Source organism: Sphingomonas astaxanthinifaciens DSM 22298, assembly GCF_000711715.1.
In the GTDB taxonomy this organism is placed as follows: Bacteria; Pseudomonadota; Alphaproteobacteria; order Sphingomonadales; family Sphingomonadaceae; genus Sphingomicrobium; species Sphingomicrobium astaxanthinifaciens_A.
The window spans coordinates 275922-333142 of record NZ_JONN01000002.1 but is presented as its reverse complement, the minus strand read 5'-3'; the positions used below and the strand labels follow the sequence as shown (position 1 = coordinate 333142).

General features: G+C 68.5%; 49 protein-coding genes and 1 tRNA gene (2 of these 50 cut by a window edge). 10 read left to right on the top strand and 40 right to left on the bottom strand.

Annotated elements, in window-relative coordinates; all coding sequences use genetic code 11:
- The 13 genes from alaS to ffh all read right to left on the bottom strand — a co-directional run.
- Positions 1-2341, bottom strand: partial view of an alanine--tRNA ligase gene (alaS, locus tag BS69_RS0112675; protein WP_029942325.1) — the 5' portion only. The gene continues 317 nt to the left of window position 1, outside the view; the window shows 2341 of its 2658 coding nt (coding positions 1-2341); the start codon lies at positions 2339-2341; its stop codon lies beyond the left edge, outside the window.
- Positions 2342-2391: 50 nt separating this feature from the next.
- A complete protein-coding gene (locus BS69_RS0112670; RefSeq protein ID WP_037504872.1) occupies positions 2392-2790 on the bottom strand; it encodes a BLUF domain-containing protein in 399 nt (132 codons plus the stop codon).
- An 87-nt stretch (positions 2791-2877) separates the two neighbouring features.
- A complete protein-coding gene (locus tag BS69_RS0112665) occupies positions 2878-3270 on the bottom strand; it encodes an MAPEG family protein (RefSeq protein ID WP_029942323.1) in 393 nt (130 codons plus the stop codon).
- 76 nt (positions 3271-3346) lie between these two features.
- Complete coding sequence (gene ettA / locus BS69_RS0112660; protein ID WP_029942322.1) at positions 3347-5026, bottom strand: energy-dependent translational throttle protein EttA; 1680 nt, start codon at positions 5024-5026, stop codon at positions 3347-3349.
- Positions 5027-5103: 77 nt separating this feature from the next.
- Entirely contained in the window at positions 5104-5736 is a 633-nt protein-coding gene (locus BS69_RS0112655; RefSeq protein WP_211248130.1) for an N-acetylmuramoyl-L-alanine amidase, read from the bottom strand.
- Between the two features lie 98 nt (positions 5737-5834).
- Positions 5835-6671, bottom strand: coding sequence for a CheR family methyltransferase (locus tag BS69_RS0112650; protein WP_029942320.1), 837 nt, complete (start codon positions 6669-6671; stop codon positions 5835-5837).
- Positions 6658-7755, bottom strand: coding sequence for a chemotaxis protein CheB (locus tag BS69_RS0112645; RefSeq protein WP_029942319.1), 1098 nt, complete (start codon positions 7753-7755; stop codon positions 6658-6660). The genes BS69_RS0112650 and BS69_RS0112645 overlap by 14 nt, the downstream gene beginning before the upstream one ends.
- A 10-nt stretch (positions 7756-7765) precedes the next feature.
- Positions 7766-8131 (bottom strand): response regulator, encoded by a 366-nt coding sequence (locus tag BS69_RS0112640; RefSeq protein WP_029942318.1) that lies wholly within the window; start codon positions 8129-8131, stop codon positions 7766-7768.
- A 72-nt stretch (positions 8132-8203) separates the two neighbouring features.
- Positions 8204-8647, bottom strand: a complete 444-nt coding sequence (locus tag BS69_RS0112635) for a chemotaxis protein CheW (RefSeq protein ID WP_029942317.1) — start codon at positions 8645-8647, stop codon at positions 8204-8206.
- The gene (locus BS69_RS0112630) at positions 8644-10998 is read right to left on the bottom strand and encodes a chemotaxis protein CheA (protein WP_029942316.1); all 2355 of its coding nucleotides are present in this window, start codon (positions 10996-10998) and stop codon (positions 8644-8646) included. The genes BS69_RS0112635 and BS69_RS0112630 overlap by 4 nt, the downstream gene beginning before the upstream one ends.
- Positions 10999-11064: 66 nt before the next feature.
- Positions 11065-11547 carry a ribosome maturation factor RimM gene (gene rimM, locus BS69_RS0112625; RefSeq protein WP_029942315.1) on the bottom strand — a complete coding sequence of 161 codons (483 nt, stop codon included), beginning with the start codon at positions 11545-11547 and terminating at the stop codon, positions 11065-11067.
- 77 nt (positions 11548-11624) lie between these two features.
- On the bottom strand, positions 11625-12209 hold the full coding sequence (gene rpsP / locus BS69_RS0112620) for a 30S ribosomal protein S16 (RefSeq protein ID WP_029942314.1): 585 nt from the start codon (positions 12207-12209) through the stop codon (positions 11625-11627).
- A gap of 27 nt (positions 12210-12236) precedes the next feature.
- Positions 12237-13694, bottom strand: coding sequence for a signal recognition particle protein (ffh, locus tag BS69_RS0112615; protein WP_029942313.1), 1458 nt, complete (start codon positions 13692-13694; stop codon positions 12237-12239).
- 233 nt (positions 13695-13927) lie between these two features.
- Here ffh and BS69_RS0112610 point away from each other — a divergent pair, with 233 nt between their 5' ends.
- Positions 13928-15913, top strand: a complete 1986-nt coding sequence (locus BS69_RS0112610) for a DUF3857 domain-containing protein (protein ID WP_029942312.1) — start codon at positions 13928-13930, stop codon at positions 15911-15913.
- 54 nt (positions 15914-15967) lie between these two features.
- On the opposite strand, the gene clpX is transcribed toward BS69_RS0112610, so the two are convergent.
- Complete coding sequence (gene clpX / locus BS69_RS0112605; protein WP_029942311.1) at positions 15968-17236, bottom strand: ATP-dependent Clp protease ATP-binding subunit ClpX; 1269 nt, start codon at positions 17234-17236, stop codon at positions 15968-15970.
- Between the two features lie 471 nt (positions 17237-17707).
- Between clpX and BS69_RS0112595 the strand changes: the two genes are divergently transcribed.
- Positions 17708-18160, top strand: coding sequence for a D-Ala-D-Ala carboxypeptidase family metallohydrolase (locus BS69_RS0112595; protein WP_156957040.1), 453 nt, complete (start codon positions 17708-17710; stop codon positions 18158-18160).
- Here the strand turns inward: BS69_RS0112595 and BS69_RS0112590 are convergent.
- The 16 genes from BS69_RS0112590 to BS69_RS0112515 form a co-directional block, all read right to left on the bottom strand.
- Complete coding sequence (locus tag BS69_RS0112590; protein WP_029942309.1) at positions 18157-18948, bottom strand: tetratricopeptide repeat protein; 792 nt, start codon at positions 18946-18948, stop codon at positions 18157-18159. The two genes, BS69_RS0112595 and BS69_RS0112590, sit on opposite strands and share 4 nt — an antisense overlap.
- Complete coding sequence (locus tag BS69_RS13845) at positions 18945-19970, bottom strand: LytR C-terminal domain-containing protein (protein WP_051676820.1); 1026 nt, start codon at positions 19968-19970, stop codon at positions 18945-18947. Before BS69_RS13845 ends, BS69_RS0112590 begins: the two co-directional genes overlap by 4 nt.
- A gap of 1 nt (position 19971) precedes the next feature.
- Positions 19972-20949 carry a type II secretion system F family protein gene (locus BS69_RS0112580; protein WP_029942307.1) on the bottom strand — a complete coding sequence of 326 codons (978 nt, stop codon included), beginning with the start codon at positions 20947-20949 and terminating at the stop codon, positions 19972-19974.
- A 6-nt stretch (positions 20950-20955) separates the two neighbouring features.
- Positions 20956-21957, bottom strand: a complete 1002-nt coding sequence (locus BS69_RS0112575; RefSeq protein WP_029942306.1) for a type II secretion system F family protein — start codon at positions 21955-21957, stop codon at positions 20956-20958.
- A complete protein-coding gene (locus BS69_RS0112570) occupies positions 21957-23264 on the bottom strand; it encodes an ATPase, T2SS/T4P/T4SS family (RefSeq protein ID WP_156957045.1) in 1308 nt (435 codons plus the stop codon). Before BS69_RS0112570 ends, BS69_RS0112575 begins: the two co-directional genes overlap by 1 nt.
- Positions 23265-23349: 85 nt before the next feature.
- Complete coding sequence (locus tag BS69_RS0112565; protein WP_169738090.1) at positions 23350-24555, bottom strand: CpaE/TadZ family protein; 1206 nt, start codon at positions 24553-24555, stop codon at positions 23350-23352.
- Between the two features lie 8 nt (positions 24556-24563).
- Positions 24564-25202, bottom strand: coding sequence for a TadE/TadG family type IV pilus assembly protein (locus BS69_RS0112560; RefSeq protein ID WP_029942303.1), 639 nt, complete (start codon positions 25200-25202; stop codon positions 24564-24566).
- On the bottom strand, positions 25199-25726 hold the full coding sequence (locus tag BS69_RS0112555) for a TadE/TadG family type IV pilus assembly protein (protein ID WP_029942302.1): 528 nt from the start codon (positions 25724-25726) through the stop codon (positions 25199-25201). The genes BS69_RS0112560 and BS69_RS0112555 overlap by 4 nt, the downstream gene beginning before the upstream one ends.
- Positions 25723-27399, bottom strand: a complete 1677-nt coding sequence (locus BS69_RS0112550) for a pilus assembly protein TadG-related protein (protein ID WP_051676819.1) — start codon at positions 27397-27399, stop codon at positions 25723-25725. The genes BS69_RS0112555 and BS69_RS0112550 overlap by 4 nt, the downstream gene beginning before the upstream one ends.
- A gap of 32 nt (positions 27400-27431) precedes the next feature.
- Positions 27432-27737: a hypothetical protein gene (locus tag BS69_RS13840; protein ID WP_051676818.1), complete on the bottom strand. Its 306-nt coding sequence runs from the start codon at positions 27735-27737 to the stop codon at positions 27432-27434.
- Positions 27727-29235, bottom strand: coding sequence for a type II and III secretion system protein family protein (locus tag BS69_RS0112540; RefSeq protein ID WP_245605165.1), 1509 nt, complete (start codon positions 29233-29235; stop codon positions 27727-27729). Before BS69_RS0112540 ends, BS69_RS13840 begins: the two co-directional genes overlap by 11 nt.
- Positions 29225-30157, bottom strand: a complete 933-nt coding sequence (gene cpaB / locus BS69_RS0112535) for a Flp pilus assembly protein CpaB (RefSeq protein WP_029942298.1) — start codon at positions 30155-30157, stop codon at positions 29225-29227. Before cpaB ends, BS69_RS0112540 begins: the two co-directional genes overlap by 11 nt.
- Positions 30158-30286: 129 nt before the next feature.
- Entirely contained in the window at positions 30287-30472 is a 186-nt protein-coding gene (locus BS69_RS0112530) for a Flp family type IVb pilin (RefSeq protein ID WP_029942297.1), read from the bottom strand.
- 52 nt (positions 30473-30524) lie between these two features.
- A complete protein-coding gene (locus BS69_RS0112525; protein ID WP_029942296.1) occupies positions 30525-30704 on the bottom strand; it encodes a Flp family type IVb pilin in 180 nt (59 codons plus the stop codon).
- A gap of 60 nt (positions 30705-30764) precedes the next feature.
- Complete coding sequence (locus BS69_RS0112520) at positions 30765-30947, bottom strand: Flp family type IVb pilin (protein ID WP_029942295.1); 183 nt, start codon at positions 30945-30947, stop codon at positions 30765-30767.
- 440 nt (positions 30948-31387) lie between these two features.
- Positions 31388-32173: a DUF2569 domain-containing protein gene (locus BS69_RS0112515; protein WP_156957039.1), complete on the bottom strand. Its 786-nt coding sequence runs from the start codon at positions 32171-32173 to the stop codon at positions 31388-31390.
- Positions 32174-32285: 112 nt separating this feature from the next.
- On the opposite strand from BS69_RS0112515, the gene BS69_RS0112510 reads away from it, so the two are divergent.
- The gene (locus tag BS69_RS0112510; protein ID WP_029942293.1) at positions 32286-33683 is read left to right on the top strand and encodes a hypothetical protein; all 1398 of its coding nucleotides are present in this window, start codon (positions 32286-32288) and stop codon (positions 33681-33683) included.
- On the opposite strand, the gene BS69_RS0112505 is transcribed toward BS69_RS0112510, so the two are convergent.
- The gene (locus BS69_RS0112505) at positions 33655-34356 is read right to left on the bottom strand and encodes a PP2C family protein-serine/threonine phosphatase (RefSeq protein WP_029942292.1); all 702 of its coding nucleotides are present in this window, start codon (positions 34354-34356) and stop codon (positions 33655-33657) included. The genes BS69_RS0112510 and BS69_RS0112505 overlap by 29 nt on opposite strands.
- Positions 34357-34448: 92 nt before the next feature.
- Here BS69_RS0112505 and BS69_RS13835 point away from each other — a divergent pair, with 92 nt between their 5' ends.
- The gene (locus tag BS69_RS13835) at positions 34449-36809 is read left to right on the top strand and encodes a serine/threonine protein kinase (protein ID WP_051676814.1); all 2361 of its coding nucleotides are present in this window, start codon (positions 34449-34451) and stop codon (positions 36807-36809) included.
- On the opposite strand, the gene BS69_RS13830 is transcribed toward BS69_RS13835, so the two are convergent.
- Positions 36806-38596, bottom strand: a complete 1791-nt coding sequence (locus tag BS69_RS13830; RefSeq protein WP_156957038.1) for a hypothetical protein — start codon at positions 38594-38596, stop codon at positions 36806-36808. The genes BS69_RS13835 and BS69_RS13830 overlap by 4 nt on opposite strands.
- 26 nt (positions 38597-38622) lie before the next feature.
- Positions 38623-39531, bottom strand: coding sequence for a TIR domain-containing protein (locus BS69_RS0112490; protein ID WP_084184652.1), 909 nt, complete (start codon positions 39529-39531; stop codon positions 38623-38625).
- 292 nt (positions 39532-39823) lie between these two features.
- On the opposite strand from BS69_RS0112490, the gene BS69_RS0112485 reads away from it, so the two are divergent.
- Together BS69_RS0112485 and BS69_RS0112480 are read left to right on the top strand one after the other, a co-directional pair.
- Positions 39824-41755 (top strand): TIR domain-containing protein, encoded by a 1932-nt coding sequence (locus tag BS69_RS0112485; RefSeq protein WP_029942288.1) that lies wholly within the window; start codon positions 39824-39826, stop codon positions 41753-41755.
- A 42-nt stretch (positions 41756-41797) separates the two neighbouring features.
- Positions 41798-42085 (top strand): hypothetical protein, encoded by a 288-nt coding sequence (locus tag BS69_RS0112480; RefSeq protein WP_156957037.1) that lies wholly within the window; start codon positions 41798-41800, stop codon positions 42083-42085.
- A gap of 12 nt (positions 42086-42097) precedes the next feature.
- Here the strand turns inward: BS69_RS0112480 and BS69_RS0112475 are convergent, their stop codons facing one another.
- The 5 genes from BS69_RS0112475 to BS69_RS0112455 all read right to left on the bottom strand — a co-directional run bounded on the left by BS69_RS0112475 (position 42098) and on the right by BS69_RS0112455 (position 50516).
- Complete coding sequence (locus tag BS69_RS0112475; protein ID WP_156957036.1) at positions 42098-43966, bottom strand: S1 family peptidase; 1869 nt, start codon at positions 43964-43966, stop codon at positions 42098-42100.
- Positions 43967-44033: 67 nt separating this feature from the next.
- Complete coding sequence (locus BS69_RS13385) at positions 44034-45686, bottom strand: response regulator (RefSeq protein WP_051676812.1); 1653 nt, start codon at positions 45684-45686, stop codon at positions 44034-44036.
- Positions 45683-46255 carry a chemotaxis protein CheB gene (locus tag BS69_RS0112465; protein ID WP_029942284.1) on the bottom strand — a complete coding sequence of 191 codons (573 nt, stop codon included), beginning with the start codon at positions 46253-46255 and terminating at the stop codon, positions 45683-45685. The genes BS69_RS13385 and BS69_RS0112465 overlap by 4 nt, the downstream gene beginning before the upstream one ends.
- Positions 46252-47100 carry a CheR family methyltransferase gene (locus tag BS69_RS0112460; protein ID WP_051676811.1) on the bottom strand — a complete coding sequence of 283 codons (849 nt, stop codon included), beginning with the start codon at positions 47098-47100 and terminating at the stop codon, positions 46252-46254. Before BS69_RS0112460 ends, BS69_RS0112465 begins: the two co-directional genes overlap by 4 nt.
- Positions 47085-50516: a response regulator gene (locus BS69_RS0112455; protein ID WP_051676810.1), complete on the bottom strand. Its 3432-nt coding sequence runs from the start codon at positions 50514-50516 to the stop codon at positions 47085-47087. The genes BS69_RS0112460 and BS69_RS0112455 overlap by 16 nt, the downstream gene beginning before the upstream one ends.
- A gap of 200 nt (positions 50517-50716) precedes the next feature.
- Here BS69_RS0112455 and otsB point away from each other — a divergent pair, with 200 nt between their 5' ends.
- Genes otsB through BS69_RS0112435 form a run of 4 tightly spaced genes read left to right on the top strand, consistent with a single transcriptional unit; the run spans position 50717 to position 55610 of the window.
- The gene (gene otsB, locus BS69_RS0112450) at positions 50717-51439 is read left to right on the top strand and encodes a trehalose-phosphatase (protein ID WP_029942281.1); all 723 of its coding nucleotides are present in this window, start codon (positions 50717-50719) and stop codon (positions 51437-51439) included.
- Positions 51436-53220 carry a glycoside hydrolase family 15 protein gene (locus tag BS69_RS0112445; protein ID WP_029942280.1) on the top strand — a complete coding sequence of 595 codons (1785 nt, stop codon included), beginning with the start codon at positions 51436-51438 and terminating at the stop codon, positions 53218-53220. The genes otsB and BS69_RS0112445 overlap by 4 nt, the downstream gene beginning before the upstream one ends.
- Positions 53217-54626 carry an alpha,alpha-trehalose-phosphate synthase (UDP-forming) gene (locus BS69_RS0112440; RefSeq protein WP_051676841.1) on the top strand — a complete coding sequence of 470 codons (1410 nt, stop codon included), beginning with the start codon at positions 53217-53219 and terminating at the stop codon, positions 54624-54626. The genes BS69_RS0112445 and BS69_RS0112440 overlap by 4 nt, the downstream gene beginning before the upstream one ends.
- Positions 54627-54683: 57 nt before the next feature.
- Positions 54684-55610 (top strand): cation diffusion facilitator family transporter, encoded by a 927-nt coding sequence (locus tag BS69_RS0112435; protein WP_029942278.1) that lies wholly within the window; start codon positions 54684-54686, stop codon positions 55608-55610.
- Positions 55611-55628: 18 nt separating this feature from the next.
- Here BS69_RS0112435 and BS69_RS0112430 read toward each other — a convergent pair.
- Both BS69_RS0112430 and BS69_RS0112425 read right to left on the bottom strand, forming a co-directional pair.
- Positions 55629-55703: transfer RNA gene (locus tag BS69_RS0112430), tRNA-Gln, on the bottom strand.
- Between the two features lie 46 nt (positions 55704-55749).
- Positions 55750-57221: the 3' portion of a putative bifunctional diguanylate cyclase/phosphodiesterase gene (locus tag BS69_RS0112425; protein WP_051676809.1), read on the bottom strand. Its footprint extends 901 nt past the window's final position; only the last 1472 of its 2373 coding nucleotides appear in the window; its start codon lies beyond the right edge, outside the window; the stop codon is at positions 55750-55752.

Here is a 57221-nt window from a genome sequence, read left to right as displayed (position 1 = left end):
ACTTCAGTCCGCCGACCTCTTCCGGACCCGCCGCAGCCTGCGCCCCGCCCCCGCCAAGCGCGAGCTGGCGCCTTGCATCGGCGAGTTCGCGCTCGAGGCGGCGGGTCTGCTCGACCAGCGCGGCGACGCGCGCCGGAGCCTCGTCGGGCGCGGCCTTGAGGCTGGCCGCGATGGCGCGAAGGCGATTGTCGCGCTCGATCAGCCACTGGCGCGCGGCCTCGCCGGTCAGCGCCTCGATCCGGCGCACGCCCGAGGACACCGCGCTCTCGGAGACGATCTTGAACAGGGCGATGTCGCCGAGCGCAGCGACGTGGGTCCCGCCGCACAGTTCGACGCTGTAGGTTGAGTCGCCGTCGCCGCGGCCCATCGAGAGGACGCGGACCTCGTCGCCATATTTCTCGCCGAACAAGGCCATCGCGCCCTCGGCGATCGCCTCGTCGGGGGTCATCAGCCGGGTCGAGACCGGGTCGTTACGGCGGATGTGGAAGTTCACCTCGGCCTCGATCGCGGCGATGTCGTCGGGCGACAGCGCGGCATTGTGGGCGAAGTCGAAGCGCAGCCGGTCGGGCGCGACGAGGCTGCCCTTCTGAGTGACGTGGCTGCCAAGCCGGCGGCGCAGCGCGGCATGGAGGAGGTGCGTCGCGCTGTGGTTGGCGCGGACCCTGCGGCGGCGCTCCTCGTCGACCTGCTGCTGGACCGTGTCGCCGACCGCGAGGCTGCCCGCCGTCGCCTTGACGCTGAGGACGTGGAGCTTGCCCAATTGCTTCGAGGTGTCGGAAACATCGCCCGCGAAGCCCTTCACGGTGCTGAGCTTTCCGGCGTCACCGACCTGCCCGCCACTCTCGGCGTAGAAGGGGGTCTGGTTGAGGAGCAGCTGCCCCTCCTCGCCCGCGCCGAGCGCATCGACACGCTGGCCGTCGCGGACGATGGCGAGGACCACGCCTTCGCCGTCATGGCCGGCATAACCGGTGAATTCGGTCGCGCCATGCTCCTCGGCGAGATCGAACCAGATCTCGTCCGAGGCGGCCTGGCCCGAGCCCTTCCAGGCGGCGCGGGCGCGGGCCTTCTGCTCGGCCATGGCGGCGTCGAAGCCGGCGCGGTCGACCTCGAGCCCCTGGGCGCGCAGCGCATCCTCGGTCAGGTCGTAGGGGAAGCCATAGGTGTCGTAGAGCTTGAAGGCGGTCTCGCCCGGAAGAGTGCCCCCCTCGCCCATCCCTGCCGTCGCCTCGTCGAGCAGCTTGAGTCCGTTCGAGAGCGTCTGGCGGAAGCGGGTCTCTTCCTGGCGCAGCGTCGCCTCGATCAGCGGCTGCGCCCGGATCAGCTCGGGGTAAGCGGCGCCCATTTCGGCGGTCAGCGCGGGAACCAGCCGGTGCATCAGCGGCTCGGACGCGCCGAGAAGGTGCGCGTGGCGCATCGCGCGGCGCATGATCCGGCGCAGGACATAGCCGCGGCCCTCGTTGGCCGGGAGCACGCCGTCGGCGATGAGGAAGCTGGTCGCGCGGAGGTGATCGGCAATGACCCGGTGCGAGGCCTTTTGCTCGCCTTTCGCGGCGGTCCTGGTCAGCGCTTCGGACGCCGCAATCAGCGCCTTGAAGGTATCAGTGTCGTAATTGTCGTGGACGCCCTGCATGACCGCGGCGATCCGCTCGAGGCCCATGCCGGTGTCGATCGACGGCCGCGGCAGGTCGGAAACGATGACGTCATTTTCCTGCAGATGCTGCATGAAGACGAGGTTCCAGATCTCGACGAAGCGATCGCCGTCCTCGTCGGGGCTGCCCGGAGGACCTCCGGGGATGTGATCGCCGTGATCGTAGAAGATCTCGCTGCACGGGCCCGAGGGACCGTCGGGCCCCATCGCCCAGAAATTGTCCTTGGTGGCGATGCGGATGATGCGTTCGTCGGGAAGCCCGGCGATCCGCTGCCACAGCCCGAACGCCTCGTCGTCGGTGTGGTAGACGGTGACCGTCAGCTTGTCCTTCGGCAGCCCCCACTCGCGGGTCAGCAGGCCCCAGGCGAGCTCGATCGCGCGTTCCTTGAAATAGTCGCCGAACGAGAAATTGCCGAGCATTTCGAAGAAGGTGTGGTGGCGCGCCGTGTAGCCGACATTGTCGAGGTCGTTATGCTTGCCGCCCGCGCGGACGCACTTCTGCGACGAGGTGGCGGTGCTGTACGGCCGCGTCTCGAGCCCGGTGAAGACGTTCTTGAACGGGACCATGCCGGCGTTCACGAACATCAGCGTGGGATCGTTCTGCGGCACCAGCGGCGCAGACGCCTGCCGGCTGTGCCCGGCGGCTTCGAAATAGTCGAGGAAGGAGCGGCGAATGTCGTTGGTCGAGGTCATGGCCGCGCTCCTTACACGGCCCTGCTGCGGTGCGGAAGCGGAGCCTTGGTTCAGGCCGGCTGGCTGTGCATCTCGGCGAAGGAGCGGAATTGCGCCTTGAGGTCGGGGTCGGCGACGCGCTCGGTGAGCTGCTCGACCACGCTGGCGAGACTGGTGGCATAGCCCTGTTCGAAGCCCATGCTCCAGTCGGCGAAGCTGCGCGCCACGATCGGGCGGCGGCTGAGCTGCACCAGCGCGAAGTGGCGCTCGTCGGCGCGGATCCGGGTATAGGCCGCCGCGAGCTGCTCGCTCGGCCCTTCCAGCACCTGCAGGAAACGCCGCCCGCCGGTGACGAGCAGGCCCGTCAGCCCATCGCGCGCATTGTTGCGACGCGACGCCGAGAGAATGGCCTCGATCGTCGCGGAGTCAGGCATGACCCGCGACGTGCTGACATAAACTAATTGTTCCAACGGTGCCTCCAGAAACGCGGAAACGCCCTACCCAAATTGTTCCGTAACCTTACAAGAGTTAACGAAGAGTAAAGCCCTTAATCCAGGTTAGGCTGCGCGGAGGACAAGGGTCCCCGCGAGACCGAGGATCACGAGCATCGTCGGAAGCGCGGTCAGCAGGAATCCCAGCGCCCGCTTCTGCGCATCGACGGCGTAAGTGGTGATGTAGAGGACCCGCCCGGCACACCAGACCAGCCCGTAGAGCGCACCCCATTTGTCGCCCCAGAAGGCCGCGGCAAGCGCCAGCAGGGGGATGAAGGGCACCATCTGCTCGACCGTGTTCTGCTGGGCGCGGAAGACCCGCTCGAACGCCTCGTGCCCGGTCACCGCCGGCGCCTGCACCTTGTAGGTCGCCCGCGCCCGGCCGACCTTGAGCATCGCCCAGATGTAGATGGCGAGCGCCAGCAGCAAGGTGGCGATGGTAAGCGGATAAGCGGTCATGTGGAGCCCCCTCCAGAAGTGAGGGCTCCAGCATGGCCGAGGGCCGGCCGCGGCTCAAGGCCGGGCCTGCTCTGCGTTACCGCGCCAGCTTCTTGTAGCTGGTGCGGGTCGGGCGGTCGGCCTCGGGGCCGAGGCGGCGACGCTTGTCTTCCTCATAGGCCTCGAAATTGCCCTCGAACCATTCGACGTGGCTGTTGCCCTCGAAGGCGAGGATGTGGGTCGCGAGGCGGTCGAGGAAGAAGCGGTCGTGGCTGATGACCACGGCGCAGCCGGCGAAATTCTCGATCGCTTCCTCGAGCGCGCCCAGGGTTTCGACGTCGAGGTCGTTGGTCGGCTCGTCGAGCAGGAGGACGTTGCCACCCTGCTTGAGCATCTTGGCCATGTGGACGCGATTGCGTTCACCGCCCGAGAGCTTGCCGACGTTCTTCTGCTGGTCGGGGCCCTTGAAGTTGAACGCCCCGACATAGGCCCGCGTGCTCGTGTCCTGGCCGTTGACCTTCATGTAGTCGAGCCCGTCCGAAATCTCCTCCCAGACGTTCTTCTTGGGATCGAGATGGTCGCGGCTTTGGTCGACATAGCCGAGGCGCACGGTCTCGCCGAGGCTGACCGTGCCGGTGTCGGGCTCTTCCTTGCCGGTGAGGATCTTGAACAGGGTCGACTTGCCCGCGCCGTTGGGGCCGATGACGCCGACGATCCCGCCCGGCGGCAGGGTGAAGCTCAGGTTCTCGAACAGGATCTTGTCGCCATAGGCCTTGGAGATGTTCTCCACCTCGATGACCTTGCCGCCGAGGCGCTCGGGCACCTGGATGACGATCTGCGCCTTGCCGATCCGCCGGTCGTCCTGCGCGTCCTGGAGCTGCTCGAACTTGCGGATACGCGCCTTGGACTTGCTCTGGCGGGCCGCCGGGGTCTGCCGGATCCACTCGAGCTCGCGGGCCAGCGCCTTCTGCTTGCCACTCTCCTCGCGGCTCTCCTGCTCGAGGCGCTTCGCCTTCTTTTCCAAGTAGGTGGAGTAGTTTCCTTCGTACGGATAATAAGACCCGCGATCGAGCTCGAGGATCCACTCAACGACATTGTCGAGGAAATAGCGGTCGTGGGTGATCATCAGCACCGCGCCAGCATATTCCTTGAGGTGCGTTTCCAGCCACTGGACGCTCTCGGCGTCGAGGTGGTTGGTCGGCTCGTCGAGGAGCAGGATCGAGGGCTTCTGGATGAGCAGGCGGGTCAGCGCGACGCGGCGCTTCTCACCGCCCGACAGGTCCTGGACCGACCAGTCCGAGGGCGGGCAGCGCAGCGCTTCCATCGCGATCTCGAGCTGGTTGTCGAGCGTCCAGCCGTCGACCGCATCGATCTTGCCCTGGAGCTCGCCCATTTCCTCCATCAGCGCGTCGAAGTCGGTGTCGTCCTTGGGATCGCCCATTTCGGCCGAAATGGCGTTGAAGCGATCGACCATGTCGGCGACGTCGCGCGCGCCGTCCTTGACGTTCTCGAGGACGGTCTTGCTGGGGTCGAGCTCGGGCTCCTGCGGCAGGTAGCCGACGGTGATGTTCTCGCCCGGCCAGGCCTCGCCGGTGAACTCCTTGTCGAGCCCGGCCATGATCTTGATCAGCGTCGACTTGCCCGCGCCGTTGGGGCCGACGATGCCGATCTTGGCGCCCTGGTAGAATTGCAGGTTGATGTTGTTGAGGGTCGGCTTGTTCGCGCCGGGGAAGGTCTTCGTGAGATTCTTCATCACGAAGGCATATTGAGCGGCCATGGGGTCGCGGATCCTTAGCTAGACGGTCTGAATGGGGTTGCGCGCCAGATAGTCGCTCGAGGCGCCTTTGCCTAGCGTCAGGGCTCGCCCTGCGGCCGCGGCAGCAGCAGGGCGAGGAGCTTCGCCCGGCATTCGCCATCGATGATCCCGTCGATCCGCTCTGGCCGGAAGCGGCGCTGGAAGGCGATCACGGCCTTCCAGCTGTCGGTGACGTCATAGCCGAAGCGCTCGAGCGCGAGCAGGAAGGCGGCGTCGGACCAATAAGGGTCGATGAGGTTGCGGGTCGGGCTCGGCAGCGCGAGGCGGCGCTTGGCGAGCGCCTCCCATGGGAACAGCTCGCCCGGATCCTCCTTGCGGGTCGGCGCGATGTCCGAATGAGCGACGACATTGCCGCGGCCGATGCCGTGGCGGTCCTTGATCCGCGCGACCAAGGGAATCAGCGCGGCGATCTGCTCGTCGGGAAAGGGGCGATAGCCGAATTCGTGGCCGGGATTGACGATCTCGATCCCGATGCTGGCGCTGTTGACGTCGCGGATCCCGCGCCAGAAGCTCTTCCCCGCGTGCCAGGCGCGGCGCTCCTCCTCGACAAGGGAGTAGATGGTGCCGTCCTCGTCGACGCAATAATGGGCCGAGACCTTGGCCTCGGGCGAGCAGAGCCGGTCGAGCGCCCCCTCGGCCGTGGGCATGCCGGTATAATGGAGCACGATCATGCTGACCGGCAGCGCGCGCTCGTCATGGTTGGGAGAAGGGCGGGAGATGAAGTCCACGGGCCCCTAGGGACAAAAAGCGGCGCGCCAGGTCAAGAGGCTTAGGCCGCCTTGGCCGACTGGTCCTTGAGCCGGTAGAGGCCGCGCATCTCGCGGTCGGTTTCGAGGCTGGTCGCCTGGCCGATCACCGTCTCCCCTGCCCCGAGCATCAGCCAGCCATCGGGCGACAGCGCGGCGGAGAGCCGGTCGAAGGCCTTCCTGCGGGTCGCGTCGTTCAGGTAGAGAAGGACGTTGCGGCACAGGATGAGGTCGAACCGGCCCGGATGCGGTGGCGGCTCGAGCAAATTGTGGACCTGGAAGCGGACCGACTTGCGCAGCGCCTCGGCCGCGCGCCAGCCCGCCGGGGTCTCCTCGAACCAGCGGATCATCTGCTGGATTCCGAGGCCGCGCTGGACCTCGAACTGGGTATAGGTGCCCGCCCGCGCCCGCTCGACCACGCTTTCGCTGACGTCGCTGGCGAGGATGTCGATCGTCCAGCCGTTCCAGCGGACAGGGTCCTCGGCGAACAGCATGGCGAGGCTGTAGGCCTCCTGCCCCGCCGAGCAGCCCGCCGACCAGACGCGGAGCGTCTTCGACCCCTCGCGGCGGCGCGCGAGCTCGGGCAGCGCCGAGGCCTTGAGGAGGTCGAACGGCACGCGATCGCGGAAGAAATAGGTTTCGTTGTTCAACAAAGCCTCCACGACCCGGGTCGACAGGCTGGGCTCGCGGCCCATGACGAGGATGGTGATGAGCTCGTCGATGCTGGCGATCCCGCGCTCGCGCAGCAATTGCGACAGCGCCGTCTCGAGCCGCCAGCGACGGCTCATGGTCAGCTGCTGCCCGGTGCGGGCCTCGAGCATGCCCGCGAGGATCCGGGAGCTGGAATCACTGATCTGCATGGGTCTGGCCAATCCGGGACGCAACACGACGGGCAAGTTTTTCCGGGGGCAGGATGGCGGCGGCGAGCCCCGCCTCGGCGACGGCGCGCGGCATTCCCCAGACCGCGCTCGTCTCTTCGTCCTGGACCAGGACCGATCCCCCGCTTGCGACCAGCGCGGTCGAGCCCTCGACCCCGTCGCGGCCCATGCCCGACAGGATCACCCCGACCGCGCCGGGGCGCTTGAGCGCGGCGACGCTGGCCAGCATCGGGTCGACGCTCGGAAGGCACCCGCTCGAGGCCCGCCCGCCGGTCAGGCGCACCGCGAGACTTCCGTCACGGCGCTCCTCGACGGTGAGGTGGGCATCGCCCGGCGCGATCAGGATTTCGTCGTCGACGAGGCGCATGCCGTCGGCAGCGATGCGAGTGACGCGCTTGGCGGCAGTCCCAAGCTGGCGCGCGAAGACGTCCATGAAGGGTGGCGGCAGGTGCTGGGTGACGATGATAGGCGCGTGGATCCGGCGCGGCAGGTCGGCGAAGAAGCGGCCGAGCGCGTGGATCCCGCCGGTCGAGGCGCCGACCGCGAGCAGCGACAATTCCTCGGTCGCCATCGCGCGGAGCGGCGCGGGCGTCGGGCCCGACGGGGTCGCTTCCTCTTCCTCGGTGATCCCGAGCGCGCGGATCTTGGCGATCAGGATGTCGGCGAAGCGGCCCTGGATGCGCCCGGTGCCGGGCTTGAGCAAGGTGTCGGCGGCGCCCTGCGCCAGCGCCCGGACGGTCGCCGCGGCGCCTTCCTCGGCAAGGCTGGAAACGATCAGGACCCGGGCCCCGCGCGCGACGCGCAGGATGTCGGGAAGCTTGTTCAGCCCACCCGCCCCCGGCATTTCGAGGTCGAGGAGAATGACATCGACGCGGACGTGGGCGAGCGCCTCGACTGCGTCCTCGGCGGTGCCGGCGACGGCGGCGATCTCGATCCCGCCGCCCAGTTCGACCATCCGCGTCAGCACCGCGCGCGCGACGAGCGAATCGTCGACGATCATCAGCCGAAGCGGGCGGACCTGCGGGTGATGGGGCGCCGCGGTCTGTCTGGCGAGCGCCGAAGCCATGGGAGGAGGCTCAGGCGACGCCGACGAGTTGCAGCTTGATGTGGAGCGTCTCGCGGTCGAACGGCTTCATCACATATTCGTCCGCCCCAGCCTCGAGCGCGGCGCGGATATGCGCCATGTCGTTCTCGGTGGTGCAGAAGACGACCTTGGGCTGGTCGCTGTGGCCGCGCTGGCGAAGGAGCTTCAAAAATTCCATGCCGCTCATCACCGGCATGTTCCAGTCGAGCAGAACCACGTCGGGCATCGCCGCCTCGCAGCGCTCGAGCGCCTCGCGGCCGTCGCCGGCCTCCTCGACGCTGAATTCGAGCGTCTCGAGGATGTGGCGCGCGACCTTCCGGATGACCTTGGAGTCGTCGACGATGAGGCAGGTCTTCATAAGTGGAGCACCGTTCCGAGAAGCAGTTGGTTCGTTGAAAGGAGGTCTAGCCTGCGAGGGTTAAGATTTTGGTCAGGCCGCCTGCCGGGCGGCATCGGGGCCGGCGACCAGCGCGCCGACGTCGACCAGCAGCAGCGCGCCTTCCTCGGTCTCGACCATGCCGGTCGAGACCCGCTCCCAGCCCTCGCCCATGGCCGCGCGGACCGGCGCGGGATCGCTCTGGGCCTCGATCACGTCCTCGACCCCGTCGACGATCAACGCATAATGATGGCCGTCGAGCTCGGTCACCGCGGCTTCGAGGATGCCGTCGAGCACGTCGGGCATGTCGAGCCCGAGCGAACGGCGGCAGCAGATCACCGTCAGCACCCGGCTGCGCAGCGCCGAGAGGCCCGCGACATGCTCGGCCGCGCGGGGCACTGGAATGAGGGTGTCGAGCTCGACCACGCTCTCGATCCGCGCGGCGGGCATGGCGACGCGCTGGCCGGCGATCCGGACCACGAGCAGGAGTTCGTTCATGCCTTTGCTCCCCTGGCGGCGGCATCGCGCAGCGCGACCAGCAGGCCAGCGCGGTCGTAGCGGTAGATGTGATTTTCGTTGGCCGGCGCGTCGGGCTCGGGGCTGAGCCAGAGCGTCCGCTTCGCGGCGGCCCCCTCGGTCCCGGCCCAGGCAATGGCGAGGTCGGCGGCGACCTCGCTGTCGCTCGGCACCACGCGATAGCCCGCGGCCTCGACGATCGGTCGGAGCATGTTGCGGACCCACGGGTCGGCGAGGTCGAGGCGGCACACCGGCGGGGTGTCGAGCGCGGCCGCCCCCTGCCCTTCGGTCGCGAACAGCCAGTGGGCGTCGACCAGTTCGGCGGGCTCGCCGGCGACGAGGGTCACCCCCTCGACCGGACCCGGCACGTCGGCGGGAATGACATTCTCGGCGATGGCGTCGAGGTCGATCACCTCGCGGAAGGCGAGGCCGAGCTGGACGTCGCCGTCGCTGAGGCGGAACAGGCGGACCTTCTCGTGCGCCTCCGGGGGCACGTCGATCCCGGCCAGCGGCAGTATGTCCTGGCCGAGCTGCACGCGGATCCGGCCCGCGGCCATGGAAATCGCGCTGCCCGGGACTTCCTCGATCCGGTCGACGATCCCCAGGCGGATCGCGCGGCGGTTGCCGAGCCGGTCACGGAACAGGAGCACGGGGGTCGCTTCCTCGGCCTTGGCGGGCGCGGCCTCGTCGAGCAGGCGGACGCTGCGTTCCTGGGTCTCGATCTTGACGCCGCCGACGCGGGCGAGCCCGGCGGGGTCGAACAGCAGGATGGGCGAGCCGTCGTCGGCAAGCGTGGTCCCGGCATAGAGGCCGGTCGCCATCACCGCGGGCGCGGCGGGCTTGACCACCAGTTCCTCATGGTCGTGGACCCGGTCGACCGCCAGCGCATAGACGTCGCCGCCGGCGGGCTTGAGGACGATCAAGGTGCGCTCCTCCTCGGTGAGCGGGCTGTCGAGGCCGAGCACGTCTGCGAGCACGATCTCGGGGACCCGGCGGCCGCGGATGGTGACGATGCCCGCGCCGCCGACATGGGACAGTTCGACCGCCTCGCCGCCCGCTCGCACGATCTCCTCGATCGCGACCCGGGGAATGGCGAAATGCTGGTTGCCGATCGAGACGGTGAGCGCGGGAATGATGGTGAGGGTCAGCGGCACCCGGACGGTGATGCGGGTCCCCTGCCCGACCTTGCTTTCGACTTCGACCAGACCGCCGATCCGCTCGACGTTGGAGCGGACGACGTCCATGCCGACCCCGCGGCCCGAGATGCTGGTCACCTCGCGTGCGGTCGACAGGCCGGCCTCGAAGATGAGGTTGAGCTGCTCGCGCGACGACAGGCGGGCCGCGTCGGCGCTTTCGATGATGCCGACGTCGAGCGCCTTGGCGACGAGCTTCTTGCCGTCGATCCCGCGGCCGTCGTCGACGATGTCGATCAGGATCTGGTTGCCCGACTGGCGCGCCGAGACGCTCAGGAGGCCGATCTCGCGCTTGCCGGCCTTGAGCCGCTCGGCCGGGGGCTCGATCCCGTGGTCGACCGCGTTGCGGACGATGTGGGTCAGGGGGTCGCGGATCATCTCGATCATCTCGCGGTCGAGTTCGACGTCGCCGCCGTCGATGTCGACGAGCACCTGGCGACCGAGCTCGGCGGAAAGGTCGCGGACCATCCGCGGCAGGCCGACGAACAGGCTCTCGATCCGCTGCATCCGGGTCCGGGTGATGGCGTCGCGCATCTCGGCGATGATCCCGCTCATCCGCTCGAAGGCGCCGGCCACCGCGACATCGGCATTGCCGTCGCGCAGCCGCCGGGCCAGCTCGTTGCGGGCGAGGACGAGGTCGCTGACCCCGCTCATCATCCGGTCGAGTAGGTCGACCGACAGGCGGATGGTGCGCGGCGCGGCGCCGCTGGCGAAGGCATTGGCGACGGGGTTGGCCGCAGGCGCGGGCTGGGCCGGTTGGGCGGGCTGCTCGGCGCCGGGCTTGAGGGCCTCGATCAGGTCCTCGTCGCTGCCGTCCGGAAGCGGCTGGCCGGCGGCGATCACCTCGACCATCTCGCCGATCCGGTCGATCACCGCGAGGACCGCGCTGACGAGGGCCGGATCGGGCTGGCGGCGGCCGGCGCGGACATCGGCGAGCGCGTCCTCGGCGGCGTGGCTCAGCGCCTCGAGCCGGGGAAAGTCGAAAAAGCCGCAATTTCCCTTCACCGTGTGGACGAAGCGGAAAATGCTGTCGAGCCGGGCGCGGTCCTGCGGCTGCGCCTCCCAGGCGACGATCTCGCCGCCGAGGCTTTCCAGCATGTCCCGGCATTCGGAGACGAAATCGGCAATCAGATCGTCCATGGCCTCACTTCACTCGGCTGCATCAGGGCCGAGGTAACGCGCGAGGGTTAAGGGCGCGTTAGTGGGCTAGGCGAGGAAAGCGGGGTCGAGCACGATGCGGCCGTCCTCGAGGTCGGCGATCCCGGGCCGGAACGGGATGAGCGCGCGCTTGCCGCCGTCACGTTCGATTTCGAGGAGGTCGCCGGCGCCGAAATTCTCGACCGCGACCACGGTGCCGAGTGCGGCTCCGTCGCCGTCCACGCAGGGCAGGCCGAGGAGGTCGGCATGATAATATTCGCCCTCGCCAAGTGGCGGCAAGGCGTCACGGTCGACCTCGACCAAGGTGCCCCGAAGCGCCTCGGCGGCATTGCGGTCGGCGACGCCCTCGAAGCGCGCGGTCGGGCTCTTGGCCGTGCCGCCGACATGGAGCAGCCGGCGAAGCTGGCCGCCGACATGAAGCTTGTCGTGGGCGCGGAGGCTCTCGGGCCCCTCGCCAAACAACTTGAGGCGCACCTCGCCGCGGACGCCATGGGCGCCGGCGATGGCGGCAAGGGTGATGCGGGTCGTCATCGGCAATGGGTCTCGACTTCGCCCGGCACCAACGGAGCGTGGCTCCGCTTGTCCCGAGCGAAGTCGAGGGACATGGCTTAGCCTTCGGCCTTCTCGGCGCCTTCGGCCGGAGCGGCCTCGTCCGAACCTTCGGCCGGCTCGGGCTGGGTCGGGGCGCTGACCGGCTCGGCCTCGGCGGCCGGAGCTTCCTCGGCCGGAGCCTCGGCAGCGGCTTCCTCGACGACCGGGGTCTCGGCGGCAGCCTCCTCGGCGACCACTTCCTCGGCGGCCGGCTCTTCGGCCGGGGCCGGCTCGGCGGCGGCGGCGGCAGCGGCCTCGGCGGCCTCAGCGGCCTTGGTCGCACGCTCCTCGGCGCGCTCGGTCGCCTTCTCGCCCGGCTTGCCCTTGTTCGGGTTGTTGCGCGCGGTGCGCTCCTTGAGGCCGGCGGCGTCGAGGAAGCGGGCGACGCGATCGGTCGGCTGGGCGCCGACGCTCAGCCAGTGGCTGATGCGGTCGTGGTCGAGCTTGACGCGCTCGGGCGAATCCTTCGCGAGCAGCGGGTTGTAGGTGCCGACCTTCTCGATGAAGCGGCCGTCACGGGCGTTGCGGCTGTCGGCCACGACGATGCGATAATAAGGACGCTTCTTGGAGCCGCCGCGAGCGAGGCGAATTGCTACTGCCATTGGTTCATTCCTTCTTCTAGTTCGTTGTTATTTCTTGCTGAAACGGTCGCCGCCCGGCGGCAGGCCGAACGGGCTGGAACCCCCGGGAAGACCCGGCAGGCCGGGCGCTCCGGCACCGGGGAGGAGGCCGCCCATCGCGCCCTCCATGCCGCCCTTGCCGAACATCGCCGCGAGCTTGCCGAGGCCGCCCATCTTCTTGAGGCGCTTCATCGCGCCTTCCATCTCCTGATGCATCTTGAGGAGCTTGTTGACGTCCTGGACGGTCCGTCCCGCGCCCTTGGCGATGCGGATCTTGCGCTTGGCGTTGATGAGACCGGGCTTGGCCCGCTCGGTCGCGGTCATCGAGGAGAGCATCGCCTCGAGGTGGATCAGCGCCTTGGTGTCCTGCGCCTTCTCCATCGCGCCCTTCATGCCCTTCATCCCGGGCATCATGCCGGCAAGCGCGCCAAGGCCGCCCATGCGCTGCATCTGCTGGAGCTGCATGCGCAGGTCGTCGAGGTCGAACTTGCCCTTGGCCATCTTGGCCGCGAGCTTTTCGGCGTCCTCGACCTTGATCGTCTCGGCGGCGCGCTCGACCAGGCTGACGACGTCGCCCATGCCAAGGATGCGCCCGGCGACGCGGCTCGGGTGGAAGGGCTCGAGCGCCTCGAGGCCTTCGCCCGTACCGGCGAACTTGATCGGCTTGCCGGTGACCGCGCGCATCGACAGCGCCGCGCCGCCGCGGGCATCGCCATCCATGCGGGTGAGGATGACGCCGGTGAGGTCGATCTGCTGGCCAAAGCCCTTGGCGACGTTGACCGCGTCCTGGCCGGTCAGGCTGTCGACGACGAGCAGGGTCTCGGCCGGACGGCTCACCTCGGCGACCGCCTTCATCTCGCCCATCAGGCTGTCGTCGACGTGGAGGCGGCCCGCGGTGTCGAGCAGCAGGACGTCATAGCCCTGAAGCTTGGCCGACTGGAGCGCGCGGCGGGCAATGTCGACCGGCGACTGGCCGGGCACGATCGGCAGCGTGTCGACCTTGGCCTGGCGGCCGAGCACGGCAAGCTGCTCCTGCGCCGCCGGACGGGCGACGTCGAGGCTCGCCATCAGGACCTTCTTGCGGTCCTTTTCGGTGATCCGCTTGGCCAGCTTGGCGGTCGAGGTCGTCTTGCCCGAGCCCTGGAGGCCGACCATCATGATGACCGCGGGCGGGGTGACGGCGAGGTCGAGCTCGGCGCTGTCGGCGCCCAGCATCTCGACCAGCGCGTCGTTGACGATCTTGACGACCTGCTGGCCCGGCGTGACCGAGCGCAGCACTTCCTGGCCGACCGCACGCTCGGTGACCTGGTCGACGAAGTCGCGGGCGACCGGCAGCGCGACGTCGGCCTCGAGCAGCGCCACGCGCACTTCGCGCATGGCCCCGCGCACGTCGGCCTCGGTGAGGGCGCCGCGGCCGCGAAGCTTGTCGAATACGCCGCCGAGGCGGTCGCTGAGGGTCTCGAACATTCTCACTCAACTCCGGTATCGACGGGCACAAAGCGAAAACCGCCGGCGGGCGAAACCTCGCCGGCCAGCGTGCCCCGAAAGGCGCTCATCGATGATTGTCACGAATGACGGAGCGGCGCTTAGCCCAAGAGACGAACAAGTTCAACTGTGGCCCGGGCGCCGCTTGCGAGGCGGTAAAGCCTCGTTAGACTGATCTGCATTAGTGCTCGGGGTACTAAGGGGGACAGTAAGTGATGATGCGTTCGTTCGGGGGCAGCATGGCCGCGGCCGTGCTGGTAATGCCTGCTGCGGCCCACGCGGCCGATCCCACCCCTTCGATCAGGCCCGCTCCGGCCTGGGTCGTGCCGGTCAAGGTCCCGACCCCCAATCCCAAGCTGCTCGCGCTGCCGGCGCAGGTTCTGGTCCTCAACGTCCAGGAGCGGCTCGCCCGGGAGGCGACCACCACCTATCTCGAATATGTCGCGCAGCCCCAGACGGTGACCGGTCTCCAGGGCATCGGCACGGTCGCGATGCCGTGGAACGTCGAGCGCTCCGACTTCGCCATCCACAAGATCGAGATCAACCGCGCGGGCAAGGTCATCAACGCCCTCGACCCCGCCGCGATGATGGTGCTCCGGCAGGAGACCAACCTCGACAAGGCGATGCTCGACGGTGGCCGCACGGTGGTGCTGCCCGTCAAGGGCCTCCAGCTCGGCGACCGGCTGACGGTGGCGGTGAGCTACACCACCAAGGCGCCGGTCATCGCGGTCCGGCCCGAGGAAGTGTGGATGGTCAACGCCGACGAGACGATCAACCGCACCGAGCGGCGGCTGATCGTCCCCGACGACCTGGCGGTGAAATGGTATCGGGCGCCGGCCACGGCCGAACCGACGGTCACCAAGGCCGGCGGTTACACCGACTATTTCTTCGTCGGAAGCGGCGCCAAGGCGCGCGAATGGCCGACGGGAACGCCGTCGCGCTTCACGGCGCCGCTGGTGCAGGTGACCGCCTGGTCGAACTGGAACGAGGTCGCGACCGCGGTCATCCCGCTGTTCGCCAAGGCGCGCACGATCAAGGACGGCTCGCCGCTCGCTGCCGAGGCCGACCGCATCGCCGCGGCCTCCAAGGATCCCGAGCAGCGCCTGCTCGCCGCGCTTCGCCTGGCGCAGGAAAAGGTCCGCTACGTCGCGCTGCTGCTCGGCCAGGGCGCCTATGTCCCGGTCGGCGCCGAGGAAACGTGGGAGCAGAAGTTCGGCGACTGCAAGGGCAAGACCGCGCTCCTGCTCGGCCTGCTCGACCGGCTGGGGATCGAGGCCGAGCCGATGCTCGTCAGCAGCAGCCTCAATTCGTACATGCCCGAGCTCCACCCCTCGCTGGCGGTCTTCGACCATGTGATGGTGCGCGCCCGGGTCAATGGCAGGACGCTCTACCTCGATCCCACCAGCTACGGGCAGCGAACCGTTTCCGAGCTGAGCCGGTCCGCCTTCGTGCGCGGGCTTCCCCTCGTCCCCGGCACCGACCTCATCTCCATCGCGCGGACGATCCCCGCGCAGGCCCTGTCCCAGGCCGATGTCGTCTGGGACGGTCGCCAGGGGTTCGAGCGGCGGGTGCCGTTCACCGCCACGCTGGTCCTTCGCGACGAGACCGCCTCGCAGATGCGCGCGGCCAAGGCGGCGAGCGAGGATGCCGACAAGCATCTCGAGAATTTGCAGAATTTCGTGCCCGGGGTTGCCAACAAGGACCTTGCGCTCAAGTCCGAGGAGCCGGAGCAGCCCGACGGCAGCTACAAGGTGACCTTCGCCGGGACCGCGACCATGGACTGGTCGCCGATCAAGGGCCTGAAGGGCTATCGCTACGAGCTCAGCCAGAACACCGTGAAATGGGAGTTCGAGGACGGCCGCTCGGGCGACAAGGACCGCGACCTGCCGCTGGTGATGAACTGGCCTTATTATATCGCAAGCAGCGAGACGATCCTGCTTCCCAATGGGGGCAAGGGCTTCAAGGCCGAGGGTGAGCAGATCGACCGGCGGTTCGGGGCGGTCCGGATCACCCGCTCGATCGGGATCGAGGGCGACAAGGCGGTCACCCGCGCGGTCTTCGTCCACGAAAAGCCCGAAGCCAGCGCCGAGGAAACGCGCAGCATGAAGAAGGTGGCCGACGAGCTGAACGACAAGTTCGCCTACGTCGTCGCGCCCGGCAAGATCCGCCCGGTCAAGGACGAGGAAGGGAAGAAGGACTGAGGCGAGGCCGCCGCGCCCTGGCCATGAGGCCGGAGCGCGGCCGTCCGCAAGCGGTCAGGCCGCCGCGTCGTCCTTGGCTTCGCGGTTGGCGTAGACGCGAACGGGCTCCTTGCGGCCCTCGACCACGTCCTTGTCGACGTGAACCTTCTCGACATTGTCCATGCCGGGCAGGTCGAACATGGTGTCGAGGAGGATCGCCTCGAGGATCGAGCGGAGGCCACGGGCGCCGGTCTTGCGCTCGATCGCCTTGCGCGCGACCGCCGACAGCGCGTCCTCGGAGAAGGCCAGCTCGACCTCTTCCATGTCGAACAGCTTGGCATATTGCTTCACCAGCGCGTTCTTGGGCTCGACCAGGATCTTGACCAGCGCCTCCTCGTCGAGGTCCTCGAGCGTGGCGATCACGGGCATGCGGCCGATGAACTCGGGGATGAGGCCGAACTTCATCAGGTCCTCGGGCTCGGTGTTCTTGAGCACCTGGCCGGTGCGCCGCTCCTCGGGCGCCGCGACGTGCGCACCGAAGCCGATCGACTTGCCCTCGAGCCGGTCGCCGATGATCTTCTCGAGGCCCGCGAAGGCGCCGCCGCAGATGAACAGGATGTTGGTCGTGTCGACCTGCAGGAATTCCTGCTGCGGATGCTTGCGGCCACCCTGCGGCGGAACGCTGGCGGTGGTGCCCTCCATCAGCTTCAGGAGCGCCTGCTGGACGCCCTCGCCGCTCACGTCGCGGGTGATCGAGGGATTGTCCGACTTGCGGCTGATCTTGTCGATCTCGTCGATGTAGACGATCCCGCGCTGCGCCTTCTCGACATTATAGTCGCTGGCCTGGAGCAGCTTGAGGATGATGTTCTCGACGTCCTCGCCGACATAGCCCGCCTCGGTCAGCGTGGTCGCGTCGGCCATGGTGAAGGGCACGTCGAGGATCCGCGCCAGCGTCTGCGCGAGCAAGGTCTTGCCGCAGCCGGTCGGGCCAATAAGCAGGATATTCGACTTGGCGAGCTCGACTTCGGTGCCGGTCTTGGCGCCGTGATTGAGCCGCTTGTAATGATTGTGGACCGCGACCGAGAGGACCCGCTTGGCGCGGCTCTGCCCGATCACGTAATCGTCGAGGACCTTGTTGATCTCGGAGGGCGACGGAACGCCGTCGCGGGTCTTGACCAGCGCCGACTTCGATTCCTCGCGGATGATGTCGTTGCACAGCTCGACGCATTCATCGCAGATGAAGACGGTCGGCCCGGCGATGAGCTTGCGCACCTCGTGCTGGCTCTTGCCGCAGAAGCTGCAATAGAGCGTGCTCTTGCCGTCGCCACCGGAAAGCTTGGTCATAATCGTCCTTGTCTGCCGACCGTCCGCACACGGCCGAGCGGGCAGCCTAGCCCGCTTTCTGTCACAATCAAACTCTCCAGAGGCTTAACGCGTTGCGTATCCGGGAGCGTTCTTGGCTCGAATATGGCCATCGTGCCACGCCGGGGCAAGGCCGCCCGGAGGGGAAGCTGGCCGCATTCAGGGACTTGGAGGCTGACGGCGAGGCCACAATCGACGCGCCAGGCGGTGCGGGCAAGGCGACCAGCGGCGGATTTCCGGGGCGCGCCGAACCCGTTCCCGGGCTGGGACAGGGCCTCGTCATGGCCCTTCCCTCGCCTCGACTTGCCGCTGATTTTCGGTTAAACCTGCGTCATCTGAGAGCGGGGTCGGGCGATGCTTGGGGGCATCTTTCTACTATTGGGCGCAAGCGCCGCGCAGCCGACCGATTTCGGACTTCGAACCGTTGGGGAACTTCCGCGCGCCGCGGCCCCGATGGCCCGGGCACCGCTCGCCTCCCCCGCCCCACTGGCGCGCCTGCCGCTCGCCGGCGGCTTCCGGATCAGCGCCGCGGCCAGCATCGGCGCGCGCTTCGGCCGGGTCACCAGCACGCTGCGCAGCCCCGAGCATAACCGCCGGGTCGGCGGTGTGCGCAACAGCTGGCACCTGTCGGGCCGCGCGATGGACATTGCCCGCGCGCCCGGCGTCAGCCACGCGATGATCGCCGCCGAGCTTCGCCGCGCCGGTTTCCACCTGATGGAATCGCTCGACGAGGGCGACCACAGCCACTTCGCCTTTGCCGACGGTCCGGTCCGGCTGCGTCCGCACAGCCAGGCCGAGCAGCTCGCCGAGCTTCGCCAGGAAGCGAGCTATTTCCGCTTCGCGGTCGCGCCGCAGACCCGGTCGCGGCCGCAGGGCGGCACCGCCGTGGCGTCGAGCTTCCGCTAGTTGCCTGCGCCCTCGGCGAGGGCGAGATTGTTGGCTGCGCGATCGAACCACGCATCGCTGACCTCGAGCGCGCGCGCGAAGGCGGCTATGGCCCTGCCCTTCTCTCCCTTGGCGAAGGCAATCACCCCCGCGTCGTTGAGCCGCGCGGCGAAGGCGGCATCGCTCTCACCGTCACGGCGCGCGGGCAAATCTGCGGCCACGCCGGCGCGGGCGAGCTCGGCGTTGTCGGCGATGCGGCGATTGGCGGGCGACAGCCGGGCGGCGCGGGTGAGCGACGAGGCCGCTTCCTGCCAGCGTCCGCGCAGCAGCAGCGACCAGCCGAGATTGTTGAGCAGCAACGGATTGTCGGGGGCGAGGGTCAGCCCCGCGGCATAGGCGCGGTCGGCGGTGGCCCAGTCGCGGCGGCGGTCGGCGGCGACCCCGCGCGCGCTCCACGCCCGCCAATCGGCAGAAGGCAAGCGGACCGCGCGGTCTAGCCACAGCTGCGCGCGATTGAGGTCGCCCATCTGCAGCGCGGCGATTCCCGCGCTGCGCAGCAGGGCCGCGTCATCGGGGGCAGCGACCAGCAGGGCCTGGTAGCGCGCGGTCGCCTCGGGCCAGCGCTGTTCGGTCGCGGCAAGGTCGGCGAGCAGGCGGTCGACCGCGGGGCCAGTGGCCCCCTCCCCGATTGCGGCGGTGATCATCACCCGCGCCTGCTCGGGCCGGCCGGCGTCGAGCGCACGCATGGCTTCGGCGATGCTGGAACCGGGCGCGGCGGCCGCGACCAAGGCGGCCAGAGCCAGGCTCATGCGCTGATCCGGCGCCTCGCCATGTCACGGCCAAGGCGCACGACCAGTTCCCCGCCTTGCCCCGCGACCTGCATGTGAAGGTCGATTCCGAGCCGGCGGCCGAGTTGCTGCGCTTCCTTGCGGCGGCGTTCGGGGAAGAGGATCGCCGAACGCTCGGCGGCGGCGGGGGCATTGGCGATGGCGACGGTCCGCCAGCCCCACGACTGGAGCTGGCTGCGGGTATTGGCGGCGAGCCGGGTCACGCGCGCGGCATTGATCACCCGCACCGGCGCCGGCGCGGCCTTGAGTGGCACGGGCAGGATTGCGGCGAGCCGCGGCGCGGGACGGGCCGGCGCGGGCCTGGACGGACCGGCCTCGGCGACACGGACGGGCAGCCTGGTCGCGGGCGAGGTGACCAGGATCATCTCGGCGAGGCTGACCCGTTCGAGCCGGGGCCCGCTGAACGGTCGCTCGGCGACGCGCAGTTCGTCGCTGGCGCGGTCGATCGGCAGGCTGACGCTGGGCGCCGGGGCGGCAAGCGGCGCGGTCGCAGCGGGGGCGATCGGCGCGGGGGCCGGGACCGGGGCGGCGAGCGCCACGCTCACTTCCCTACCCGCGGCGAGGCGGCTGGCCATTTCGGCGCGCACCGCGGCGGCCTCGGCGCTCTTGCCCTGCATGGTCAGCGAGGTGGCGAGATTGGCGTAAAGCCGCGCGTCAGTCGGGGCGAGCGCGAGCGCGCGCTCATAATAGCTGCGCGACAGGTCGAAGCGGCCGAGCTGGTCGTAGCAGGCGGCAAGCCCGTTCAGCGCGTCGACGCTGGCCGGATCCTCGCGCAGCGCGCGGCGGAAGCCCTCGGTGGCAAGGCCGATGCTGCCCAGCTGGAAGTAACTGCGCGCTTCGGCGACGCGAAAGGCGGCGGTCTGCTGGCCCTCGGCGAGCGCCGGCGTCCGCTCCCGCAGCGTCAGTGACGGCTGGTGCGCGGCGCAGGCCCCGAGCAAGACTGCGACGGCCGCCGATGCGGCGAACAATTGCCCCCTCTTCATCCTATCCCCCCAAGGCTGGAAGCAGGCTGCGAATGACGCGGATCGCGGCTGGCAGCATCAGCACGCCGATCATCACCGGAAGCATGCAGGCCACAAGCGGCACCGACAGCAACACCGGCAGGCGATGCGCCTTCTCCTCGGCACGCATCCGCCGTTTCTCGCGCATTTCGGCTGCGTAAATGCGCAAGGTCTGCGCGACCGACGAACCGAGCTTTGTCGACTGGATGAGCAGGGTCGCGAAGGCGCGGATTTCGTCGGCCTGGGCACGGTCGGCCATCCGGCGCAGCGCATCCTCGCGGCTGCGGCCCGCGCGCAGTTCGAGCACGACATTGCCGAGCTGCTGGGCGATCAGCGGATGGGTGTTCGCCATCTCCTGCCCGACCCGGGCAAAGGCGGCCTCGAGCCCGAGCCCCGCCTCGACGCAGACCAGCATGAGGTCGAGCGCGTCGGGAAAGCCGTTGATGATCGCTTCCTGCCGGCGGTCGGCCTTGGCGCTGACCACCAAGGGCGGCAGGTAGAGCCCGGCGAGCGCGGCGAGCATGCACTGGAAATAGAGCCACATCAGGCTCGGCCGGTCGGGGCTGAGGAAGCGGAAGGCGAGCCACAGCGCCGGCAGGATGATCACCAGCGCGAGGCGGATCAGGGTGTAGGCGCGCGGCGCCCAAGGCTGGCTGAAGCCGGCGGCGGCGAGCTTCTGGCGGAGCGAATGGTCGTTGGTGTCGGCGAGGCTGAGCCCCGACTTCTCGATCCGCGCGATCAGCCGGGCCCAGCTGCTCTCGCTGTCGCTGCTGCGCAGCGAGCCCGACGGCAGAAGCCCCGGGATGGGCGCATCCTCAGCCCCTGTCTCGAGCCGGCGGCGCATCGAGCGCCGGCCGAGCTCGAGGTTCATGATCCCGAAGGCGCCCGCGACCACGCCCGCGAAGAGGATCACGAGGACCGCGAGGCGGACGGCACTGCTGGCGGCGAAACTCTCGATCATATGCCCCTAGACCTTCAAGTCGACCATTCGGCGGATCGTGAACACGCCGATGCAATAGACCACGATCAGCGCGACGAAGCCGGGCACGAAGAACGGATCGGCGGCGACGTCGAGGTAGAAAGCCGGGTTGAGCAGGAACAGGGCGGTGAAGGCGAGCACCGGGAGGACGGTGAGCATGATCGCGGTCATCCGCCCTTCCGACGACAGCGCGCGGACCTTGAGGAACAAGGCCGTGCGCTCCCGGATGACCTTGCTCAAATTCTCGAGGATCTCGGCGAGATTGCCGCCGGTCTCCTGCTGCACCGAGAGGCTGACCACGAACATCCGCATGTCGTCGAGGTCCCAGCGCTCGGCGAGGTCGGCGAGCGCGTCGCGCAGGTCCGCGCCATAGGTGACCTCGTCGACGACCACACCGAACTGGCTGCCGATCGGATCGGGCATCTCGACCGTCAGCAGATCGAGCGCGGCGGCGACCGGGTGCCCGGCGCGAAGCCCGCGCACGAAGACATCGAGCGCGACCGGAAACTGCTCCTGCATCTTCTTGCGGCGCCGCGCCGCCTTGGCCTGGAGGAAGAGCAAGGGAATGGCGAGCCCGAGCGCGACGGCGATGGCGGTGAGCAGCACGAGGCGGCCGAAACCCATGGCGAAGCCTGCGCTCCACGCGAGCAGGATCATCAGCCCGAGGAGAAGCAATGGCGCGAGCATGATCCCGAGCAGCAGCTGCGCGGTCGGCGCGACGATCCCCGCCGCCATCAGCATCCGCTCGAGCCGGCGGCCCGGACCCTGGAGCAAGGTCGGCAGGCGGTGGATGACCAGCCCGTCCTGGCGGCGAAGCCGGTTCATCGTGTCGGCGCGCGACACGCCGCGGCCGATCATCGTCAGGCGCTGGTTGATCGCCTGGCTTTCCCCGCGTGAGCGGAGCACCGCGCCGAGCAGGGCCTCGACCAGCAGCAGCACCGCCGCGAAGATGACGATGAGGACCAGAACGCGAAGGACCGTGCCTTCCATCACTCGAACCTCGCATCGGGCCGGAACAGGTCGGGCGACAGCACCTGGCCGTGGGTGATCGCATGGTCGAGGAAGCGCGGCCGAAGTCCGGTCGCCTCGAACTTGCCGATCACGCCGCCGTCGGCCGAAATGCCGGTCTGACGGAAGCGGAAGATCTCCTGCATGGTGACGACGTCGCCTTCCATGCCGGTGATTTCGGACAGGCTCATCAGCCGGCGGCGACCGTCGGACAGGCGCGCGATCTGGACCACCACATTGATCGCCGAGGCGATCTGCGCGCGAGCCGAGCGGGCGGGAATGTCGATCCCGCTCATGCCGATCATCTGCTCGAGGCGGGACAAGGCGTCGCGCGGCGTGTTGGCGTGGACGGTGGTCATCGAGCCGTCGTGGCCGGTGTTCATCGCCTGCAGCATGTCGAACGCCTCGCCGGCGCGGACCTCGCCGACGATGATCCGGTCGGGACGCATGCGAAGCGCGTTCTTGACGAGGTCGCGCTGGCCGATCTCGCCCTTGCCCTCGATGTTGGCGGGGCGCGTCTCGAGCCGGGCGACATGGCTCTGCTGGAGCTGGAGCTCGGCCGAATCCTCGATGGTCACGATCCGCTCGCGATTGTCGATGAAGGCCGACATGGCGTTGAGCAGCGTCGTCTTGCCCGAGCCTGTGCCGCCCGAGATGAGCACGTTGCGGCGCGATGCGACGATCGCCTTCAGCACCTCGGCGACCTGCGCCGGGATCGACCCGATCTCGACCAGCCGCGACATCGAGATCGGAACCTTGGCGAACTTGCGGATCGACAGCAGCGACCCGTCGAGCGCGAGCGGCGGCACCACCGCATTGACGCGGCTTCCGTCCATCAGGCGCGCGTCGACCAGCGGCGAGCTTTCGTCGACCCGCCGACCGACCGCCGAGACGATCTTCTGGATGATCCGCAGCAGGTGCTTGTCGTCCTTGAAGCGGACCGGGCTCGGCTCGAGCTGGCCATAGCGCTCGACGAAGACGCGGTCCGGGCCATTGACCAGGATGTCGGTGATCGTGGTGTCCTTGAGCAAAGGCTCGAGCGGCCCGAGACCGAGGAGTTCATCGAGCACGTCGTCGATCAGCCGGCGGCGCTCGACGAGGTTGAGCGCATGGTTCTGCTTGGCGAGTTCCTCCTCGACGATCTCGCCCACTTCCTCGGCGATCTGCTCGCGGCTCATGCCGTCGAGCGCCGAAAGGTTGATGCAGTCGATCAGGCGCTGGTGAAGCTCGACCTTGAGGTCGGTGTGAACGTCGCGCTTGGCGAAGGCGCCGGCATCGCCGACGCTCATCAGCTGGCGTTCGGCGAGCGTCGGTTCGACGCGCTCCTCGGCCGGGGCGGCGGACGAATTGGGCTTGCGGATCTGCCACATGGTCTCAGCGCTCCAGCCGAAGGGCGGTGGTGATGGCCTTGTCGAGCGCGTCGAGGTCACGCACCAGCGGTGCCTTGCGGCTGATCTCGCCGACCGGCAGGCCCTGGTCGATCGCCGCATTCATGAGGTCGGGCTCGTCGGCGATGGTGAAGGCGATCTTGCGCCCGAGCGCTTCCTCGGCGTCACCCAGGTTGACCGTCTTGAACAGGCCCTTCCTGAAGCGATTGGCGACCACCTTGATCTCGATGTTGCCGAGATCCTGCGCGGCGAGCAGGTCGATCTGGCGGCGCGCGCGGTTGAGCCCCGCGACCGACAGGTCGGTCAAGAGGATGATCAGGTTCGAGCGCGCGACGAGGCTCAGCGACCAGTTGGACCAATTGGCCGGAAGGTCGACGAACACCGTGCCGAACTCCTTGAGCGCGCGATCGACGATGGCGATCGCCTGCTCGTTGGTGAGGCTGTCGAGCGGCAGCATGTCGGTCGGCGCGGCGGCAACCTGCAGACCGCTCTTGTGCTGGGTCATCGCCGAGCGAAGCAGCGGTCCGTCGAGCCTGGCACCGGCCTCGATGAGGTCGGTGAGCGTCAGCCGGGGGCGAAGCCCGAGCTGGAAGGCCGCGTCGCCGAACTGCACGTCGAAGTCGATCAGCGCCGCCTCGCGTCCGGCCTGCACCTCGGCGGCGGCGAAACGGCAGGCGAGCTGCGCGCCGACCGCGGTGGCGCCGATCCCGCCGCGTGCCTTGATGATCGCGACCAGCCGGTTGTTGGTGACGATCTGCTCGGCGCTGACCTGCTCGACCGCGCGGTCGCGCAAGGGGGCGATCGAGGCCTCGAGATCGTCGATGGCGAGCGGCAGCGGAAGCACGTCATGCGCGCCGGCCTTGAGGAGCTGGCGGACCAGCGCCAGCGGCGGCTCGTAGCAGGCGGCGATGAGCGGCTTGCCATCGTTCGCGGCAAGCCGTTCGAAGCGCTTCATCGACGCCGGCGCATCGGCGTCGACCTGGACCACCGCCACCGCCGCGGTGGCAAGGTCGGTGGGATCGATCCACTCGGTCACGGGCACGATGCTGAGATGCAGCGGAAGCCCGGCGACGCGCGCGCCGAGCAGCGCCGCGCTGTCCCCCTCGAAGCCCGACAGGTACAGGTGCACCCCGGCCTCGACGCCCTGGGGGCGGAAGCTCTTGCTGCTTTCGGGAGGGGTCATGACACTCATGCGTTGTCTCAGTTCGATTGGGAGCCGACGAGGTCCTCGGCGGTCAGCGAAGATTGAAAGGCCGGCATCTTCATCGTCGCCCATCCGTAGCCGGTGAGGGGAATGAAGGTGACGCTATTGTCGGTGGTTTTGCCAGCCACTGTGGTGGCGTCGTTCCGGATCCGGACAGTGACGACCGGCTTGACGTCGGGCGACGTCGTGTCGGGATCGCCCAAATAGCCGATGCCCGAGCCCGAATAGACGATCTCCACATTGTTTTTGAGGAGCGCCGGATAGAAGAGCTTCATCCGGTCGTAGATGCGCTCGAAGGCGGCGTTGTCGCGGGCCAGCGACGACGGGCAGGCGGTGCCGGTGCAGCTGCAGTCGCCGGTGTCCCGGCAAACCACGGGATTGAGCGCACTTGCGGGAATGGTCTCGCCCGGAACCACCGAGGTGAAGGTCATGGCTTTCAGCCCGGTCGCGACGGGGGTGGTCACCACCGCCATCCGCACGCCCATCTGTGCGGCCTTCTCGAGCTTGTTGCGCTGGTAAAGGTAGCGCCCGCCATCGATGATCGCGAAGAGGAAGGTCATCAGCAGCGGCAGCGTCAGCGCGAATTCGGCCATCGTGCCGGCGCGCTCGTCGCGAAGGAAGCGGAGGCGGCTCATATGCCCATCACCACGGCTTGCTGGGTAGCGTTGAGCTTGAGGCTGATCGGGGTCAGGCCCCAACCCGACATGAGCAGGCGATAGGGCATCGACACATTGATCGTGACCACCGGCGCGCGGTTCGAATTGGCGACGTAGATGCCGCCCATGCCGGTCGTCGTCGTCCCGCTGGACGTGGTGATCGAGACCGAGGTCGGACAGGCGACGCCGAAACTGTAGGTCGTCGTATTCGCCCAGAGCGGAAGCCGGTCGTCGGCGGCGTTGTCGAGAACGCTCTTCTGGATGAGCTTCTTGGCCTCGGTCACGACGCCGGAATCGATGGCGCCCGTGGTGCAGTTGAATTTCGAAATATCCTGGCGCGCGACAAACACGGCACCGTCGCGCAGACCCTTCACGAGGACGTGCTGCGACTGGAAATAATTGCCGAGTTCGACCGAGCCGAAGAACAGGGCCATCAGGATCGGCAGCGCCAGCGCCATTTCGACCGCGGCCGACCCTCGGGTGTCGCGCGCAAGCCGGCTCATTTCAGCAACCTCGGCCGCTGGCGCAGATAATATTGGAAGGCGTCGTCGCCATTGGGCCGCTTCGCGACACCGGTGATCTCGACGTAAAGCTGGTCCTTCCCGGTGCGGGCCCGATCGAGCGACGGCTCGACGAAGAACAAATCGACCCAGCCGATCGGCTTGACGTTGGTGGAACCCTGGACGTTGTCAGCGGTGCAATTGACGACCGCGGCGGTCAGCAGGCGGCGATCCTTGACCGTCGCCGAGGGCGCCAGGCCGGTGGCACAGGCAGGCCCGCGATAGGCGTAATAATCCTTGGCGTTCTTGCCGTTGCCAATGGTCGTGATCAGCGCACTGCGTCGTGAAATGGCCGCGGCGGCCATCTGCTGCAGCTCCCAGCGATAGACGTCATAGCGCGTGACGGTGGCGACGGTTCGACCGGTGCCGGCGAGATTGGTGTTCGCCCAGCTGATCAGTGACGGGATGCTCTGCCAGCCGTTGTTGGGCGCCGTCGGAGCGGTCGGATAAAGCGTGCGGTGATTGACGTAGAAATAGAGATTGCGGTCCCACGACCCGTCGCCGAACTTGCTCTTGACCGACGTGCCGCCGCAGTCGCCATCGGTGCTGATCGCGTGGCAGATATCGCGCGGCATCCCCATCACCCTGGGCGTGCCGAGCGCGGTCGGCTGCGCCCGGGTGGTCGGGTCGGGAAGATAGGCGGGCGTGTCGAAATCCCACGGCTCGCTGCCGGTCTTGAACCCGCAATTGTCGCTGTTGCTCGCGGTCTCGTTGGGCGCGGTTCCGGTGCTGAACTGGGAGTGGATGAGGTCCTTGCCGACATTCAGCGCCGGCGAGCAATTGCCGGTCGCCCGGTCGCAGGTATTGACCAGGCCGTTCTGGTAGATGTCGAAGCGGACATTGACGCCCGCGGTCGCGCTCGCGGTATTGCCCGGCTTCGTGTTCACCGCACTCGCGGCAAGGCAGGGCTCGGCATTGACGTTGGCGCCCATTGCCTTCTCGAGGGTGTTGGCGCCCGAGCCGAAGTCGAGATAACCGTAGTTGCCCGGACCCCACTGCGTCCCGCCGCCTCCCGGCAGCAGCAGCAACCCCTTCCCGATGTCGGTCGAATTGGGGAAATTGGCGTTGGTGAGACTGCCCTCGTTGGGATTGCAGATCATCAGCGGCGGGACCTTGCAGATCGCGCCCCCCTCGAGCGAGGCAACCGCTTCCGCCGTCAGATTGCTTGCCGAGATTGCGCCGACGACGGGGGTCAGCGCGAAATTGGCCGTCCGCGGATTGACCTTGAGGACCACCACCTTCGCATTGGCATCGGAAGTGGCAGCCGTGCCGGGCGTATCGGTGGAATCGTCCCAGCTCTGATAGAAGCGGACGTTGTCGGTCGCATCGCAGGCGGCCTCGTTGGCGACCTTCACCGCCATCCCGCCACCGTCATTGGCGAAGAGGGCCTGGTTCGAAAGTAGCCCAGCGGCTGCCGCCGCCGCCCGTGCGCAGGCGCCCGACTTGCCGTCGAGCTGGGTCGCGGCGGCAAGCGCCGCCTGGTCGGCCGCGCTCTGCAATTCGGTGTCGAGCGCGGCGAGGCGCGCATAGTCGAAGGCGACCCCGCCGATGGCCAGCAACCCGAAGAGCGACAAGGCGAGCGTCGGCGCGATGGCGCCCTCCTCACCCCTGATCAACCTTCCTAGTTGGCCGAGCATCTCCGCATACCTCAGCTTGGACCGGACCCGCCGCCGCTACCGCCACCGCCGTTGCTACCGCCGGTGCTGATCCGCTTGGTGTCCTTGACCTCGCCCTTCTTGTAGCGATCGACGGCCTTGGCGCCGCGCTCACCATTGGCGCCCGGCTGGGCGGCGTCGGCGGTGTAGACGGGATCGGGATTAATGACCTGCACCGCCTTGTTGCGGGCGGTCACGTCGCCGAAATAGGGATCGGGCGACTGACTGACCGGATCGACGCTCTGGCAGGCGGCGAGCGCGGTGGCGGCGGCGGCGCATGCGAGCCACTTACAGGACATGGCCGTAATCCTTTTCGAGACCGGTCGGAGCGGTGGCCGCCGGCGCGGTCGCGGCGCCGGTGGTGGTCGCCGCGCCGGGCGCCGCGGGCCGCGGGGTCGCACCGCTGATCGGAGCAACCGGCGGAACTCCGGTGTCGGTGCGGCCGAGCAGCAGGATGTCGGCATCGGCCGGCCCCTTCACGCGGTCGGTCGGCGCGGCGAGCTGGTCGGGCCGGACCGGGCGGACGAGCCTGGGCGTGACGATGATGACCAGTTCGGTCTCGTCGCGATTGAAGCTCGTCGAACGGAACAGGGTCCCGATGATCGGGATGTTGCCGAGCAGCGGGAACTGCCGGACCGTGCTCGAGAAATCCTTCCGCAGCAGCCCCGCCATGGCGAAGCTTTCGCCGTCGCGAAGCTCGACCGTGGTCTTGGCGCGGCGGGTCTGGAGGCCCGGGATCCGCAGGTTGTTGACGACGATCGAGGCGCTGTTGTCGATCGAGCTGACCTCGGGTTCGACAAGCAGGTTGATGACCCCGTCGGCAAGGACCGTCGGCGTGAAGGCGAGGCTGACGCCGAACGGCTTGAACTCGATCGAGATGGCGCCCGAACCGGCCCCCACCCCGCTGCCGCCGCCATTGCCCTGCGCGACCGGAATCGGAAATTCGCCGCCGGCCAGGAAGCTCGCGGTCTCGCCCGACAAGGCGATCAGCGTCGGCTCGGCGAGGGTGGTGATCGCGCCCTTGCGCTCGAGGGCGTCGAAGGTCGCCTCGAAATTGGTGCCGAAGGCGCGGAAGGTGCGGGTGAGGACGCCAAAGCTGTCGGTGATCGCGCCAAGCGTCGGCGGGCCTGAGCCCACCACCCCGGCCCCGCCGCCGATCGCGCCGCTGAACTTGCCGCCGTCCGAGCCGACGAAGAAGCCGGCGCCCAGCTGCTTCAGCGCCGAGCGCTTCACCTCGGAGAATTTGACTTCCAGCATGACCTGCTGGGCCGAGCCGATGGACAGCAGGTTGACGACCTTGCCCGGTGCATAGGTCTCGGCGATCTGCGCCGCGCGATTGGCGGCGACCGCGTTCGAGACAATGCCTTCGAGGACGATGCTGTCGTTGCTCATCCGCGCGCCGACCCGGTCACCCGGGATCAGCTCGGACAGTTGCTTCTTGAGGCCGATGACATCGGGCCCGACCGCAACGTCCATCACCGCGATAAGGCTGTTCGACCGGTCGTAGAGCGTCAGGCTGGTAGTGCCGAGCTTCTTGCCGAGCACATAGATCGACTGGTCGGTCAGCGGCAGGACGTCGGCGATCTCGGGATTGCCGATCAGCGCCTTGGCATAAGGCCGGTCGACCCGCAGCACCTGGCTCTTGTTGACGGGCACGTTGAGCTCGCCCGCGTGAACCGCGTCGGTCTCGCTCACCACCCGCTGCGCATGGGCCACGCCCGGGCTCCCGAGACCCGCGGTCAGCGCCGTCGCGCCGAGCGCAAGCGCGGCGAGAACCGCCTTTCGCTTACCTGCCACCAGCATAGTCCCCCACCTGATAATCGCTTCCGGCGGTGCCCCTCACCACCTGAACACTGGAGCCCGTCGGGCGCGGCGGCGCGGCGGGCGCGGTCGCGACCGGTCGGGGACGCGGCGCCGGCTGGCGGATCACGCGGACCACCGGCTTCGGCTGCGCCGGCGCGGCGGCATTGCCGTTGTTGTAGGGCGCGGCGCCGTAGATGCTGTAGCGCAGGTCGGACAGGCTGACGGTCTTGACCCCCGCAATGTCCTCCTGCTGGCCAGGCTTCCTCAGCACCAGGCTGAGCGTCCCCGCCTGCTGGCCGAGCGCGAGCTTCTGCGCGTCGATCGGCACCACCTCGAGCGTCGCGGTGCTGGCGACCACCGGCTGGCCGGTCTCGTTATTGGCCTGCTGGCCCATGGCGATGACGCGGATGTTCTGGAGCAGCACGTCGGTGACCTGCTGCCCCGTCTGGTTCTGGCGGGTGATCAGCACGTCAACGCTGTCGTTGGGCTGGATGAAGCCGGCGACACCCGACACGTCATTGATGCGGACGGTGGCGGCGCGGCGGCCATCCGGCAGCGTGGCGGCGATCGAGGCACCCTGCCCCTTGCCCGAGATCTTGGAGCCGAGGATCGGTTCGTTGACCTCCATCGGCCGGATCACGACCCGGCGCTCGCCGGGGACGAGCAGCTCGTCGGCGGTGCGGAAGGTGCCCGCGGGAATGGCGGAGGTCGGGAATTCGGCGAAGCGGATCTTGTCCGCGGTCAGCTCGGTCCCGTAGCCCAGCGGAACGGCCGCAACCGCGACCCGCGCCATCCCCTCCGGCGTGCGCTGGTCATTGCCGGCGCGGCTCGTGAGGTAAATGTTCGCAAGGTAGACAGCGACGAGGCCTAGGATGACGGCCACCCCGAGCGCGATCAGAGATTGCCTTCTCAGCATCCGCTGTTCCCCCTTGCGGACTAACTTATCGTAAATAGTGTTGTTAAGCTACACTGGCTTTCGCGACTTTATTGCAACAGTGGGGAGCATGCCGGGCCGCATCGGCCCGCTTACTTGCCGTCACTGCGCTTAATTGCAGTTGGTGGTGGTCGGGCTGTTGATGCACGACGACGCATTGTTCATCGCGCCAGCGACCGACTTGCCGAGACCGAAGGCCGCGGCCGCAATGGCGGTGCCCACGATCGCGAGGATCAGCGCATATTCGGCGGCCGACGCGCCGGACTCGTCACGAACGAGCTTCACGAAGTTCGACATTCTCTTGGCTCCCCAGCGAGGTAAGGCCGCGCCCGAAGGCGCGGCCAGTTCGTCAGCAGGTGCTGCCCTTGGTGTCGATGCAGCTCGAGGCGCTGTTCATCGCACCGGCAACCGACTTGCCGAGGCCGATGGCGGCAACCGCAATGGCGGTGCCGACGATCGCAAGGATGAGCGCATATTCGGCCGCCGAGGCGCCGGACTCGTCACGAACGAGCTTCACGAAGTTCGACATGATCGTTCCCCTTCTTCAGATATGTGGAGAGCAGCGCAGTCGATGCTCTCCGTAGCCCGCTTAGCTGCAGGTGGTGCCCTTGGTGTCGATGCACGACTTGGCGTTGTTCATCGCGCCGGCGACGGACTTGCCGAGGCCGATGGCGGCGACCGCGATGGCGGTGCCGACGATGGCAAGGATCAGCGCATATTCGGCCGCCGATGCGCCGGACTCGTCGATGAGCAGGTTCTTGAAAGTGGTCATCAGTTTATCCCCTAGAATTGCGAATTCCGGAGACGGGAAATTATGCCCCCGCACCTCCCCAGGCGGCGCAGCCCCGAAAGGATTTCCCGCTGGCAAGGACTGGCCTGGCCCCACGCCAGCTCTTCCTTGCGTCGAGGCCTCCCAGCCGCATCGCTGCATAAGGAGGCTCCCAACCTTAAACTCTTGTCAAGTATATCGATTTAACGGGGGTTAATCGCCGAGCGCCCGCCTCTGGCACTCAACGCACTGATAAAGCGCGATTTTTGGACGTATTATTTCCCGGAAATCCGCGAACGGCTTGGCGAGAGCGTCCTAAAGTCGCACACAAATCCATCCAAAGTGGTGCGTCTTCAGAACGGATGGAAAACGATTTGAGGCGTCGCGAATCGGGCGACCCCCGAAAGGTTCCCGCCCGATGACGATTATTTTTCAGCGGGCCATTAGGCGGGAATGCGGCTCCGATAGGTGACGTTCACCCGGGTCGACAGCAGCAGGTAGGGCAGCCACAGGCCCATGCTGATCATCACCTTGGTGATATTCTTCTCGAGCAGCACGTGGAGCGGCGCGGCGACGCTCGGAGGCAGGCCGGTCGCGACCGCGCCCTGCGCGATCAGCAGCTGCATCGCGATGTCGACCAGCCACACCAGCAGGAGCAGTCGCGGAAACAGCGGCACCTTGCGGATCGCGGCGGCGAAACAGACCGCATAAAGGCTGCTCACCAGCACCGCGTCGAGCGTCATCCAGAAGTGGAGCACCGACAGCCACTCGGGCGCGGCGGCACCGATCGCGGGCATAGTCATCAGATATTCGGCGGCGCGCACGGGGATGTTGAGCAACATGCCGACCAGCAGCGAGACCATGATCCCGCTCGTGCCGTAGAGCGGATGGCGGCGCGCGATGCTGGGCGCGAGGTCCTGCCAGCGTCCGGCGCGGGCGAGGCGATAGCTCGGCTGCGGCATGGCCTCGCCATCGGCGAACCAGCGCAGCGCGAGCAGCAGCGAGGCGGCCGGCGCCCCGATCAGGAGGAGGTAAGGGGTGACCATCGCGAGGCTCAGGCCCTGCGGGGGCAGCGGGCTGACCAGGATGCGCAGGAAACAGGCGGCGAGGATCAAAGCGACCCAGCCCATGATGATCGGGGCCAGGCGGTTCTCGAGGATCCCGAGCACGTTGAGCGAGCGCCGGTGAAGCGTCCGGGAGACGGCGGCAATGGCGGCTGGTGTCTTCACTCGGGACGTAGTCCTTCTGCTCGCTCGCCCCGCCCTTGTCGTCGCTTCCCCTTTCGATCAGGTAAATGGGTATTGCCGCCGCGAGTTCCAGCGGCGCGTGCCGGGGGGCGGGATGATAGGCACAAAGGCCAGTGGCAGCGGGAAGCGGACCGCGTGGCTCGCGGCGCTGCTGGCGCTGGTGCTGCTGTGGCCCGCGATCCTCAACGGCCTGCCCCATTTCTTCCCCGACAGCGGCGGCTATCTCAAGGTCGGCTGGGGCCGCTACTGGCTGAGCGACCGCAGCAGTTTCTACGGCCTCTACCTGAAGCCCTTCGTCAGCGTCGGCGGGATCGCGGGGCTGTGGCTCGGCCTCCTTCCCCAGCTGGTGGCGACCGTGCTGCTGCCGCTCGCCACCGCGCGGCGGATGGAGGCCCCGCACTGGCCGCTCGCCTGGCTTGCGGTCCTCGCGCTCTCGACGGGCCCGTGGCACGCCTCGCAACTCATGCCCGACGCTTATGCGGTGCCGATCGTGCTGCTCGGCTGGCTGGGCGCGAACCGCGATCCGGGCGCGCCGGGAAGCCCGCTCCTGTGGCTGGCGGCGGCCGCGCTCTGCCTGACCCACAGCACCTACCCTGCCCTGCTGGTCGCAAGCTGCCTCGCGGCGCTGGCAGCGCTCAAGCTCGGCGGGCTCGCCTGGCGAGCGCTGCTGACCCGGCTCGCCGCGCTCGGCGTCGCTCTGCTATTCGTGGTCGGCATCCAGTTCGTCGCCAACGCCTTCTACTTCCACAAGGCGACCTATGCGCCGCGCAGCGAGGCGTTCCTGTTCGCAAGCCTGCACGAGGACGGCATCGTCCAGCCCTGGCTCGCGCGGCATTGCCCGACCGATCCGCGGGTGAGGGAGCTGTGCGCCATCGCACCGCGCTTTCCCCGCGACAGCCAGCAATTGCTGTGGTCGCCGCAATCGGTCTTCTGGGACACCGTGTGGGAGCAGAGCAACCGGCGCGGCGGTATCGACTGGGACCGCCAGCTCGGAATTGCCGCGCGCGGTGCGCTCGCCGAGCATCCCCTGCTGTTCGCGCGCGCCGCGATCGATGCGACAGGCGAGCAGTTTCTGTCCTATCGCGTGCTCGACGACGAATGCCCGGCGACCTGCAACAATCCCAGGAGCGCGCTGCAGGACGCATTCCACGAATTCGAGCCGGGCTTGCGCGACCGCGTCAATGCGACGCGCCAGGTGCGCGGCGAATTGCGGACCTATCCCCTTCTCGCCGTGACGGGTCTGGTCAGCAGCATCGGCCTCCTCGGCCTGTTCGTCCTGCCGGCGCTCGCGTGGCGGCGGCGCGATGCGCTTGCGGGATCCCTGCTGCTCGCGACCCTCGCCGCGCTGCTCGCCAACGCTTTCGTCACCGGCACCCTGTCCGACGTCCACGACCGCTACCAGAGCCGGGTGATCTGGCTCGCCCCGGTGGTGTGCGTGCTGGTGCTGCTGCGCTGGCGCGCGGCTAGAGGACGCGGACCAGCACCAGCGTAAGATTGTCGGGCGCGCCGCGGCCGAGCACCTTCCAGACGAGGCCGTCGGCAATCTCGCCCAGCGGCCGGTCGCCGGCGAGGTCCTTGACCAGTTCGTCGTCGGGAACGACCCGGGTCACTCCGTCGGACGCGAGCAGGAACAGGTCGCCGGGGCGCGCGTCGCCCTCGACCCGGTCGACCCGGAGCTGGTCCGCCGCACCGACTGCGCGGGTGATGACATTGCCGTTGGGATGGCCCTCGGCGCGCTCGGGATCGATCATCCCGGCGTCGACCAGTTCCTGCACCAGGCTGTGGTCGCGGCTGACCTGGAGGAGCTGGCCGTCGCGATGGAGATAGGCGCGGCTGTCCCCCGCCCAGAAACAGGTCACGCCCCCGGCCCCGTCGAAGAGATAGCCGACGACGGTGCTGCCGATGGTATGCTTGCCGGTCCCCGCGGCAAGTTCGCGCAGGTCCTTGTTCACGCCCTCGAGCGCGGCGACCACGCCGTCCGGCGAGACCGCTTCCAGCTCCTCGAGCGCGGCGACGATCCGCGCGCTCGCGACCTCGCCCGCGTCATGCCCGCCCATGCCGTCGGCGACCGCGAACAGTCCGGCCTCCGCGCGGACGAGGAAATTGTCCTCGTTGATCGGGCGCTTGAGGCCGACATGGGTGCGGCTCACGGTATCGAACGGCATCGGGCGAAAGCTCCCCCCTGGAACAGGTGCCACGCTAGCAATCAACGCGCGATTATGCGATTTGTAAACCGAGCAATTCCGGGGGACGCGCGTTGAACAAGGCGTATAGCACCAAGGCACTCCCGCCCGGCACCGTGCTTCGCGAGTGGCGTCTGGAAGAAGTTCTCGGGGTCGGCGGTTTCGGCATCGTCTACAAGGGCCGCGGCATCTACTTCAACGAACTGGTTGCCATCAAAGAATATTTCCCGAGCTCGATCAGCGAGCGCGATGCCGAGGCGACGGTCGTCCCGATCGACAGCGATGCCGAGGAAGTGCACGCGCTCGGGCTCAAGAAGTTCGTCGAGGAGGCCAAGCTTCTCTGGAACCTCTCCACGCCGTCGCGTCACCCCAATATCGTCAGCGTCCGCAGCCTGTTCGAGATCCACGGCACCGCTTACATGGTGATGGACTTCGAGGACGGCATGTCGCTGTCGCGGCTGCTGAAACAGGGCCAGCGCTGGAACGAGCGGAGCCTCATCGCGCTGATCAAGCCAATCGCCGAGGGGCTCGAGCGCGCGCACCGCGTCGGCGTCCTCCACCGCGACATCAAGCCGCCCAACATCCTCATCAACGACAGCGGGCGCCCGGTCCTGATCGACTTCGGCTCGGCCCGGTTTGAGACCGGCGAGGCGACCAGCACCAAGGTCACCTTCCACACCCCGCCCTATGCGGCGATCGAACAATATGTGAAGACCTTCCCGCAGGGGCCGTGGACCGACATCTACGCGCTCGGCGTGGTGCTCTACGAATGCATCACCGGGACCAAGCCCGCCGAGGTGCTCGAGCGGATGCATGGCGGCGCGGGCGACAAGCTCGCGAGCGGCAGCTGGCCGGGCTACAGCCGCCGCTTCCTCGCCGCGGTCGACGCTGCCATGGGGGTCCGCCCCGACGAGCGCCCGCAGTCGATCTCGGACTGGCTGGCGATGTTCGACGCCGCCGAGGATACCGAGGCCGAGGAGGATGACGGCGAGGTCACCCGCGTGGTGCCGTTCGACACGACGTCGGAATCGATCGTTCCGGTGGCGCCCGTGGCCGAGGGATTCCAGCCGGTCACCAGCGTCCCCGACCACCCCGAACAAGCCGAGTTCAAGCGCGCGGGCCATACCCACGCGACCAAGAAGGGCGGCGGCGCCGCCAAGACCGAGGAGCCGGTCGAAGCCAAGGACGCGCCGGTCGCGCCCGTCGCGGCGGCTGCCGCTGCCGCTGCCGGGACTGCCGCCGCAGCCAAGACGGCAGCCCCGGGCGAACCCAAGTCCTCCCCGGTCGACGACAAGGCCGCGGCCGACCGGATCGCCGCTAAAAAGGCCGCCGCGACCGGCAAGCCTGACAATGACCCCGCGCAGAAGAAGGGCGTCTCCAAGCCCGTCCTCATCGGCGGTGCGGCGGCGGCGCTGGTCGTGGTGGTGGGTGGCGGCTGGGCGCTGACCCGGGGCTCGTCGGGTCCCGCGGCCGCCAACGACACCATCCAAGTCCTCCCCTCCTCGGCCGAGCCGGTGGTGGTGCCCGTCGCCGAGATCGCCGAAGGCACGCAGGCGCTCGACGCCGAGGCCAAGGCCGCCGCGGTCCCCGAGGCGCTGCTCGCGCCGGTCACGAATTTCGCTGCCGGCCTCACCACCTCGCCCCCCAGCGACGCCGAGGCGGGCGAGCGGGCGCGCGCGGTCTATGGCAATTTCGCCGACGCCTTGTTCAAGTCGGTCGAGGAGCGCACCGGACAGATCGCGGGCAAGGCGAGCTGGATCAATGCCGACCCCGCGACCCTGCCGCAGGAACGCCAGTTGGCGGTCGCCGAACTCAGGAAGAACGTCGACGCGCTGCGCAGCGCCAGCGCACAGGCCCGCGCCGCGACCGATCCGCGCCTCGCGCTGGCGAGCGCGCGCCAGTCGCTCGCTTCGTGGAAGGCCTTTTCGGGGGCAGCGCTCGCCATCGCCAATCTCGACGGCGGCGACCAGCAGCGGCTGGCGCAGGCCGAGCAGCTCGCCCGCGAGAAGCGCAAGCTCGACGCCGCCAATGCGGCCAAGGCGACGATCGGCGCGACGACCACCGCGCGCACCGCGCAGCCGACCACGGTCGCCGCGGCGCCCGCCGCCACCACCGCATCGGCGGACACGCTCTCGCCCTCGACCGCCGCGACCTTCAACGGCATCGTCAGCGACGGCCGCGACATGGCCCGGCAGGTGATCCGGATGGGCGAGCGCGCGCGGCCCGGAAGCACGCCCGAGGAACGCGCGGCCTACGACATGCTCAAGCAGAATGCGGCGCTGGCGCGGACCTACGACAACAGCCTCGCGACCTTGAAGGACAGCTTCCGCGGGGTGCGCTCGGACCGGCAGGCCGACGGCCTGATCAAGCAGGCCAAGCAGACCCGCGCCTACCTCGTCTTCCTGGTCAAGCGCTCGTCGGGCGCGTCGCGCTAGGCGGGGATTTCCAGCGAGCGTTCGGAATAGCTCGCGGTCCATTCGTTGAGGTCGGCGAGCATCGTCCCCGCGCTTGCCTCGAGTTCGCGCGCGAGGGCATCGAGCTGGGTCGCCTGCCGCAGCCGCGTGACATTGCCCGTCAGCGCCTCGACCGTATGCGCCGAGCGGCTGGCCGCGAGCAGATGCTCGCCGTGGCCGCGCATCCCGAACACCGCCGCGCCGATCGCCGGTAGTCCCGCGGTGAGGAAGATGAAGGGCCCGGTCAGCGACTTGGTCCAGTCGTGCATGACGAAATAGCCGATCAGGTAGAGGAAGCAGGCAGCGATCACCGCGCCCATCAGGAAATTGCCGATCTCGTGAAGCCGGTGGTCGAGCTTGTGCATCCGCTCGGCATTGACCTTGTGATAGGCGGCCTGCGGCAGCAGCTGCTCGGTCACCGCGTCGGTGGCAAGCTGCCGGATGCCCTCGCTCGTCAGCTCGCCATTGGGCCAGCCCATCTGCCGCCACACCGCCGCGGCGTACCAGCGCGTCCAGTCGGCCCCGCCCCGCCGGTGCATCGGCGCATGGGCATATTCGTTGCGGAACGGCGGCCCGACGAGGCCGGTGCGCTTGAGGTAGAGGAAGGGCCGCAAGGTCTCGGCGAGATAGCGATATTGCAGCCACTTGCGGTGCCAGTCGCCCTGCGTGCCGGCATTGGTGTTGCAGAAGAGCAGCCCGATCACCCCGAGTTCGGCCATGACGAGGTAGATCTTGATGGCCGGCGCGATCAGCCCGAACAGCGCGAGGTTCACCGCCAGTGCCGAGAGCACGTAATTGGTGATGTGCCCGCTGCGGAACAGCTGGGCATAGCGAATGGCAAGGAAGTTCGCCCAGCCATAGGACCAGGCGAACGGCCGCCGCGTCTCCTCGGGACCGGGATCGCGCACGTCCTTCCATTCGTAGGCGATGTCGTCGGCGATGCTGGTCTGGTGCCAGAAGCGTTTGGGCAGCTTCTTCACCCGCAGCAGCGACAAGAGCAGCGGATATTCGATCCGCCAGTTCGCCGTCTTTTCCTGCTCCTCGAAATATTCGAGCGCATGGCCGCGCTCCGACGTGTCGCGCGGCAGCAGGACGTCGGCGACAAGCTCGGTCACGTCCTCGCGCCCCTCGAGCGGCCGCGCCGAATAGTCGATGATGTCGCGCCCGAAAATGAGGCGCGGTTCGCCCGGCGTGCCGGTGTCGCGGTCGATCGGGACATGGATCACCGGCACCGACAGGTTGAGAGCCAGGTCGACGACATAAGCGGTCCCGCCCGGTCCGTTACCGTCCCGCCCGTCCCACACCGCGATCAGGACGTCGCAGCTCGCGACCACCGCGCGCCCGACCTGGACGTAGGCGGCGTTGCGGTCCGCGCCTTCGGACGGCAGCGCGAACACTTCGTGCGCAAGCTCGAGATGCTGGGCGAATTCGCGCTTCTCGCGGCCGCGCTTGAAGTCGGCGTCATAATCGTCGGCGGCCAGCGGAAGCAGCGCGCGAACCTCGAAGCCCGTGCGGCGCGCCACCGTCGCGGCCATCTGGTCGGCACCGGTCGCAAGCGGCGTGTGCAGGCGCAGCTGCGGCGGCTCGGCCGAGAACAGGTCGCGGTTCTCCACGTGAAGAAATTCGGTCGCCGCGCGCAGGTCCGCGAAGACCCGCTCGATGATCGGCGAGGTGCGTTCGACCACCTCTGGCGAAAGGACCGATGCGCGATGCCCGGTGATCCCGATGTTGAGCGTGATCCGCGGCCGCGGCGGTCGGTGTTCTCTCAACGCTGTCTGCCCCCCCTCGAAACCCGTCAGCGGTCCTGCGGCTTCCTCACCACGTGGGTGAGCTCGACATTGCCCACCTTGAGGATCGAACCCACCGGCAGGAAGGCCTTGCCCTCGACCTTATGACCGTCGACGAATGTCCCGTTGGTCGAGCGCAGGTCCGTGACCTGAAGCCGGTCGTCCTTCAGCTCGACGATGCAATGCGCGCGCGACACCATGGGATCGGCGAGGATCACATCGGAGGGCGGCGTGCGCCCGATCCTGAGCCCCGCGGTCGGCACGATGAAGCGCTTCTCCATCCGCCCGCCGACGATGATCTCGAGCGCATGGAAATCGGCGCCGAGCAGTTCGAGCGCATCGTCGCGCAGATGGAACTGGGTGGTTTCCGGCATCACCTCTTCGACCACCACCGCAGCGCGCGCGGCGCGAACGGGCTCGGGCTCGGGCTCGCGCGACCGGGCCGGTGCCGGTGCGGCGACCGCCGAAGGATCGAAACGCCGCGCGGCGGGCGCGGGGGCCGGGGCGGCGCCTGGGCCGCTGCTCCGGGTCGCGCGCTGGAGGTCCTCGATGAGGCGCCGCCAGACGGGGTCGTCGGCATTGCCGGTCCATTCGGTGAGGTCGGTGGTGTGGGTCAGCTGGAAGATGATCGGCCGCTCGCACTCCTCGATCACCACGGGAGCCAGCTTGCCCAGCCGGTCGGCGAGCGTCGCCTCGGCGCGGACCCAGCGCGACACCACCGAGCGCGGCGACCACAGCACGACCACCGCCCGGGCCGCGCGCAGGTTGCGCTCGATCACCTCGTCGAAGGTTTCGCCCGAATGGAGCGCGGCATCCCACCAGACGGTGAATCCCTCGCCCTCGAACCTTTGGGCCAAATGCTTGGCCACCGGTCGGTCCGCCCGGCTGTAGGAGATGAAGATGTCCGTCCCTGACAAGCTTTCACACTCCAGGCGGGCGACGAGCCCGCGAGCCCTTGGTTGAAACGAGTGGCGGATTCCTGTCTTCCGAGTCGCACGGAGGCGCTCTTTTCTGTCACTTATGCCTCGTTGTCGAGCATTTGGTTAGTGAAGTTGTAACGGGAAGCGTGCCGTTACGGCGCAGCCCGGTCCCGCGGGCGGCAATGATCGAGATCAAGGCCATGGCCCCAAGGGCGGATGACAGCCGCGCGGTTGTTGCATAGGGTATCAACCGGTCCTGTCGCTTCGGGACCGCACTGGGGCAGCATCGATGAACCGGCACGAGGATGAGGGCGAGCGGGTACCCCACGAACGCTACGTCTTCCTGAGCTATTGCCGGCGCGACCAGCGAACCGCTTATGCGGTCATCAAGACCCTTGAGGAGGCCGGCTTCAAGGTCTGGTGGGATGCGCTGATCCCGGGTGGTCACCGCTTCGGGTCGAGCATCAGCACCGCGCTCGAAGGCGCCGACGCGGTGGTCGTCCTGTGGTCGGCCGAGGCGGGCCAGTCGGACTGGGTCAAGGACGAGGCGGGCTATGGCCGCGACCATCACCGGCTGGTGCCGCTGTCGATCGACGGCACCGAACCGCCGCTGGGGTTCCGCCAGATCCAGTGCATCGACATCTCCAAGGGGCGCGGCCGGCGCGGCAGCCCGGGGATGCTGCGCGCGATCGCCGCCATCGCCGAGATCATGGGCCACCAGCCCGAACCACAGGCACGCAAGAACGCGGGCTCCCTCCCCGTCAGCCGGCGGACCGCGCTCATCGCCGGCTCGGCGCTGGCGGTCGCGGGCGCGGGCTTTGCGGGCTGGCGCTGGTTCGGAGCAAGCAGCGCAGGCGCCAACAGCCTCGCCGTCCTGCCGTTCGAGAACCTCTCGGGCGACGCGAGCAAGACCTATCTGTCCGACGGTCTCGCCGCCGAGCTTCGTGCGCGCCTCAGCCGCAATCCGCTTCTCAGCGTGGTCGGCCAGGCCTCGTCCAACGTCTTCCGCGACCGCGAGGCGAGCAGCGCCGACATTGCACGCAAGTTGAAGGTCGCCAACCTCCTCGACGGCAATGTCCGGATGGACGCGCAGCAGATCCGCATCGCGGTCGAGCTGATCGACGGCGCGACCGGATTCAGCAAGTGGACGCAGAGCTTCGACGGCCCGCTCACCAATCTCCTCGCGCTCCAGAGCCAGGTCGCGGAGACCGTCAGCAGCGCGCTCGCCGCCGAGCTTGGCGCCAAGGACGCGCATGCGCAGAGCGGCGACACGCGCAACATCAGCGCCTTCGAGGCCTATCTGCGCGGCAAGGACCTGTTCGACAGCCAGCGCGACGAAGCCTCGGACCGCGCGGCGCTGGCGCAGTTCACCGAGGCGGTCCGGCTCGATCCCGATTATGCCGCCGCGCGCGCCGCCCGCTCGCGCGCGCTCGCCGTCATCGCCAACCAATATGCCGAGACCGCCGAGCGACGGCTGCTCTACGACGAGGCCATTACCGAAGCGCGTGAGGCGATTTCGGGCGCGCCCGAATATGCCGAGGGCTATGCCGCGCTCGGCTATGCGCTGTTCTACGGCAAGATGGACGTGCTCGCCGCCGACGCCCCCTTCGCCAAGGCGCACGACTATGGTGCGGGCAGTGCCGAGGTGCTCAACCTCTATGCCCTGTATCACGGCCGCCGCCGCAACTTCGCCATTGCCGGCCCCGCGATCGAGCGGGCGGTGGCGCTCGATCCGCTCAACCCCGCGCTCGCCAAGACGCAGGGGAGGATCCGTTTCGCGAGCGGCGATTACGTCGGCGCAATCGCCGCCGCGCGCCGCGCGCTCGAGCTCAATCCCGACCTCGGCGGCGCGCATGGCGACATCGCCAACGCGCTGCTGCTCTCGGGCCAGCTCGACGAGGCCGCCGCCGAATATGCGCGGGAACGCTCGGCGCTGCTCAAGCTGCCCGGCGAGGCGATCCTGGCCATCCGCCGGGGCAACCAGCGTGCAGCCTCGGCCGCGTTCGACCAATTGGTGCGCGACGAAGGCGACAACGGCCTTTACCAGCAGGCGCAGGTGCTCGCGCAATGGGGCAAGGTCGAGCCCGCGCTCGATGCGCTCGACAAGGCGGTGAAGGTGCAGGATTCGGGGCTGGTCTATCTTCTCAGCGATCCGTTCCTCGCGCCGCTTCACGCGGCCCCGCGGTACAAGGCGCTATTGCGCGCGCTTCATTTCGTATAATCAATGTCCTGGAGCGAGACGGGCTCGCTGACGGAGGGGCATATGCGCAAGCTTCTGACTGGAGTGTCGATCGTGGTCGCGGCCATGGCGATCACCGCCTGCGGACAGACCCGCAAGGACGTGGTCAATGCCGACGAGGCCGCGGCGATGAATGCCGCCATCGCCAATGACGCGGCCGGCAATGTCGCGGTCATGCCGATGGGCAACGAGATGGCGCCGGGCAATGCGATGGCGCCGGGCAACGAAATGGCCCCGGGCAACGAGGCCGCGCCGGGCAACAGCGCTGCCAAGGGTCCCAAGCCGACCATGCAGGGGTCGACCGACCACTGATCATTCGGGTGACTATCGGGAGGCCGCGTTCGGCCGGGCAGGATCCGCGACCCGGATCGCCGCACCCGGCTTGAGCGCGACCTTCGCCGCGTCGATCCAGCGCGCGAAATAGCCGACGTCGGCGAATACCGAGGGATAATCCTTGTAGCCGCAGCCCATCGACCAGCTGACGACCCCGACCAGTTCGTCGCGGCCGGAAACCCGGCGTACCAGCGGCCCGCCACTGTCGCCCCGGCAGGTGAACACCCCGTCCCCGCTCGCGCGCCCGGCCAGCGCGGTCGGCGGGAACATGCAGACCATGCCCGGGGTCACCTTGTCGGCGAGCTTTCGGCGGCAGGCGTCGAGGCTGACCGAGGCGAGTTCGCCATATTGCAGCGTCTCGGCATTGCGGTTGAGGCGGCCGGACACGGGCATGATGATGCTCCCGGTCGGCGACACCGCACCGGTCAGGCCCCAGCCGAAGGCATTGGCCCTGACCCCAGCGGCAAGCGGCCGGGTCGCGGTGGCGAGCGGCGCGGGCATCCTGCCCACCGAGCCCCGGTCGGCCGCGAGCAGCAGCAGCGCGACATCGTTGCGCGGGTCTCCGGGAGCATAGCCCGCGTGCACCGCGACCCCTGCGATCGCATAGGTCGTGCCCTCCTTGCCGAGCTTGCGCGAGCCCATCCGGACCCGCCGCTGGACCAGCACCTTGGCCAGCCCATTGCCGGCATATTGGCCGTCGGCAACGCAATGGGCGGCGGTCATCACGATCATCGGCGCGATCAGCGTCGCCCCGCAGCGATGCTGGCGCTCCTCGTAGCTCCTCAGCTTCAGGAACTGGCTCTGGTCCTCGGGCAGCTTGGCGTCGGCGGCGATCTCGGCGGGCGTATAGGGCAGCACCGAATAGAATTGCGCGGCCCAGGTCGCCATCATCGCGGTGGCGTCCATTGCGTTGCCCATGGCGACCACGGGCTCGGGATCGATCAACACCTGGACCGAGCGCACCGCAAGGTCGTCGGCGAGCACCAGTCCCGGCTCGGGCCGGACGCACTCCTTCTGCCCATCGGCCGTGCAGTCGGGCCAGTCGCCGAGCGGATCGAGATGGTCGATCGCGGCGACGTCGATCGGCGCGGCCGAGGTGAGGATGAGGAAACGCGGATCGTCCTCTGCCTCGGACCGGATCACCATCCGGGCCGGAAAGACGATGCTCTCGCCCGGCGCCAACCTCCGCACGGGCGCCTCGGCGTCGATCCCTGCCCAGTCGAGCCCCAGCGTCCCGTCGGCGGCCATGGCGGTGACGAAGCGCGGGCCGCCCGAGCGGTTGGTCACCCGTACCTCGGCATCGTCTTCGAACCGGACGAACGCGGTGGTCCCCTTCTGCCCGAGCGGCTTGCAGTCGGTCCCGAAGATCTTGATCACCAGGCAGATCTCGACCCCGTTGGTGTCGGCGAAGCTGCGGTCGAGCAGCGCCCGGGTCCGTCCCGCCGCGACCAGCAGGCGTTGGAGGCGCGGCACTGTCGCCTCGTCGCGCAGGTTGCCGACCGGCCAGGTTCGCGGGCGCGGCACGACGGGCTCGAAGGTCTTGGTGACATCGCGCCAGCGATCGGGCGGATCGCGCAGGTCGACGAGCTCGAGGTCGAGCGGAAAGTCGGGCTTGGTGGTGACGAGATAGTCCGCGGGCTCGCCGACGGTGACGAACGGAAAATTGCCCAGCAGGCTCAGGATCTCCGCCGCCTCCTCGCCGACCCCGGGATCGATCCGCACCCGCACCTCGCCCAGGCGCGACGCGGAGAGTGCCGGTGCCGGCGCCGGTGCCGGTGGCGGTGCCGGCTCGCTCGCCCGCGCGGCCCCCGGACTGACCGCCAGCACGCACCCCGCCAACAAATAGCCCAATTTCGCCATGCGCGGCCCCCTCGCCTCGATCGGGCAAGACTAGCATGTCCGCGTGGCGGGCGCAGCGCCCTCGCGCTTACGCCACTTCTTCTCGCAGCAGGCGATTGATGCTCTCAGCCAGCTTCTCGAGCGTGAAGGGTTTGGTGACGAGCATCATGCCGGGATCGAGGAAGTCGATCAGCGAGGTCGCCTGTTCGGCATAGCCGGTGATGAACAGGATCGGCAGCCCGGGCCGGTGGCGGCGCGCCTCGTCGGCGAGTTCGCGGCCGTTGAGCCCCGGCATGCCGATGTCGCTGATCATGAGGTCGATCTCGGCGTCCGACTTCAGATAGGGCACGGCCTGGGACGGATCGGCGATCTCGGTCGCGTCATAGTGCAGTTCCTCGAGCACCTCGCGCACGAGCATCCGCACCGCGTCCTCGTCCTCGACCACCAGCACGCGCTGTCCCGTGCCCTTCGGCTGGACCTTCGCCTTGCCTTCCTCGACCGGCGGCACGGCGAAGGTGCCGGGGAGATAGAGACTGACCGTGGTCCCCTCGCCCGGCGCGCTGTCGATCCGGATGGTGCCGCCGCTCTGCTCGGCGAAGCCATAGACCATCGACAGGCCAAGCCCCGTCCCCTGCCCCTGCGGCTTGGTGGTGAAGAAGGGCTCGAACACCTTGTCGAGAACCTCGGGCGGCATGCCGCTGCCGGTGTCGCGGACGAAGATGCGCAGGCACGTCTCGTGATCCATCGCCGCCGGGCACTTCCCCGGTTCCGCGCGTCCCGCGGCGATCACCAGCTCGCCGCCGTCGGGCATGGCGTCGCGGGCGTTGATCGCGAGGTTGAGGATCGCATTCTCGAGCTGGTTGGCGTCGGCCAGCGCCAGCGGCAAGCCGTCGGCGACCTCGAGCCCTAGCGCGATATTCTCGGGCAGCGCGTGGGACACGAGTTGCGCCACCGCCTGGAGGATCGCCGGCACCTCGAGCGGCCGGGGATCGAGCGGCTGGCGCCGGGCGAAGGCGAGCAGGCGGTGGGTCAGCGCGGCGGCCCGCTCGGCCGACTTGAGCGCAGTGTCGAGATAGCGCTCGAAGCCGTCGAGGCGATTGTCCGCCATCCGCCGGCGCATCATGTCGAGCGAACCGATGATGCCCGTCAGCATGTTGTTGAAGTCGTGCGCGATGCCGCCGGTCAGCTGGCCGACCGCCTCCATCTTCTGGCTCTGCCGAAGCGAGGCTTCGGCGCGCTCGCGCTCGGCGACTTCGGCGCGAAGCCGCTCCATCGCCCGCTCGAGCTCGGCGGTCCGCTCGCGCACCTGCTCCTCGAGCCGGTCGGCCGAACGCGACAGCGCCTGGCGCTGCTGGTAAAGATCGACGAACACGCCGACCTTGCTGCGCAGGATGTCGGCCTCGATCGGCTTCTGGATGAAATCCACCGCCCCCGCCTCGTAGCCGCGGAAGCGGCGATGAATGTCGCTGCTGCCGGCGGTGAGGAAGATGATCGGCACGCGCCGGCTACGCTCGTTGCCGCGCATGAATTCGGCGAGCTCGAACCCGTCCATTCCCGGCATCTGCACGTCGAGCAGCGCCAGCCCGACATCGTGCTGGAGCAAGAGCTCGAGCGCCTCCTCGCCCGAGCGTGCACGCAGGAACTGGATGTGGTCGGCCGCCAGCAGCGCCTCGAGCGCAAGCAGATTCTCGGCGAGGTCGTCGACGATCAGCAGCGGAACGGGCGAAACAAGGTCGGTCATGCGGCTCCGAGACCCAGGAGATGGTCGGCGATCGAGTCGAGCGACAGGGCACGAGCATCGGCACAACGGGCAAGAGCGGCAGCCGGCATGGTGGCGGCATAGGCGCTTGCGGGGTCTTCGACCAGCACGCTTCCGCCCGCCTGCTCGATCAGCGCCGCGCCGCGCGCCCCGTCCTCGTTGGCGCCGGTCAGCACGACCGCGAGGAGCTCGGGGCCGAAACTCTCCGCCGCGCTCTCGAACAGGACGTCGATCGAGGGCCGCGAGAAGAGCACGGGCTCGTCGGTCGAAAGGGCGATGGTGCCTTCGCGCTCGACCATCAGGTGATAGGCGGGCGGGGCGAAATAGACGGTGCCGGGGGCGATCCTTTCCTTGTCGTCGGGCTCGACCACGGCAACCGCGCATTTGGCCGCGAACAGCCGGGTCAGCCCGGAGGGCGCGGCCGGAACGTGCACCACCACGAGGATCGGCACGGGATAGTCCGCCGGAAGCCGCGGCAGGATGTCGGAGAGCGCCTGCACCGCGCCCGCCGAGGCGCCGATCACGATCGCTCGCGGCGCGGCCCCGGTCATGCGTCGGTCCGCTGGTAGATCTTCTCCTCGCGGACGAAGTCGGTGAAGGAGTCGGCATGTTCGGAGAAGCGCAGGGTCTCCTTCGAGCCCAGCCCGAGGAATCCGCGACGGGTGAGTGAATCGCGAAACAGCCCCACCGCCCGGTCCTGCAGCGGCCGGTCGAAATAGATCATGACGTTGCGGCACGAGACCAGCTGGCACTCGGTGAACACTTCGTCGGTGACGAGGCTGTGGTCGGAGAAGACCACCTTCGCGCGCAGCTTCTTGTCGAACACCGCGCGGTCGTAGGCGGTGGTGTAATAGTCGGCGAGCGAGCTCTTGCCCCCGGCCAGCTGGTGATTGCGCGAGAAGGTCGCGATCCGGTCGAGCGGGTAGATGCCGCTGCGCGCGATCTCGAGCGCGGCCGGATTGATGTCGCTGGCGTAGATGATCGTCCGGTCGAGCAACCCTTCCTCGTGGAGCAGGATGGCGAAGCTGTGCACTTCCTCGCCATGGCTGCAGCCCGCGATCCAGATCTTGAGCGATGGGTAGGTGCGCAGGTGCGGCACCACCTTCTCGCGCAGGGCGAGGAAGTAGCTCGGATCGCGGAACATCTCGCTGACCTGCACGGTCAGATAGTCGAGCAGCCGCGAGAGCATGTCCTCGTCGTGCAGCACCTCTTCCTGCATCGCCGAGAAATTGGGGAAGCCGAGCTGGTCGCGGGCCTGGCGCAGCCGCCGCCGGATCGAGGTGCGCGCATAGTGGCGGAAGTCGTAATGATAGCGCAGGAACAAAGCTTCCAGCAGAAGCTGGATCTCGATGTCCTCGACGTTCCCGGCAGGGGGGTTGGTCACCGCGGCATCCACACCCGGACCAGCGACAGCAGTTTGTCGACATCGAGCGGCTTGGCCATGTAGTCGCTGGCGCCCGCGGCGAGACACTTGGCCTGGTCGTCGGGCATGGCCTTGGCGGTCAGCATGATGATCGGCAGCCGCGCCCATTGCTGGTCGTCGCGGATCCGCCGGGTCGCCTCGAGCCCGTCCATCACCGGCATCATCACGTCCATCAGCACGAGGTCGACCGGGTCGCCGCCCGCACCCGCCTTGGCCAGCGCGTCGAGCGCTTCCTGGCCGTTGCGCGCGATCGCCACCTTGGCCCCGCGCGGCTCGAGGATGTTGGTCAGCGAATAGATGTTCCGGACGTCATCCTCGACGACCAGGATCCTGCGGCCCTCGAGCACGGCGTCGCGGTGGCGCGCCTGACGGATCATCCGCTGCTGCTCGGCCGGGAGCTCGGACACGACCTGGTGGAGGAAAAGCGTGACCTCGTCGAGCAGCCGTTCGGGGCTCTTCGCGCCCTTGATGATGATCGAGCTGGAATAGCGGCGCAGGCGCTGCTCCTCGTCCTGGCTGAGGTCGTGGCCGGTGTAGACGATCACCGGCGGGAAGCTGTGTTGGTCGTCCTCGCTCAGCGTTTCGAGCAGCGAATAGCCCGAGGCGTCGGGCAGCGAGAGGTCGAGCACCATGCAATCGAAGGTCTCCGCGCGCAGCCGCTCGAGGCATTCGGCGGCGGTGCCGACCGCGACCGTCTCGATCTCGGGCCCGGCGAGGAGCTTGCTCACCGCCTCGCGCTGGACGAGGTCGTCCTCGACGATTAGCACGCGCCGCATGGTGCGGGTCAGCTGGGCCTCGAGCGCGGACAGCGCCTGGCTCAGTTCCTCCTTCTTCACCGGCTTGACCAGATAGCCCATGGCGCCGAGCGAAAAGGCGGTCTGGGTCTGGTCGCTGGCCGAGATGACGTGGATCGGGATGTGCCGCGTCGCGTCCTCGCGCTTCAGCCGGTCGAGCACTGCTAGGCCCGACTGGTCGGGCAGGCCGAGGTCGAGGACGATGCCGCTCGGCTTGTGCTCGCGGGCGAGGTCGAGCGCTTCCTCGGCGGTGCCCGCAATCAGGGTCTGGAACGAGGCCTCGCGCGCAATGTCGCGGACGATCTTCGCGAAGGTGCGATCGTCCTCGACGATCAGCAGTACGCGCTGTCCGGCGCCGAGCTGGTTGCGGTCGTCGTCGACCGGCGCGCTGCGGGCGACCTTGCGGCGCGGCTTGGCCGGGGCCTTGGTCGCGGCGGCTGCAGGGACCGGTGCGGCAGCCGGCGCCGGCAGCGGCCGGGCGGAAACCAGGCCCGGGTCATATTCGACCGGCACGGTGACGGTGAAGCGGCTGCCGACGCCCGGCTCGCTTTCGAGCGCGATGGTCCCGCCGAGCAGCCGGGCGAGCTCGCGCGAGATCGACAGGCCGAGCCCCGTCCCGCCGAATTTGCGGTTGATCGAGCCGTCGGCCTGGCGGAAGGCCTCGAAAATCGCTTTCTGCTGGTCGGGCGCAATCCCGATTCCGGTATCGCTGACGCTGAGGGCGATGCGGTCGTCTTCCGCCCGGGCGATGGCGAGCGTGACCTTGCCCTCGGCGGTGAACTTGAAGGCGTTGGCAAGGAGGTTCTTGAGGATCTGCTCGAGCCGCTGGCGGTCCGAGACGATGAGGTCGGGCGCCCCCGCCTCGACCGCGATCTCGAACGCGACCCCGCGCTCGGCCGCGATGGGCTCGAAGGTCCGCCGGAGGTCGCGGGTCAGCCGCTCGATCGCGACTTCCGCGGGCTGGACCTCGACGTGGCCGGCTTCGATCTTGGACAGGTCGAGAATATCGTTGATGAGGTTGAGAAGGTCGTTCCCCGAGGCCTGGATGGTCCGCGCATATTGCGCCTGTTCCTCGGTCAGGTTGCCGGTCGGATTGTCGCCGAGCAGCTTGGACAGGATCAGCAGCGAATTGAGCGGGGTGCGCAATTCGTGGCTCATGTTGGCGAGGAAGTCGGACTTGTACTGGCTCGCCTGCTCAAGCTCGCGGGCCTTGGCCTCGACCGCGGCGCTCGACTTGGCGAGGTCGTCGCGCTGGACCTCGAGCAGCCGCGCCTGTTCCTCGAGCTGCGAATTGGTCTGCTCGAGCTCGACCTGCTGCTGCTCGAGCCGCACCGCCGATTCCTTGAGCGCCCGGCCCTGCTCCTCGAGTTCCTCGTTGGAGACCTTGAGCTCCTCGCTCTGGACCTGCAGCTCCTCCGACTGGCGCTGGGTTTCCTCGAGAAGGGACCTGAGCTCGGTACGATATTTGGCCGACCGCAGCGCGGTCCCGGCGGGTCCCGCGACCTGGTCGAGCAATTCGAGCACCTGCGCGTCGACCGGCTTGAGGAAGCCCAGCTCGACCACCGCATTGACCAGCCCGTCGGCGTTGAGCGGCGCGATGACGAGGTGCCGCGGGCGGTCCTGGCCGAGCGCGGAGCCGATCGTCAGATAGCCTTCGGGCACCTCGTCGACGATCATCGGCTTGCCCGACTCGGCGACGCGCCCGAGCAGTCCCTCGCGCAGCTTGAAGCGCTCGGTGACCTTGGCCTCGGCGGGCACGCCCAGCATGGCCGTACGGCGGAAGATGCCATGCTCGCCCTTGAACAGGACGCTGGCCTGCGCGCCGACGTAATTGGTGAGGAAGTCGACGATGTCCTGGCTGAGCCCGGGCACGTCCTTGTCGCCGAGCATGGCCTGGGCAAGCCCGACCTCGCCGGCCTGGAGCCACAGCTGCCGCCGCCGGGCGGTGGCCGAGCGGTGCGCCAGGAAACCGATGGCGACCGTCAGCGCCATGCCCAGCAGCGCCGCCATGACGGCACTGAGGATGGCGGTGCTAAACGCCGCGTCACGCGCCTCGATCCGGCCAAGGCGGGTCTGCCGCTCATTGGTGCGAAGCTGCGCGATCTTCAGCCGGACCGCGTCCATCTGCGCCTTTTCACGGTCGGGATCGATCGTGGCGAGCGTCGCCTCGATCCCGTTGCGCTGGCGAACCGCGATCGACTGGGCGAGGCTTTCGAATTTGGCCGCGACCAGCGGGCGGAGCGATTCCAGGTTCGTCCGTTGCTCGGGATCGTCATGGGTCAGCCGGTCGAGCGTCTGGAGGCTCGCCTGGCTGCGCGCCTCGGCGTCGCGATAGGGCTGGAGATAGGCGGGGTTGGCGGTGAGAAGGAAGCCGCGCTGTCCGGTTTCGCCATCCTGCATCGCCGAGAGGAGGTCGCCAAGGCTCGTGATCACCTCATGCGTGGCCGCGACCCGCTCGGTCTCCGCCCGCACCGACTGGATGTTGAGATAGGTGATGACCCCGGTCGCGACGAAGAAGACCAGCGCCGCGATCACGCCCACGATGGTGCCGAGGCTGGAGCGGGTCGCGCTAATGTTCTGGTCGTTTTCGTTCATGATCGTGTGGACAGTCCCAATGTCTGAGCCGTCCGGGCGTTTCCATGCCTGTGCAACTTTCGCAACCTCGATCATTTGGCTGTGGCCCCGGCGCGACATTTCCCGGAACAGCGGGCAAGCCGCGTCGTTAGAGGAAAGCAACGAGCGCGCCCGGCGCCTCGGCGCGGGTGCCCTTCCCTTCTTGTCATAACAGTGGACCGATGCTGCTCGAACCACCGCCAACGCACCTCCTCGAGGGCGCGAGCCTGTTTCTCGATTTCGACGGGACGCTTGTCGCCATCGCCGACCGGCCCGACGCGATCCTGGTCGATGCGGGGCTTCCGGCCCTTCTTCGCCAGCTGGTGGAGCGGCTCGAGGGACGCGTGGTGCTGGTCAGCGGCCGCGCCGCGAGCGACGTCCGCGCCTGGCTCGGTCCGCTCGACATCACCGTCGCGGGGAGCCACGGGCTCGAGCGGCCCGGCGCCCCAGCCCCGACTGCGACCGCGACGCAAGCCTTCCAGCCACTGCGCGACCTGACCCAGCGCGTCGCCGGGCTCCTCCTCGAGGAAAAGCCGTTGGGCGCCGCGCTCCATTATCGCCAGGCCCCCGAGGCCGAGGAACTGTGCCGCGCCGCGGTCACTGCGGTTGCCGCGGCGAGCGGGCTCGCGGTGCAGCCCGGCAAGATGGTGTTCGAACTCAAGCCTGCGGGCGGCGACAAGGGCAGCGCGGTCACCGCGATCATGGCCGAGCCGCCCTTCCGCGGCACCCGCCCCTTCTTCATCGGCGACGACCTCACCGACGAGCATGGCTTCGCCGCCGCCGCCGCCCTCGGCGGGGCCGGGATCCTGGTCGGCGAGCCGCGAACCACCGCGGCGACTTTTGCTCTTGCCGACGTGCCCGCGGTCCATACCTGGCTGGCCCAGGCCGCGGAGGCGCTGGCATGAGCGATCTCGACCTCTGGCCGATCGGCAATTGCCAGGTGAGCGCGCTGATCGATCGAAGCGCCTCCTTCGTCTGGGGCTGCGTCCCCCGGGTCGATGGCGATCCCCTCTTCTCGGCCCTGCTCGGCGGCGCCGACGAGCCGCAGCACGGCTTCTGGGCGATTGACCTCCACGACGAGGTGACGGTCGAGCAGCGCTACCTGCGCAACACCCCGATCCTCTCGACCACCAAGACCGACTCCGCCGGCAACAGCATCGAGATCGTCGACTTCTGCCCGCGCTTCCAGCGGCTCGGCCGGACCTATCGCCCGGTCGCCTTCGCGCGGATCGTGCGCCCGCTCGGCGGCAGCCCGCGGATCCGGGTCCGGCTGCGTCCGGCGCAGGACTGGGGACAGAAGGCCGAGGCGCTTCCCGGCGGCTCCAACCACATTCGCTTCCACCTGCCCGCGCTACCGATGCGGCTCACCACCGACGCTCCCGTAGCGCTGGTCCGCGAGGAGCGCTTCTTCCGCCTCGAACGCGCCGCGACCTTCTTCCTCGGGCCCGACGAGCCCTTTGGCGACGACCTCTCGCAGCGCGTCATCGAGATGCTGGCGAGCACCGCCGCCGAGTGGCGCGAGTGGGTGCGCGGGCTCGCCACCCCGGTCGAATGGCAGGACGCGGTGATCGCCGCCGCCATCGCGCTCAAGCTCTGCCAGCACGAGGAGACCGGCGCGATCGTCGCCGCGCTCACCACTTCGGTCCCCGAACATGCCGGGTCGCAGCGCAACTGGGACTATCGCTACTGCTGGATCCGCGACGCTTATTACACCGTCCAGGCGTTGAACCGGCTGGGCGCGCTCGACGTCCTCGAGGGCTATCTCGGCTACCTGCGCAACATCGTCGACGAGGCACGCGGGGGCGAGATCCAACCGCTCTACGGCGTCACCGGCGAAGCGCGGCTCGAGGAACGGGTCGAGCCCGGCCTGCCCGGCTATCGCGGCATGGGGCCGGTCCGGGTCGGCAACCAGGCCTATGAACAGGTCCAGCACGACGCCTACGGCCAGATCATCCTGTCCAACGTCCAGGCCTTCTTCGACCGCCGCCTGTTCCGAATGGCGACCGCCGAGGATTTTGCGGCGCTCGAACGGATCGGCGAACGCGCCTTCGCGCTTCACGACCAGCCCGACGCCGGCCTGTGGGAATTGCGTACCCGCAAGCATGTCCACACTTATTCCGCCGCCATGTGCTGGGCCGCCTGCGATCGGCTGGCCTCGGCGGCGAGCGCGCTCGGGCTCGGCGACAAGGCGGATTTCTGGGCCGACCGTGCCGCCACCGTCCGCAGTCGGATCGAGGACGCCGCCTGGCGTCCCGACACCGGGCGCATCTCGGCGACCTTCGAAGGCGACGACCTCGACGCGAGCCTGATCCAGCTGCTCGACCTGCGCTTCTTCGCCCCGTCCGACCCGCGCTTCCAGGGCACGCTGCGGGCGGTCGAGGAAGGGCTGCGGCGCGGCTCGCACATGCTGCGCTACGCGACCGAGGATGACTTCGGCCTGCCCGAAACCGCCTTCAACGTCTGCACCTTCTGGCTGATCGAAGCGCTCCAGGCGACGGGCCGCGAAGCCGACGCCCGCGCGCTGTTCGAGGAGATGCTATCGCGCCGCACCGGGGCCGGCCTCCTGTCCGAGGACATCGATCCACAGAGCGGCGAGCTCTGGGGCAATTACCCGCAGACCTATTCGCTGGTGGGCACGATCAACTGCGCGGTCCTCCTCAGCAAGCCATGGAGTTCGGTCCGATGAGCCGCCTGATCGTCATCTCCAACCGGGTCGCCGCGGCGACCGGCGGCAATGCGGGCTCGCAAGGCGGGCTCGCGGTCGCGTTGACCTCGGCTCTGCGCGAATGCCGCGGCCTGTGGTTCGGCTGGTCGGGCGAGGTGACCGAAGAATTCACCGGCCAGATCACCTTCCAGCGCGACGACGACGTCACCACCGCGACAGTCGACCTCGAGGAACAGGACGTCGAGGAATATTACGACGGCTACGCCAACCGGACCCTGTGGCCGCTGTTCCACTATCGCATCGACCTGGCCGAATATGAGCGCGGCTTCGCGGGCGGCTACCAGCGCGTCAACGAGCGCTTCGCCGAGACGATCGCCCCGCTGATCGAGCCCGACGACGCGGTCTGGGTCCAGGACTATCACATGATCCCGCTCGGCACCGAGCTGCGCAAGCGCGGCTGCCGCAACCGGATCGGCTTCTTCCTCCACACGCCCTGGCCGCCGCGCCGGCTGCTGCTGACCCTGCCCGAGGCGAGCGACCTGGTGGAAACCATGTTCGCCTATGACGTGATCGGCTTCCACACCGACGAATGGCTGCAGTCGTTCGTCGACTTCGTGGTGCTGGAAAGCGGTGGCTCCTATGCCGATGGCATCCTCCGGCTCGGCGACCGGCAGATCCGGCTGATCACCTGCCCGATCGGGATCGACTGCGCCGAGTTCCGGTCGCTTGCCGAGAGCCCGGAGGCGATCGAGACCTTCAACCAGATGCGCGACAGCGCCGCCAACCGCGCGATGATGGTCGGGGTCGACCGCCTCGACTACAGCAAGGGGCTGGAGGAACGCTTTCTCGGCTACGAGCGCTTCCTCGTCGAGAATCCGGCGGAGCGGAAGGAAGTCTTCCTGCTCCAGATCGCGCCGCCGTCGCGTGGCACGGTCGAAAGCTACCAGCGCATTCGCAGCTCCCTGGAAGGGCTGTCGGGGCGGATCAACGGCGCGCACGCCGATCTCGACTGGGTGCCGATCCGCTACGTCAACCAGGGCTATTCGCGGGCCGTGCTGGCGGGCGTCTATCGCGCCGCCCGGATGGCGCTGGTCACGCCCCTGCGCGACGGCATGAACCTCGTCGCCAAGGAATTCGTCGCCGCGCAGGATCCCGAGGATCCAGGCGTCCTCATCCTGTCGCGCTTCGCCGGCGCCGCGGTCCAACTGAAGGACGCGCTGCTGGTCAATCCCTACAGCGCCGAGGAAGTCTCCGACGCAATCCGCACCGCGCTCGCCATGGGCCGCGAGGAGCGGATCGCGCGCTGGCGGGCGATGTTCGACAATATCCGCGAACAGGACGTGCTGTGGTGGCGCCGCCGCTTCACCGACGCCCTGTTCGCCGCGACGCCCCCGCTCACGCCCGAGCCCCTCGCCGAGACCGCCTGAGTCCCGCCTTTCGGTGCGACGGCGCAACGATTGACCGCGCCGCCGGTTGGCGCTCCCATGGCCGAGCACAGCAGTCGAACCGCGATCATCGCCGCCCTGATCGGCAATCTGTGCATCGCCGTGACCAAGGGGATCGCGGCGGCGATCAGCGGCAGCAGCTCGATGCTGAGCGAGGCGGTCCATTCGCTGGTCGACACCGGCAACGAGGTGCTCCTCCTCTACGGCCAGCACCGCGCCAAGAAGCCCGCCGACGAGCACCACCCCTATGGCTATGGCCGCGAGCTCTATTTCTGGGCCTTCGTGGTGGCGCTTCTGATCTTCGCGCTGGGCGCCGGGGTCTCGCTCTACGAGGGGGTCATCCACATCATGGCGCCCGAGCCGATCCAGCAGGCGTGGATCAACTTCACCGTGTTCGGCCTGTCCTTCGTCTTCGAGAGCGTGTCCTGGTGGTTCGGCTGGAAGAGCTTCAACCAGAGCCGCGGCGACCAAGCCTTCTGGGCCGCCTTTCGCAACAGCAAGGATCCGGCGAGCTTCATGGTCCTGTTCGAGGACAGTGCGGCGCTGATCGGGATCGCGATCGCCGCGGGCGCGACCGCCTTGTCGCTGTGGCTCGACCGCCCATGGATCGACGGTGTCGGGTCGGTGCTGATCGGGCTGCTTCTGGCGGTGGTCGCGGTGCTGCTCGCGCGCGAGAGCAAGGCGCTCCTGATCGGCGAGCGCGCCGCGCCCGAGCTCGCCCGCTCGATCCGCGAAATGGCCAATGCGGAGGGCTGCGTCACCCGGGTGATCGACGTCACCACGTCGCAGCTCGCCCCCGACCAGGTGATTGCGACGGTCGCGATCGACATCGAGGACGAATTGCGCGTGCCCGAGGTCGAAGCGCTGATCTGCCGCCTCGAACAGCGCCTCGCTGCGAAACACCCCGAACTCACCCGCATCTTCATCCGCCCCGAACCCGCGGGCGACGCAGTGGCGCTGGCCTAATCATTTTCGTGTGGAAACTGGCTGGGGCGGCAGGATTCGAACCTGCGAATGCCGGTACCAAAAACCGGTGCCTTACCACTTGGCGACGCCCCAGTGCGCGGGCGGCTTATAGCGGCTCAAAGCGCGAGGTGAAGCCCGTTCAGGCGGCGTAGGGGCGCGGGCGCAACGTCGCGACCGGGGCGGGCTCTGGCAGCCCTTCGGCGCGGGACGCAGGAACGGTCGGCCGACCGAACAGATAGCCCTGCAACTGGCCGCAGCCCATGGCGGTCATCTGCGCCGCCTGCTCGACGGTCTCGATCCCCTCGGCGGTGACCTCGAGACGCAGGCCCCGGGCCAGGGTCAGGATCGATTCGACGATCGCCCGCTCGGCCGGATGGCCGGGCAGCGCCGCGGCGGCGGTGAAGCTGCGGTCGATCTTGACCTTGCTGAATTCGCCATTGGCGAGGCAGACGAAATTGGAATAGCCCATCCCGAAATCGTCGAGCACCAGCCGCACCCCGATCGCGCGCAGCTGCTCGAGCGTCGCCCGGGTGGTGCTGTCGTCGGCGAGGAAGATGCTCTCGGTCACCTCGAGTTCGAGCCGCTCGGCCGGGAGCCCGCTGGACCCCAGGGCCTGGATCACATGTCCCACCAGCACCGGCCCGGCGGCGAGCTGCGCGCTCGAGACGTTGACCGCGACCCGCGCCCGGTCCTTCCAGGCGGCGGCTTCGCGGCAGGCTTCGCGAAGCACCCAATTGCCGACCTGCCCGATCAGTCCGGCATCCTCGATCACCGGCACGAACAGGTCGGGCGGAACCTCGCCACGGACCGGATGGGTCCAGCGCAGCAGCGCCTCGCGCGCGATCACCTTGTGGCTTCGGGCATGGACGATCGGCTGATAGGCAAGGCTCAGCTGGCCGATGTTGAGCGCCTGCCGCAGGTCGCTCTCGAGCGCACGATTGGCGGCCGCCTGCTCGGCCATCCACGGCGCAAAGAAATGGAAACTCCCGCGCTTCGCCTTCTTGGCGCTGTAGAGCGCGAGGTCGGCGCTGCGGATCAGCGTTTCCTGAGACACCCCGTCCGAGGGCGCAACGGCGATCCCGATGGTCGCCCCGATGTTGAGATCGGCCGAGCCGATCCGGTAGGGCGCCGAAAGCGAGCGAATGATTTCCTCGGCGAGGCTCGACAGCTCGGCGCGGCCGCTGGTCGCCGTCAGCACCAGCGCGAATTCGTCGCCGCCGAGGCGCCCTACCCGGGTCCCCGCCGCGACCTGCTCGAGCCGCCGCGCCACCTCGCACAGGAGTTCGTCGCCGATGCCGTGGCCGAGGGTGTCGTTGACCAGCTTGAAGCGGTCGAGATCGACCAGCATCATCGCGCAGCTGCCCCGGCCCGCGCGGCGGCGAAGCAGCGCCTCCTCGAGCAGCTCGCGGATCAGGAGGCGATTGGCCAGCCCGGTCATGTGGTCGTGGCGGGCGGCGGTGACGCTGTCATGGCCGGTCAGCCGCGAGGCGGTGATGTCCGAACCGACTCCGCGCCAGCCGATCGGCGCCCCGGCATGGTCGAACAGCGGCTTGCCCGACAGCGACCACCACTGTCGCCCGGACATGGCCGGAATGGCGACGTCGCGGAACG

Excerpts from the sequence above, each read along its gene's own strand:
- BS69_RS0112665 (WP_029942323.1), bottom strand. The coding sequence starts at position 3,270 with ATGACCGCTTATCCGCTTACCATCGCCACCTTGCTGCTGGCGCTCGCC.
- ettA (WP_029942322.1), bottom strand. The coding sequence starts at position 5,026 with ATGGCCGCTCAATATGCCTTCGTGATGAAGAATCTCACGAAGACCTTC.
- BS69_RS0112655 (WP_211248130.1), bottom strand. The coding sequence starts at position 5,736 with ATGATCGTGCTCCATTATACCGGCATGCCCACGGCCGAGGGGGCGCTC.
- BS69_RS0112650 (WP_029942320.1), bottom strand. The coding sequence starts at position 6,671 with ATGCAGATCAGTGATTCCAGCTCCCGGATCCTCGCGGGCATGCTCGAG.
- BS69_RS0112645 (WP_029942319.1), bottom strand. The coding sequence starts at position 7,755 with ATGGCTTCGGCGCTCGCCAGACAGACCGCGGCGCCCCATCACCCGCAG.
- BS69_RS0112640 (WP_029942318.1), bottom strand. The coding sequence starts at position 8,131 with ATGAAGACCTGCCTCATCGTCGACGACTCCAAGGTCATCCGGAAGGTC.
- BS69_RS0112635 (WP_029942317.1), bottom strand. The coding sequence starts at position 8,647 with ATGAACGAACTCCTGCTCGTGGTCCGGATCGCCGGCCAGCGCGTCGCC.
- BS69_RS0112630 (WP_029942316.1), bottom strand. The coding sequence starts at position 10,998 with ATGGACGATCTGATTGCCGATTTCGTCTCCGAATGCCGGGACATGCTG.
- rimM (WP_029942315.1), bottom strand. The coding sequence starts at position 11,547 with ATGACGACCCGCATCACCCTTGCCGCCATCGCCGGCGCCCATGGCGTC.
- rpsP (WP_029942314.1), bottom strand. The coding sequence starts at position 12,209 with ATGGCAGTAGCAATTCGCCTCGCTCGCGGCGGCTCCAAGAAGCGTCCT.
- ffh (WP_029942313.1), bottom strand. The coding sequence starts at position 13,694 with ATGTTCGAGACCCTCAGCGACCGCCTCGGCGGCGTATTCGACAAGCTT.
- BS69_RS0112610 (WP_029942312.1), top strand. The coding sequence starts at position 13,928 with ATGATGCGTTCGTTCGGGGGCAGCATGGCCGCGGCCGTGCTGGTAATG.
- clpX (WP_029942311.1), bottom strand. The coding sequence starts at position 17,236 with ATGACCAAGCTTTCCGGTGGCGACGGCAAGAGCACGCTCTATTGCAGC.
- BS69_RS0112595 (WP_156957040.1), top strand. The coding sequence starts at position 17,708 with ATGGCCCGGGCACCGCTCGCCTCCCCCGCCCCACTGGCGCGCCTGCCG.
- BS69_RS0112590 (WP_029942309.1), bottom strand. The coding sequence starts at position 18,948 with ATGAGCCTGGCTCTGGCCGCCTTGGTCGCGGCCGCCGCGCCCGGTTCC.
- BS69_RS13845 (WP_051676820.1), bottom strand. The coding sequence starts at position 19,970 with ATGAAGAGGGGGCAATTGTTCGCCGCATCGGCGGCCGTCGCAGTCTTG.
- BS69_RS0112580 (WP_029942307.1), bottom strand. The coding sequence starts at position 20,949 with ATGATCGAGAGTTTCGCCGCCAGCAGTGCCGTCCGCCTCGCGGTCCTC.
- BS69_RS0112575 (WP_029942306.1), bottom strand. The coding sequence starts at position 21,957 with ATGGAAGGCACGGTCCTTCGCGTTCTGGTCCTCATCGTCATCTTCGCG.
- BS69_RS0112570 (WP_156957045.1), bottom strand. The coding sequence starts at position 23,264 with ATGAGCGTCGGCGATGCCGGCGCCTTCGCCAAGCGCGACGTTCACACC.
- BS69_RS0112565 (WP_169738090.1), bottom strand. The coding sequence starts at position 24,555 with ATGAGTGTCATGACCCCTCCCGAAAGCAGCAAGAGCTTCCGCCCCCAG.
- BS69_RS0112560 (WP_029942303.1), bottom strand. The coding sequence starts at position 25,202 with ATGAGCCGCCTCCGCTTCCTTCGCGACGAGCGCGCCGGCACGATGGCC.
- BS69_RS0112555 (WP_029942302.1), bottom strand. The coding sequence starts at position 25,726 with ATGAGCCGGCTTGCGCGCGACACCCGAGGGTCGGCCGCGGTCGAAATG.
- BS69_RS13840 (WP_051676818.1), bottom strand. The coding sequence starts at position 27,737 with ATGTCCTGTAAGTGGCTCGCATGCGCCGCCGCCGCCACCGCGCTCGCC.
- cpaB (WP_029942298.1), bottom strand. The coding sequence starts at position 30,157 with ATGCTGAGAAGGCAATCTCTGATCGCGCTCGGGGTGGCCGTCATCCTA.
- BS69_RS0112530 (WP_029942297.1), bottom strand. The coding sequence starts at position 30,472 with ATGTCGAACTTCGTGAAGCTCGTTCGTGACGAGTCCGGCGCGTCGGCC.
- BS69_RS0112525 (WP_029942296.1), bottom strand. The coding sequence starts at position 30,704 with ATGTCGAACTTCGTGAAGCTCGTTCGTGACGAGTCCGGCGCCTCGGCG.
- BS69_RS0112520 (WP_029942295.1), bottom strand. The coding sequence starts at position 30,947 with ATGACCACTTTCAAGAACCTGCTCATCGACGAGTCCGGCGCATCGGCG.
- BS69_RS0112510 (WP_029942293.1), top strand. The coding sequence starts at position 32,286 with ATGATAGGCACAAAGGCCAGTGGCAGCGGGAAGCGGACCGCGTGGCTC.
- BS69_RS0112505 (WP_029942292.1), bottom strand. The coding sequence starts at position 34,356 with ATGCCGTTCGATACCGTGAGCCGCACCCATGTCGGCCTCAAGCGCCCG.
- BS69_RS0112485 (WP_029942288.1), top strand. The coding sequence starts at position 39,824 with ATGAACCGGCACGAGGATGAGGGCGAGCGGGTACCCCACGAACGCTAC.
- BS69_RS0112480 (WP_156957037.1), top strand. The coding sequence starts at position 41,798 with ATGCGCAAGCTTCTGACTGGAGTGTCGATCGTGGTCGCGGCCATGGCG.
- BS69_RS0112475 (WP_156957036.1), bottom strand. The coding sequence starts at position 43,966 with ATGGCGAAATTGGGCTATTTGTTGGCGGGGTGCGTGCTGGCGGTCAGT.
- BS69_RS13385 (WP_051676812.1), bottom strand. The coding sequence starts at position 45,686 with ATGACCGACCTTGTTTCGCCCGTTCCGCTGCTGATCGTCGACGACCTC.
- BS69_RS0112465 (WP_029942284.1), bottom strand. The coding sequence starts at position 46,255 with ATGACCGGGGCCGCGCCGCGAGCGATCGTGATCGGCGCCTCGGCGGGC.
- BS69_RS0112455 (WP_051676810.1), bottom strand. The coding sequence starts at position 50,516 with ATGAACGAAAACGACCAGAACATTAGCGCGACCCGCTCCAGCCTCGGC.
- otsB (WP_029942281.1), top strand. The coding sequence starts at position 50,717 with ATGCTGCTCGAACCACCGCCAACGCACCTCCTCGAGGGCGCGAGCCTG.
- BS69_RS0112445 (WP_029942280.1), top strand. The coding sequence starts at position 51,436 with ATGAGCGATCTCGACCTCTGGCCGATCGGCAATTGCCAGGTGAGCGCG.
- BS69_RS0112440 (WP_051676841.1), top strand. The coding sequence starts at position 53,217 with ATGAGCCGCCTGATCGTCATCTCCAACCGGGTCGCCGCGGCGACCGGC.
- BS69_RS0112435 (WP_029942278.1), top strand. The coding sequence starts at position 54,684 with ATGGCCGAGCACAGCAGTCGAACCGCGATCATCGCCGCCCTGATCGGC.